This window comes from Rhodopirellula bahusiensis (assembly GCF_002727185.1).
In the GTDB taxonomy this organism is placed as follows: Bacteria; Planctomycetota; Planctomycetia; order Pirellulales; family Pirellulaceae; genus Rhodopirellula; species Rhodopirellula bahusiensis.
Genome location: NZ_NIZW01000010.1, coordinates 57,672 through 115,342 on the forward strand (window position 1 = coordinate 57,672; position 57,671 = coordinate 115,342).

At 56.1% G+C, this 57,671-nt stretch carries 45 protein-coding genes, 1 tRNA gene and 1 riboswitch (2 of these 47 cut by a window edge); of the genes, 15 read left to right on the plus strand and 31 right to left on the minus strand.

The genetic code is table 11. From position 1 onward, the window contains the following. On the plus strand, positions 1-362 hold the end of the coding sequence (locus CEE69_RS14235) for an NAD-dependent epimerase/dehydratase family protein (protein ID WP_233215226.1). 523 nt of this gene lie to the left of the window's left edge; the window shows 362 of its 885 coding nt (coding positions 524-885); its start codon lies beyond the left edge, outside the window; it ends in the stop codon at positions 360-362. On the opposite strand, the gene CEE69_RS14240 is transcribed toward CEE69_RS14235, so the two are convergent. The 11 genes from CEE69_RS14240 to CEE69_RS14290 all read right to left on the minus strand — a co-directional run bounded on the left by CEE69_RS14240 (position 334) and on the right by CEE69_RS14290 (position 24,118). Then, positions 334-891 (minus strand): DUF6580 family putative transport protein, encoded by a 558-nt coding sequence (locus CEE69_RS14240; RefSeq protein WP_099261303.1) that lies wholly within the window; start codon positions 889-891, stop codon positions 334-336. The two genes, CEE69_RS14235 and CEE69_RS14240, sit on opposite strands and share 29 nt — an antisense overlap. Before the next feature lie 77 nt (positions 892-968). Next, positions 969-1,187 carry a DUF1289 domain-containing protein gene (locus tag CEE69_RS14245; RefSeq protein WP_099261304.1) on the minus strand — a complete coding sequence of 73 codons (219 nt, stop codon included), beginning with the start codon at positions 1,185-1,187 and terminating at the stop codon, positions 969-971. Continuing rightward, positions 1,184-7,273 carry a DUF4465 domain-containing protein gene (locus CEE69_RS14250; protein WP_099261305.1) on the minus strand — a complete coding sequence of 2,030 codons (6,090 nt, stop codon included), beginning with the start codon at positions 7,271-7,273 and terminating at the stop codon, positions 1,184-1,186. Before CEE69_RS14250 ends, CEE69_RS14245 begins: the two co-directional genes overlap by 4 nt. Positions 7,274-7,306: 33 nt before the next feature. Continuing rightward, on the minus strand, positions 7,307-8,122 hold the full coding sequence (locus tag CEE69_RS14255) for a DUF1559 domain-containing protein (RefSeq protein WP_099261306.1): 816 nt from the start codon (positions 8,120-8,122) through the stop codon (positions 7,307-7,309). A 147-nt stretch (positions 8,123-8,269) separates the two neighbouring features. After that, positions 8,270-8,514, minus strand: a riboswitch (cobalamin riboswitch). 106 nt (positions 8,515-8,620) lie between these two features. Next, positions 8,621-9,742, minus strand: coding sequence for a prenyltransferase/squalene oxidase repeat-containing protein (locus tag CEE69_RS14260; protein ID WP_233215227.1), 1,122 nt, complete (start codon positions 9,740-9,742; stop codon positions 8,621-8,623). Between the two features lie 26 nt (positions 9,743-9,768). Further along, on the minus strand, positions 9,769-15,558 hold the full coding sequence (locus tag CEE69_RS14265; RefSeq protein ID WP_099261308.1) for a peptidase: 5,790 nt from the start codon (positions 15,556-15,558) through the stop codon (positions 9,769-9,771). Beyond that, positions 15,555-18,029 (minus strand): hypothetical protein, encoded by a 2,475-nt coding sequence (locus CEE69_RS14270; RefSeq protein ID WP_099261309.1) that lies wholly within the window; start codon positions 18,027-18,029, stop codon positions 15,555-15,557. The genes CEE69_RS14265 and CEE69_RS14270 overlap by 4 nt, the downstream gene beginning before the upstream one ends. Continuing rightward, positions 18,026-20,341, minus strand: coding sequence for a BatA domain-containing protein (locus CEE69_RS14275; protein WP_099261310.1), 2,316 nt, complete (start codon positions 20,339-20,341; stop codon positions 18,026-18,028). The genes CEE69_RS14270 and CEE69_RS14275 overlap by 4 nt, the downstream gene beginning before the upstream one ends. Then, positions 20,338-21,378, minus strand: coding sequence for a DUF58 domain-containing protein (locus CEE69_RS14280; protein WP_233215228.1), 1,041 nt, complete (start codon positions 21,376-21,378; stop codon positions 20,338-20,340). The genes CEE69_RS14275 and CEE69_RS14280 overlap by 4 nt, the downstream gene beginning before the upstream one ends. Positions 21,379-21,654: 276 nt before the next feature. Continuing rightward, complete coding sequence (locus tag CEE69_RS14285) at positions 21,655-22,848, minus strand: trans-sulfuration enzyme family protein (RefSeq protein WP_099261311.1); 1,194 nt, start codon at positions 22,846-22,848, stop codon at positions 21,655-21,657. Between the two features lies 1 nt (position 22,849). Continuing rightward, a complete protein-coding gene (locus tag CEE69_RS14290; RefSeq protein ID WP_099261312.1) occupies positions 22,850-24,118 on the minus strand; it encodes a trans-sulfuration enzyme family protein in 1,269 nt (422 codons plus the stop codon). Between the two features lie 345 nt (positions 24,119-24,463). On the opposite strand from CEE69_RS14290, the gene CEE69_RS14295 reads away from it, so the two are divergent. From CEE69_RS14295 to CEE69_RS14315, 5 genes are all read left to right on the plus strand, one after another. Next, positions 24,464-25,885: a hypothetical protein gene (locus CEE69_RS14295; protein ID WP_099261313.1), complete on the plus strand. Its 1,422-nt coding sequence runs from the start codon at positions 24,464-24,466 to the stop codon at positions 25,883-25,885. 221 nt (positions 25,886-26,106) lie between these two features. Next, entirely contained in the window at positions 26,107-27,069 is a 963-nt protein-coding gene (trpS, locus tag CEE69_RS14300; RefSeq protein WP_099261314.1) for a tryptophan--tRNA ligase, read from the plus strand. Between the two features lie 3 nt (positions 27,070-27,072). Continuing rightward, complete coding sequence (acpS, locus tag CEE69_RS14305) at positions 27,073-27,450, plus strand: holo-ACP synthase (protein WP_099261315.1); 378 nt, start codon at positions 27,073-27,075, stop codon at positions 27,448-27,450. Between the two features lie 202 nt (positions 27,451-27,652). Next, positions 27,653-30,349, plus strand: a complete 2,697-nt coding sequence (locus CEE69_RS14310; RefSeq protein WP_233215230.1) for a DUF1592 domain-containing protein — start codon at positions 27,653-27,655, stop codon at positions 30,347-30,349. A gap of 91 nt (positions 30,350-30,440) precedes the next feature. Then, a complete protein-coding gene (locus CEE69_RS14315; protein ID WP_099261316.1) occupies positions 30,441-31,862 on the plus strand; it encodes a DUF1552 domain-containing protein in 1,422 nt (473 codons plus the stop codon). 137 nt (positions 31,863-31,999) lie between these two features. On the opposite strand, the gene CEE69_RS14320 is transcribed toward CEE69_RS14315, so the two are convergent. Next, on the minus strand, positions 32,000-32,887 hold the full coding sequence (locus tag CEE69_RS14320) for a hypothetical protein (protein WP_099261317.1): 888 nt from the start codon (positions 32,885-32,887) through the stop codon (positions 32,000-32,002). A 339-nt stretch (positions 32,888-33,226) separates the two neighbouring features. Between CEE69_RS14320 and CEE69_RS14325 the strand changes: the two genes are divergently transcribed. After that, positions 33,227-33,721, plus strand: coding sequence for a fasciclin domain-containing protein (locus CEE69_RS14325; protein WP_099261318.1), 495 nt, complete (start codon positions 33,227-33,229; stop codon positions 33,719-33,721). A gap of 68 nt (positions 33,722-33,789) precedes the next feature. On the opposite strand, the gene CEE69_RS14330 is transcribed toward CEE69_RS14325, so the two are convergent. The 5 genes from CEE69_RS14330 to CEE69_RS14350 form a co-directional block, all read right to left on the minus strand. Beyond that, on the minus strand, positions 33,790-35,067 hold the full coding sequence (locus tag CEE69_RS14330) for a GNAT family N-acetyltransferase (protein ID WP_233215231.1): 1,278 nt from the start codon (positions 35,065-35,067) through the stop codon (positions 33,790-33,792). A 99-nt stretch (positions 35,068-35,166) separates the two neighbouring features. Then, positions 35,167-35,319: a type B 50S ribosomal protein L36 gene (gene ykgO / locus CEE69_RS14335; RefSeq protein WP_007327677.1), complete on the minus strand. Its 153-nt coding sequence runs from the start codon at positions 35,317-35,319 to the stop codon at positions 35,167-35,169. Between the two features lie 107 nt (positions 35,320-35,426). Then, a complete protein-coding gene (locus CEE69_RS14340) occupies positions 35,427-37,202 on the minus strand; it encodes a hypothetical protein (protein WP_099261319.1) in 1,776 nt (591 codons plus the stop codon). A gap of 65 nt (positions 37,203-37,267) precedes the next feature. Continuing rightward, positions 37,268-37,930 carry an FHA domain-containing protein gene (locus tag CEE69_RS14345; RefSeq protein ID WP_099261320.1) on the minus strand — a complete coding sequence of 221 codons (663 nt, stop codon included), beginning with the start codon at positions 37,928-37,930 and terminating at the stop codon, positions 37,268-37,270. A gap of 196 nt (positions 37,931-38,126) precedes the next feature. After that, entirely contained in the window at positions 38,127-39,491 is a 1,365-nt protein-coding gene (locus CEE69_RS14350) for a class I SAM-dependent rRNA methyltransferase (protein WP_099261321.1), read from the minus strand. A 179-nt stretch (positions 39,492-39,670) separates the two neighbouring features. On the opposite strand from CEE69_RS14350, the gene CEE69_RS14355 reads away from it, so the two are divergent. The 7 genes from CEE69_RS14355 (at position 39,671) to CEE69_RS14390 (ending at position 46,350) form a co-directional block, all read left to right on the plus strand. After that, positions 39,671-39,946 carry a ferredoxin family protein gene (locus CEE69_RS14355; protein ID WP_007333249.1) on the plus strand — a complete coding sequence of 92 codons (276 nt, stop codon included), beginning with the start codon at positions 39,671-39,673 and terminating at the stop codon, positions 39,944-39,946. A gap of 99 nt (positions 39,947-40,045) precedes the next feature. Then, positions 40,046-41,185 carry a lysylphosphatidylglycerol synthase transmembrane domain-containing protein gene (locus tag CEE69_RS14360; protein ID WP_099261443.1) on the plus strand — a complete coding sequence of 380 codons (1,140 nt, stop codon included), beginning with the start codon at positions 40,046-40,048 and terminating at the stop codon, positions 41,183-41,185. 127 nt (positions 41,186-41,312) lie between these two features. Then, on the plus strand, positions 41,313-42,359 hold the full coding sequence (truB, locus tag CEE69_RS14365; protein WP_099261322.1) for a tRNA pseudouridine(55) synthase TruB: 1,047 nt from the start codon (positions 41,313-41,315) through the stop codon (positions 42,357-42,359). 78 nt (positions 42,360-42,437) lie between these two features. Further along, positions 42,438-43,484 carry a DUF3500 domain-containing protein gene (locus tag CEE69_RS14370; RefSeq protein WP_099261323.1) on the plus strand — a complete coding sequence of 349 codons (1,047 nt, stop codon included), beginning with the start codon at positions 42,438-42,440 and terminating at the stop codon, positions 43,482-43,484. Between the two features lie 442 nt (positions 43,485-43,926). Next, on the plus strand, positions 43,927-45,468 hold the full coding sequence (locus tag CEE69_RS14380; protein ID WP_143549245.1) for a hypothetical protein: 1,542 nt from the start codon (positions 43,927-43,929) through the stop codon (positions 45,466-45,468). A 107-nt stretch (positions 45,469-45,575) separates the two neighbouring features. Continuing rightward, a complete protein-coding gene (locus tag CEE69_RS14385; protein WP_143549246.1) occupies positions 45,576-45,773 on the plus strand; it encodes a hypothetical protein in 198 nt (65 codons plus the stop codon). Then, on the plus strand, positions 45,766-46,350 hold the full coding sequence (locus CEE69_RS14390) for a hypothetical protein (RefSeq protein WP_099261327.1): 585 nt from the start codon (positions 45,766-45,768) through the stop codon (positions 46,348-46,350). Before CEE69_RS14385 ends, CEE69_RS14390 begins: the two co-directional genes overlap by 8 nt. A gap of 174 nt (positions 46,351-46,524) precedes the next feature. On the opposite strand, the gene CEE69_RS14395 is transcribed toward CEE69_RS14390, so the two are convergent. The 3 genes from CEE69_RS14395 to CEE69_RS14405 all read right to left on the minus strand — a co-directional run bounded on the left by CEE69_RS14395 (position 46,525) and on the right by CEE69_RS14405 (position 48,581). Then, a tRNA-Leu gene (locus CEE69_RS14395) sits at positions 46,525-46,609 on the minus strand. An 11-nt stretch (positions 46,610-46,620) separates the two neighbouring features. After that, positions 46,621-48,102, minus strand: a complete 1,482-nt coding sequence (locus CEE69_RS14400; protein ID WP_233215233.1) for a tyrosine-type recombinase/integrase — start codon at positions 48,100-48,102, stop codon at positions 46,621-46,623. Between the two features lie 254 nt (positions 48,103-48,356). Next, positions 48,357-48,581 carry a hypothetical protein gene (locus CEE69_RS14405; protein ID WP_099261328.1) on the minus strand — a complete coding sequence of 75 codons (225 nt, stop codon included), beginning with the start codon at positions 48,579-48,581 and terminating at the stop codon, positions 48,357-48,359. 136 nt (positions 48,582-48,717) lie between these two features. On the opposite strand from CEE69_RS14405, the gene CEE69_RS14410 reads away from it, so the two are divergent. Then, a complete protein-coding gene (locus tag CEE69_RS14410) occupies positions 48,718-49,227 on the plus strand; it encodes a hypothetical protein (protein WP_099261329.1) in 510 nt (169 codons plus the stop codon). Here CEE69_RS14410 and CEE69_RS14415 read toward each other — a convergent pair. From CEE69_RS14415 to CEE69_RS14460, 11 genes are all read right to left on the minus strand, one after another. Then, complete coding sequence (locus CEE69_RS14415) at positions 49,224-50,075, minus strand: DNA adenine methylase (protein WP_099261445.1); 852 nt, start codon at positions 50,073-50,075, stop codon at positions 49,224-49,226. The two genes, CEE69_RS14410 and CEE69_RS14415, sit on opposite strands and share 4 nt — an antisense overlap. A 172-nt stretch (positions 50,076-50,247) precedes the next feature. Continuing rightward, positions 50,248-50,451 carry a hypothetical protein gene (locus CEE69_RS14420; RefSeq protein ID WP_099261330.1) on the minus strand — a complete coding sequence of 68 codons (204 nt, stop codon included), beginning with the start codon at positions 50,449-50,451 and terminating at the stop codon, positions 50,248-50,250. 1 nt (position 50,452) lies between these two features. After that, complete coding sequence (locus tag CEE69_RS14425; RefSeq protein WP_099261331.1) at positions 50,453-50,860, minus strand: MerR family transcriptional regulator; 408 nt, start codon at positions 50,858-50,860, stop codon at positions 50,453-50,455. Then, positions 50,850-51,065: a hypothetical protein gene (locus tag CEE69_RS14430; protein ID WP_099261332.1), complete on the minus strand. Its 216-nt coding sequence runs from the start codon at positions 51,063-51,065 to the stop codon at positions 50,850-50,852. The genes CEE69_RS14425 and CEE69_RS14430 overlap by 11 nt, the downstream gene beginning before the upstream one ends. A 29-nt stretch (positions 51,066-51,094) precedes the next feature. After that, positions 51,095-52,258, minus strand: coding sequence for a helix-turn-helix transcriptional regulator (locus tag CEE69_RS14435; RefSeq protein WP_099261333.1), 1,164 nt, complete (start codon positions 52,256-52,258; stop codon positions 51,095-51,097). Beyond that, positions 52,255-53,172 (minus strand): hypothetical protein, encoded by a 918-nt coding sequence (locus tag CEE69_RS14440; RefSeq protein ID WP_099261334.1) that lies wholly within the window; start codon positions 53,170-53,172, stop codon positions 52,255-52,257. Before CEE69_RS14440 ends, CEE69_RS14435 begins: the two co-directional genes overlap by 4 nt. Continuing rightward, on the minus strand, positions 53,169-54,650 hold the full coding sequence (locus CEE69_RS14445) for a tyrosine-type recombinase/integrase (RefSeq protein WP_158231029.1): 1,482 nt from the start codon (positions 54,648-54,650) through the stop codon (positions 53,169-53,171). The genes CEE69_RS14440 and CEE69_RS14445 overlap by 4 nt, the downstream gene beginning before the upstream one ends. Next, the gene (locus CEE69_RS32520; RefSeq protein WP_158231030.1) at positions 54,647-54,883 is read right to left on the minus strand and encodes a hypothetical protein; all 237 of its coding nucleotides are present in this window, start codon (positions 54,881-54,883) and stop codon (positions 54,647-54,649) included. The genes CEE69_RS14445 and CEE69_RS32520 overlap by 4 nt, the downstream gene beginning before the upstream one ends. A 353-nt stretch (positions 54,884-55,236) precedes the next feature. Then, positions 55,237-55,515 (minus strand): hypothetical protein, encoded by a 279-nt coding sequence (locus tag CEE69_RS14450; RefSeq protein WP_099261336.1) that lies wholly within the window; start codon positions 55,513-55,515, stop codon positions 55,237-55,239. A 289-nt stretch (positions 55,516-55,804) separates the two neighbouring features. Then, complete coding sequence (locus CEE69_RS14455; protein ID WP_099261337.1) at positions 55,805-56,701, minus strand: coiled-coil domain-containing protein; 897 nt, start codon at positions 56,699-56,701, stop codon at positions 55,805-55,807. A gap of 122 nt (positions 56,702-56,823) precedes the next feature. Then, positions 56,824-57,671, minus strand: partial view of a phage major capsid protein gene (locus CEE69_RS14460; RefSeq protein WP_099261338.1) — the 3' portion only. 385 nt of this gene lie beyond the right edge of the window; 848 of the gene's 1,233 nt are visible here — the last part of the coding sequence; its start codon lies off the right edge, out of view — the gene reads right to left on this strand; the stop codon is at positions 56,824-56,826.

Genomic DNA, 57,671 nt, shown 5'->3' on the forward strand with positions numbered 1-57,671 from the left:
CCCCAGTTCAGAGCTCCAAATGGTACGAGCTGATTCAGTCGGTGGCTCATGGCGAATCCGTCCGAGCCGACGGCGGCGGAAAAGTTGTGCATGTTGCGGATGTTGCCGCCGCGATTTCGACTTTGCTCATGACGAGAGACGCGATCGCGGGAGAGACCTACAACTGCTGCGATCGTTTTTTCTCGGAGCACGATGTCGCGAAGCGAGTCATGGCGATCACCAATGTCGAAGCGAAGCTAACCGGCGATGCCAAGTCACCTGGTCGTGACATGTCATCAGCCAAACTGGAATCGCTTGGTTTCCAGTTCGGCGGAGTTTCCAGACTGGACGAGACTATTCGCCAACTCGTGCAGGAACAGTAGCTAGTTGAAGTTTTCCTCGCACTGCTCCAACGCTGTTTGCTGCCAAAGCGTAGACGCCGAAGAACAATCCGGTGTAAAGCAAATCGCCGGCCAGGGTGTACTGGAAGAATGGGATGGCAGCGGTGAAGCATGCCGTCAGTCCGGTCAAAGTTGACGGGTAGGCGACGAACCAAACGCCCAAGTTGGTGACCAGGAAAAACAGAACGCTACCAATCAGCGAACCAGCGACGATCTTGAACGCGTTGGCATTGGCACCCAACAACTTGCGACCGATGAAAACGTTCGCCAAGAGGCAACCGTAGACAACGGGCATCAGCGAGTGGAATCCGAGCACCGCATCGCTGACCAGCATCGCGATGATCACAGCCGCGGCCATGATTCGTGGCGAGACTGTCACTGCACCGGCGAACAAGCACATTGCTGCCAAAGGGGTGAAGTTGGGTGGGTGCGGAAGCAGGCGAGATGCGACGGCGACGCCGATCATGGCCAAGACGATTGCAAGACGTTGCAGGTTGCTATTTGGATTCACAGGAACACTCAATCAGGAAATTCAAAGGTACGGAAATGGGTGGGGCGAACAGGCCGAGCCCGTCGGGTGACGCGGCTTCACGATTCGGGTTCGCTAGGCACTGTTTGAACTGGGGGAGCTTGGGCGGCCCGCCGCTGGCGTACCAACCCAAGAATGGAACGTTTTTCTGCGGGAGATGCAATCGACCATCGGCCGATCTCGCCCAAAGTTCGGAAACATCCGACGCACAATTGTTGTTGATTCACTTGGCAAACCCCGATGCAGGGTGATTGCGGCGTATCAATCGGCCGGGTCATGCTCGATCACCTAACAACGTGAGATTGTCGAGCAAGTCATCGACCTCGAATGATGACGATTCACCATCCAACTCGCGACCGGTTTCACTCCACAATTGATCGATCCGATTCGCGGAAAGTTCGGCTTGCGAGGATCCGGCGATCGAGTGGTGTGGGGCAAGTTCAGTCGGCTCGGTGAGATCGCCGATGGATGCGAAAGCTTCCTGTCGTCGGCTAGAGTCGCTCGTCTCGGTCGAACCAGCGTTTACTGGGGCTGTGAACTGTGTGTCGGTTGGTGATAGCGAAGTGATCCGTGGATCGCTGATTTGTTCTCCTGACGCTGTGTCGCCATTGAGGTAGTTGATCACCTTCAATGCATCCAACGCTGACACGCGTCCATCACCGGAGACATCATAGAATCGGCCGATCAACTCATTGGGATCACTCGGAGTCGATAGCTCATCGGGCTCGCCAGAATTAAGTCGGTTGATGACCGTCAACGCATCGAGAGCGGTTACCTCGCCATTCGCGTTGACATCCTCGCTGCGGATCGCGTTTTGCCAAGGAGTGCTGGTGACCACGTGAACTTCAATCGAGTCCGCCACCAAGCGTTGCCGAACCAATCCGTCCGCGACAATGGGAACGCCGAGTTGCCAACTGCCGGTGAGTTGCAGGTTCTGACTTCCGATGCTGCTGATTGTCGGAGCGTTGGATCCAAGCAATGCGTTCAGTCGAGCGGAATCCAACTGATAGGTCAGCGGCTGGTCGGCGGAGGACGCACCCAAAACAAACTCCTCAAAACCAACCACGCGATTTTGCAACCAAGTGGCCAAGTCGATGCGTTGCGATCCGCTTTCTTCCGCGATACTGTCCGATGGCTGAAGGATCAATCTGTCAAATCCTTCCCCGCCATCGATTGATGTGAACCAGGTCGTGTCGAGCACGACTTGATCGTCGCCGCCACCCATGTCGATGGTCACCAAATTCGTTGCATCTACGATTGAACCTATCGCGAGCGTTTGCTGTTGGCCATCGAAGGTGACCTCAAACGCTTCGTCTAGTTCACGCGACTTCCAAACGGTGTTGTCACGGTTGTCTCGCAAGACGAGTTCGTTCTCTTCCACCGCGAGGGTTAGGTCAGACGGCTGATAGTCGATGAGTGTGAACGACTCTTGTTCGGCAGCGGCCGTTTGGTAACCGGGATCACTGAGTTCGCCTGCGACTTCGAGTGAAAGGCGAACTGTTTGGTTGGACTCAGACGCGAAATCCATGTTGGCTGACACAGAGATCGTTTGCGGTTCGCTCCAGTTGTCTGGCGTGAATGTCAAGGTTGTCGCGTTGAGAGAGAGCTGTTCGGAAGCGTTGACGGAATCAATCATCGCCTCGATCGAAATCGTCACGTCCGACTCGGGACGCTCGGTCAAGCGGACTTCATAGAGATCAGCCGTTTCGCCCTCGGTGACTTCCGGAGAGTCTTGCAGTCGAACGACTTCGATTCCAGGAGTTTCGTCATCTTGGATGGATACTGCTACGTCGCTGGGGCTGTAGCCGTCCGCGGAGAAAGTCCAGATTGCATTGCCATCCGAGTTGACCGTTCGATCATTCAAGATCGACACTGGAACACGGATGGAATCTGCTCCTGCGGGAATTTCGATGGGAGTGTTCATCGAGAATCGGGGATCGTCCGACTCGAATGAGATCGGAAGAGGCGAAGTCAGATCGGCTTCATTGCGGTGGATCACGACCGATGTCGGCTCGACGGTCACCTGATCCAAAATGATGTTGTCCGCCGCAAAGTAGGCGGGCGTGTTCATTCCAAAGTCACCGACGTCCGATGATGACAGGTCGAATCGCAGCTGAGATGCTCCGTCCAGCGAAGTCAGGTCGATCGTGGTCCATTCATCGACGATGTAGTCCAGCGAATTGTCTTCGAAGCGATAGTCCGCGAGGTAGAAGTCGATGGTGCCAAGGGTCTCGCCGGATGAGTCCAAACCGACAATGGTCAACAAGAAGTAATCCGGGTCGTCGCCGGATTCTCCACCGAATTGCTTTGCGAATGCATCGCCTTGCTGCATCGACAAGGCGGCGTAGGTGTTGTTCGTCACGGCAATGGATTCGAACCGTGCGTCGGCCATTGTTTCAGGCAGCGAAACGGTTGGGGCCGAAGCACCGCTGCCGGTACCAATCAAGAATGTGTCCGATGATTCACCACCACCGGGTCGAGCCGCACCCAGGTTGGAATACGCGGCGTACTGGTTCGAATAGCCGGCCGTCATCACGTCGGTCACATTGGACGCTGCCCAGCCACTCCAGAAATCAAACTGTTCGTTGTAGGTGTTTGGGAACTCAAGTGGACCCGCCTCAATTTTGCCGGAGAGGTTCGACCCATTGTCGAATGATTCCGCATCAAGGTTCACGCCGGCGTCCTCGACGTCGACGATGATGCTTCGTGACTCATTCAATAAGCCGTTCGAAGCATGAGCGACCGTCAAGGTTGGCGAGTCATCGTCCTTGATCGTCAATGAAATGGTTTGCGGATCAAATCCATTCGCTGACGCAGTGATTTGAACGGCGTGTTCTCCTTCGGCCGTCAAATCGTTGATCAACTGGATCGGAACAGTCACGCTGTCCTGACCAGCGGGAATCATGATGGAAGCGGGCACCAGGACGTCCGTTCGATCGGATGAGAGGCTCACCTCCAACGATTCGCTGTCATCGAGTGTTTGGCGATGGATGGTCAGTTCGGGCAGGCCTTCGCTAGGAGCAGCCAGCTGCACATCATCGATCGCGAAGTAGCCTGGCGTGTTCATCCCGAACTGGCCGACGTCGGTCGAGGCAAGTTCAAAATGCAGTTCCGTTGCCTCGCCGATGGAGGTCAGGTCGATCGTTGTCCACTCGTCAACGATGTAGTCGAGCGAATTGTCGTCGGCTCGGAAATCGGCGAGGTGAAAGTCCACTTCTCCGATGGACTCGCCATTGGCGTTTCGTCCAACGATTGTCAAGACAAACGTGTCCGGATCATCACCGGACGCACCGCCAAACTGCTTGGCGAAAGCGTCTCCGTTCAGCATCGAAAGTGCAGCGTAAGTCGTGTTGGTGACTGCGATGGATTCAAACGGGCGGGAGTCCGCGGGCCGCCGGATGACCGCGTCGGCTCCGTTGAACCCGATGGCGTAGGTGTTTGACTCGCGAGCGCCTTCGCCAGGGATCGCGGAGTATTGGTTGAAGAAGCCCGGCGTCGATGTGTCTGAACCGCGACTGATTGAGAATCCGGACCAGCTGTCAAAACCAAACGCGTTGCTGAATGAGTTGCCAAACGTAAGTTCACCATCGACGAACACGCCGGACGGTCCAGCGTTGTTGTCAAACTCGTCCAGTGTCAATGCGCGTCCGAGCGATTCGAAGTCGCCAACGGATTTGGCGTCGGATTCCAGAAGTGGCTCTGTGGGGCCAGTCAGCGTGAGGTTTGCCGAATCTGAATCCAACACGACCCTTTCCAGTCGTGCGGTTTCGAAGCCTGGAGTGCTGGCTTCGATAACCCAGTCCAGGCTGCCCGTGAGATTCTGATCCGATACCACGGTCCAAGTCACCTCAGCGGACGAAGCGCCAGCTGGGATGATGACTTCCGTCGGTCCATCCACACGATCACCGAGCGACTGTCCGAGTGTCACAGTGATTGAATCCTCCGAGTTCGCTGCTGGTCGACTGACAGACAATCGCACGGACTGCCCTTCGGTCACCGCGTCGAGCGAGTTGCCATCTGAATCGAGCAACGCCAATTCAATGGCTGGTTCTTCGTCGTCGACCACCGCGACATCGAAATCGGTATTCACTGCGTTCACGCTGGATGCCACGATCGTGAATGTGCTGCCAACATTGATCAGTTCGTTGTCGATGACTCCAATTGTCACTTCGGAAGAATCAAATCCGGTCGCAATCGTGACTGACGATGGCATCGTCAACAATTCGGGATTTGGATTGGTTAGAGAGACGGTGAGTGGTTCGTCCAAAGATGCATCATTGCGACGAATGATTGCGGTCACCGTCTGAGCTGGAGTGGCCTCGTTCAAAGCAGCTGATGGACCGGTCGCGGACAATGCTCGCAAGTCATCGTCGACAAGTTCCACAACGACAGTCGTTCCAGCGTGACCATCTGCCGTCGCCGTCAACTCAGTGGACTGAGTCGGAGAAAACTTCTCGTCGTTGGTGATTGATAACGCGACGGAGACCTCTCGTTGGCCCGCCGGAAAAGTCACCGATGTTGGGAAGTTCAGCCGCGAATCGGGAGTTGCGGAAATTGTGACCACAAGCGAGGCGGATACGTCGACATCGTTGCGGCGAAGCGTCAGCGTGGTGGCGGACTCGCCTTCCGTTTGCTGGATCGAATCACTGGAGAACGTGAGTCCCGTCGCATCGTCGTCGAGTATGTTCAACGGACGAATTCGAGGTGCTTGCAGGTCAGCAGTCGCGGTCAGGCTGACTTGTTCGTCCGGTCCGGCCAATTCATCGTTGAAGGTCGAGACCGTGAATTCGGCGTAGTCTGCGCCCGCCGCAATTGTGACTTGAGTCGGAAGGCTCACCAGCGAGCTGTCCGAATTCGCGATCGAAACGGTCATCGGCGAACTGTTGTTCAACGCCGGTCGAGAGACGCGGCCCGTCATTGATTCGGGCTCGAGTAAATTCGCGTCTTCCAGATCAAAGGCGACCTGTGGACGACGCACGACCACATCATCGACCGCAAAGTAGGTCGGCGTGTTGATCCCAAAGTCGCCAATATCGGATGAGCGAACTTGGAACTGCAGGGCCTCAGCATCCTGCAGCGATGACAAGTCAACTCGGACCCATTCGTCCACGATGAAATCGTCAGCGGAGTTTTCGAATCGAAAGTCTGCCAGAGCAACAGTCACGATTCCAATCGAATCGCCTGCTGCGTCGAGCCCATGGATGTCGACTTCGAAGAAATCAGGGTCGGTGCCGTTGTCACCGCCAAATTGTTTGGCGAATTGGTCACCGTCGGTCATCGAAAGAGCAGCGTAGGTCGTGTTGGTGATCCATAGCGAATCGAACTGGGAACCGACCTCGGGATCAAGTTTGATCGTCGGGCGGTCTTCGGGTTCGGCGTATTCGGAGTAGAAACCGACCGCGAAAGTGTCCGACCCTTCTCGGCCTTCTCCCGCGAAGGCACTGTACTGATTCGAGAATCCAGCGGTGGTGGTGTCAGTGGCTTGTGAAACGGACCAGCCCTGCCAGCTTCCATACAACGCGTTGTAATCGTTGTTCAGGGTGATTTCGTCTTCGCTGAAACCCTCGGGGGCTTGGTTGGAGAAGCTTGCGCCGCCCAATTCGGATCCTAGCGTTTCGAAGTCAATGATGGCCGCGCCCGTCTCTTTCGCGTGGAGCACGGCGACGCCATCGACATCCAATCCGGCACTGCCAACCGTGGGAGTTGGGTCATAGATCGGATCGCCTTGTCCGTCGAGCGATGTGCCGTCACCGACAATATCGACCAGCCGAACGTGCGTGATGGCGGTGACATCCAGTCCGGCACTCCCGCGAAGTTCTTGCAGGTCGAACGGCGTGCCGAATCCGCCGCGATACTTGCCCGCGAGGTTGTCCAGATTGGTAGGGTCAACCGAACCAAAAGCGCCAACAGAAGAGTCCGTAAGAGAATCACTTTCAAAGCGGACGAAGTTCACACCGTCAGAAGAGACTTCGACGTAGCCCAGTTCGAGAAACATGTCCGAGAACGAATTTTCAAACACGGCAAAGTCGAATCCCAGTCCGTCTCGGATGGGTTCGTCGAAAGTCAGCGTCAGCGTCCCGGAACGACCTAGCGAAACGATGCTGCCCGATAGTCCTTCGGCGGGACCGAGGGCTTCGGAAGCGTCCTGCCAAGCAGCGTCGACTTCGGCGCCCGCATTGTATTCCGCCACGCCAGAGGCCCATCCCACGATGGCGGGCGACTCCCGGTCAATCGCGGTCGAGCCCACTTCACCTGCCGCAGGAGCATAAGGTCCGGCAGCAAGGAGTTGACGCGATTCGAGATTCTCGATGGCCAAATGCAATTGGTGACGACGAGCGAAACGGCTTGATTTAAAAGGGTTCACGGCAGATCCGGTGAGATTTGATTCAAAGATGTATTACAGGGTGGCGTCATCATGTCCGGCTCGCGTGCAAAGCGCCGCCAGGATTTGCAGATCGAGTTGCTCTGTCAGAAAAGAGACCGAACTGTCCGCGCGGAGGATCATCACGCCACCGACGTGAAAGCTACGCATGTCATTTTCAAAAGTGGGTGCTTGGTTGATCGGGAACGCCTGGTCGAACAAATTGCGTCCGTTGATCCATTGCCCATCGGGAAAGGCGGCGTCTTCCGAGACCATCACGGTGTGAGAGCTTCCGTCCAATACGTCTCGCATCGCGAGGGCTCGGTCGTGAAGCATCATTCCGTTCGGCGGATCGTTGCGGCCTGTGATGCGCTGACCGTAGATTCCGCCGTAGTCCGAGGCTCCTCGGCCCTGCATCAATCCGCCTGATCGAGGCGTGCTGGGACAGAGGTAGGCTGGCAACACGGTCGCCGCAGCCGGTTCGTTGTCCAACGCATCGAACGGCAGTCCAAAATCGATCTGTTCATTCAGCCCTGACTGTTCCATGAAAGGAAGCACAAAGGCGGACCATGCGAACTGCTTTCCGTTTGGAAACTGAGGCCGCACCTCAATGGCACCCGGTGGGAACTTGTTGTGGGCAGCATGGTAGTTGTGCAGGGCCAAACCAATTTGGTGCAAGTTGTTTTGGCAGCTTGCTCGACGCATCGCTTCACGAGCCGCTTGAACCGCGGGCAATAGCAAGCCAACCAAAACGCCGATGACGGCGATCACAACCAGCAGTTCGACCAAGGTAAAGCCTTGGGTGGAAACGCAGCGATAGCGGCGGCGATGTGAACGAGCGGACGGGACCATGTGAAGCAATCGTGTCGATTCGATGCAGACGCCAACGGTCGGGGAGTACCCGCGCGGGAATTGCCTGCAAGATTCGAACTGGGATTCTACGAAACAGCCAAACGAAACAAAATTTCGCCTCGACACCGATCTCGCCCAAGAAGATCACATAGCGTCCGTTTCGTGGTAGGTCTTCTGACTCCCGATGCAATCTCGCAAGCATTCGCCTTCTCGTCCGTCACGGAAAATTCCGATCAATGACAATGGCACAAGAGGAATGTTTGCTTGGAAGTTGCTAAATCAACAACTTCGCATCGGATACAGCGGCCGGGCCGTCTCGGAATCTCACCGAAGTTCCCTGTTCCCAGCGACCCAAGCTTTGGATCACCGGCACCACGCAACGTTGCGGGTAGTATTCCTGCGTCTGTTTCGATTGTCAATCCAATTTGATCGGCCGGGGCCTGGCGAATCAAAATCACCCGGCGATTTGCGGGGAAAACGCTTCAGCGTGGCGTTTGTCTATCGCTGGTAGATCGGCAAATAGTGGTAGCGAACGCTGAGGCTGAGGATGGCCAATGAGGTCGCGTAGGCGACGCCCACGTTTCGTTCTTCGCCCTGATGGCTGACCCATGATCCGTTGTCGGCCTGCAATCTCAGCAACAGTTCTGGGACAATCTTTGCCGCCGTCGTCGCTGCCTCACCACCAACTTGGTGCATGCCCTGAGCGTAGTAGTACATGCCGTAAAAGAAGAATCGCTCGTTCGTTCGCGGAGGGTGTTCGAGCAACCACGCGGCGGATCCAGCCACCAAAGGCGAGTCGTACTGGCCGCAAGTTTGCATGGCCAGCAATCCTGCCGAGGTCATCGTAAAAGCGGGATGGTGCGTCCCTGGGGTGTAAGCAAAGCCACCAACCTGCTCACGAGGTTGCCCGTTTTCATCCAGGGGTGAAGTGTAAGATTCTTGCAAGTATTCCACCGCGAAATCGATGGCTTCTGCTGGAACGTCCAGGCCATCATTCTTTGCGGATCGCAACGCCATGACTTGCCAAACCGACACAGACAAATCCGAATCCCTGGAATCAGGTTTGTATCGCCATCCACCTTGTAGGCGTTGTGGCTTGCGAACGGATTGCGACTTCAAGATGACTTGGATGGCCTGGACCAGCGCGCTGTGAATTCGAGTATTTTGGTCGATGGTCGCACCCATCCCCAGGATCTCGGTCAGCATCAACGTCGTGATGCCGTGCCCGTACATCCGCGATCCATCGTGATGTCCAAAGTAACCCTTGGTTTGGTTGCGAGGCTGCAGCACGAATTCAATCGCGCGACTCATCGCTCGCCCTTCGGGAGTGCTCGGTTCCGGAATCGTTCCAACCGACGCCAATGCCATGATCACCAGCGATGTCATCGCGGTAGCGGTGCCGCGATCGGCGATCGAGCCATCGTCCTTCTGAAGTCGAAGCAGGAACTGGACGCCCTGGTTCACGGATCGATCAATGGAATCGTCAACATAGAGATCCGTCAGGTCTTCGTCGGCGAAAGCGAGTTGCCCGAATGGTCTCGGCGTTGAACCGAACAAGCTTGCAACAGCGATTCCTGTGCCAGCCATCGCGTGGTGGAGCCAGGTTCTTCGGTGGATCATATTTCGTTCGAAATCACTCATGGAGTTCACCTGTCCGATCGTTGCTGGGATGAGGTGGACTTTGCCGCTTCGGCTGAGACAGCTTCAAAGTAAGCCTGGACCGCTTTGCGATACGTCATTGGGATACGAACTTTGCGGTCCTGAACGACTTCGTCGGTTTGCCGCTCACGAAGTGCTCCCCAGTCGCCGTCAGCGATGTTCCAATCGCTCGCGTCAATCAACGAATTTTCGCGGTTCTGCCCTTCGCCGTTTGCGGGGTTGTTTGCTTCAGAACTGCTCTGTTGTGCTGACTCTTGGTCGGATGGTTGGGATGGCTCACCCGCTTGAGCAATCTGTTGCAGTTGTCGCTGTCTTTGCTGTGCAAGATTGCGGATGGCTTGTTGAGCGGCCTCGGCCAATGTCGAAGAGGCTTGGCCGGACGTTTGTTGCTGGCTCGAACCATCCGGCGAACCCGATTGGTCGGAAGCTTGGCTCGGAGATCCGTCCGATGGTGATTGCCCAGATGAACCTTCCGAGGACTGGTCCGATGGCTGGCTTTCGGAGTTTTGTTGTGATTGCGAAGATTCTGATTCGTCTGATTGAGCTTCGATGTCTTGCGATTCGGGAGGCGGCGAATGGAGCGCTCGGTCCAACTCATCGAGCGTTTTGGCGAGCTTTTCACTTTGCGGCGAAGATGGTCCGTCCTTGGAATCACTGCCCGTTTGGTTGTCGCCAGCAGAATCATTCGCACTCTGCTTCGCGAGTGCATCGGCATTTTCTTGCAGCTGAGCGGCTGCATCGGCGAGCCGTTGATTCGCCTGTTGGGTTTGACCAGATTGCAGTGATTCTTGGGCGGTGCTCATCGGTTGTTCGTTGACCGATTCAATGTCGTTTGCGATTTCGTCCAAGTTCGCGGCTGCCGTTTTGTTACCAAGTCGCTCTTCGTGTCGTGCCGCTCGTCGAAGCTCCTCCGATGCCATCGCGACGGATCGCTGCAAGCGACTCTGTTGGTTTGCGAATTGCTCATTGGACGATTCTGGTGACTTCAGCGAATCCTCGATCGCGAGCGATTTTTGATTGGCGTCGAGCGACTTGGACAGGTCTCGTAGTTCTTCGGTGGCCTGCTGAGTGACTCGCGAAAGCAGTTCAGCGGCGGGGTTGGCTGCGTCCAAGTTTGCGACCGCTCGATTGCGAGCGTCTTCGTATCTCTGGTTGGCCTGGGATTCAGATTTGCGTGCCAAGTCGCGAGTTTGCTTCGCAGCGTCGGCAGCCGATTGTGCTTCTTTGACTTGAGCTTGTTTGTTCGTCACTTCCTTCGCAGCCCACTCTTCGCCCGGATGCTTTTTCTGCTGTTCCTGAGCTCGGTCCAAACTCTTTTGGGCGTTGCGTTCCTGGTTCTGAGCCTGCTGAATCCGGCGGCCCGCCTCGTCGACGTTGCGGCTCCATTGTTGGTTTTCTCGTTGCAGTGACTGTAGGTAGCTGTTCTTTCCGCGACGCTGCATCGATTCCAATTGCCGAGCCGCTTTGGTTCTCGACTGTTCGTTGTTGTGCAAAGCGTTCTTCTGAGATTCATTCGCTTTGTCATTGATGGCAGAAGTCTGGTTTGCCGCCTCTTTGACCGCTTCACGAAGTGACTCATTCGCCGCCTGCAGTTCATCCAACAGGGCATTGTCGTTCTGGACATCGTTGGTCTTTTGAGTTGCCTTTAGAAGCTGATCGCGAATTTGTTGGATTTCTCGCTGGGTCGAAGTTTCGTTGGACCAATTGCTGGCTTGATCCGCCATCGTCAGCAAGTGATCTCGTACCGCGTTGGCTCGAGCAGAAAGCGAACGCAATTCATTTCGAGCGACTCGTTTCCGTTCGGAAAACTCTGAATCAGATCGTTCCAAATTGCGACGCAATGCCGTTTCTTCATTGGCGGCTTCGCGAACCATCTGCTCGGCAGCGCGAACGGTTTGATCCGTGATCTCTTGCAAGGAATCTTGCATCGGCTCGTCAGTTGGCAACTTTTTTTCGAGCTGTTCGAGCAACTGCTCTGGAGTCATCTGGTTTGCTTTCGCGACCGACTCCGCAGCGCCAAACTGGTCGTCCGTCGGCGAGTTGGAATCGGAGTTGGGCGAAAACTCGTTCAGTGTTTCTCGAGTCTCGGACGCATCTTCGCCCGAGTCGACTGCATCAAAGTGATCGGCGATCGCTTCGAGGGTTTCTGAAAGATCGTCGAGTGATTGTGTTGCTTTTTCAGGCTCGTTTTCGCGAAGCTGGCTGGCGACTTGTTCGGTTTGTTTTTCGATGGCAGCGATGGCTCGGTCCGCATCGCGAGCAGCCTGCGCTTCGTCGGCGTCGGAGTAGTCGGCGTTGTTTGCTCGGTCTGCCAGTTGCTCGGCAATTTCGCCCACTTGGTCCTTCAACGCCTCAAACTTCGATTCGGCATCATTCGCGACTTCCGCGGGTGAGTTTGGGCGTTTGGCCTGATCCTCTTCGATTGAATCGCTTTGTTGCTTCGCTTCCTCGGCTGCCTGACGAGCTTGGTCTGCCAAACTAGCTGTCAGGCCCCGAAGAAATTCGCGAGCCTCTTCCATTAGAGGATCAATCGCAGCCCAGCTCGATTGATAAGTTTTCAGGATCGTTTCGAGCGGGATCGCGGCAGAGACGATTGGCTCGTTGGACCAGAGTCGGTGATCCATTCGCTCGCGAGCTTGGTTGGCGTCGTGGTTCCAACGAGTTTCTTGGAGTTGTTGTCCAGTCTCTGAGTCCAAGCCGAGGTGCCGGATCTGTGCCATCGGGATTTCGTTGGCGACCTGAATGTACTTCAGGCGAAGTGGTTGTTGGATGACTGAATCGGTCCAGTCGATTGGGTAGCGTTCGCGGTCAGCAACATACTGCAGTTGTCGAGCAGCGCGATGCAGCTTGTTGCCCGATTCCAGTGTCATGACTGCCTTTGATACTTTGTCGAAGAAAGCAACCGAATCGAGATCCGAATTCTCTGGCGAGATGAATCCTTCCGCCGTGATCGCATCCAGCGTGCGGACAATCAGATCGAGATCCGCGCTGGTGATCACCTGCGAATCCGTTCTTGCTTCTTCAACTTGTTCGATCCGCCCAAGTCGTCGCAGGATTGTTGCACGAAGCTCCAGAAAGTACTCGGCGTGAACTTGCTGAATCGCCTTTGATTCAGTCAAGTCGTTTGAATTGCCTCGTTCAGATAGCGACACCGTCTTTCGTTGCTGATCGGTCCATTGTTTTCCGGTGCGGTTCAGCGTTCGCAATGGCCCGGACCAGCCGATGGGTTCGGCAGTGAACTCTTTGGTTGACGAAGCGATTTGATTGAAAACGTTCCCGCTGACCAGACTGTGCACACGCAGTGCCTGAATGTCTTTTGCGAATTGTTTGATGGTGTTTCGGAAAGGCCTTTCTGAATTGCCATCTTGAGAGGTGCGAAGCTTTTCGAGTGCATCGGAGATGCTTTGAGTTCGGTCATCAACGAATCGATGAATTCGCTCGTGAAGTTTGTTTACCTCCTGGGGGAGGTCCGAGTCCAATGACTTCAGCAACTGACTGATTTGAAGCAGTTGCTGTTTCAGGAGTTCGCTTTGGCCAGGCAGTCTGACGATGGGGATATTCGAATTCGCGTCGCCAAGCATCGCGGCGCTTGTTTGGATGGTCTGCAAGTCCTTCGATAGTCCGCGAGCCAATTCAACTGCGAGAGTCGCTTGGGAGAAATCGATCGAGCGTGAAGTCAGTTGAGTGAGGGATCGCAGGTTGCCTACGTATGAGCCAGCGAGTCGTTTGCGCTGTGAGGCGAGTTCCTTGGTTGGTAGCTGTTCGCCGATTCGTTGCCAGGCTTGGTAGTGCAGCGTCGTTTGCTCGAGAGCATAGTTTGCCGCCGAATCCAATTGCGACCACTGGTCAACCATGACCGGGTCGCTCAGCAAGGAAAGTCGTTTATGAATTGAGATCTGTGATTCTTCATTCGGTGTGCCCGAGTCTTCCTCGCCGCCAAATCCGGAAATCAACTCCCACTCGGAGCGAAGTCTTTGGAACTGATCCGCAAGTTCCGGCTCGAGCAGAAACGATTTGGTCTCCGGCGAATCGATCGCTTCTTTCATGCTGGTTTGAATGCCTTCACCAATCAGGTTCAGTTCTTCAAACCAGGTTGTGATTCGGCGAGTTAGCTCTCGGGTTTCAAAGAGGTCGTGGTGCCGGTCAGGATCAAAGTCTGACTGTGCAATGAAGACGTCGATCCAGTTGGATTGACCGCGATGCCCGGATCGATCCACCGCGATCAGACGCGTCTTCAGTCGACTGCCAGATGGAAGCGTGACATCGGGTTTCTCGCGACCATCGAATCGTGCCAAATCCCACTTGAGATTCACCTCGGCGATTCGGCTAGGCGTGTCCAGTTCCGTTTTGATTTCAGTCACGCCTTCGCCTTCGAGCAAAATTTGCTGGATGACGTGGTCCATCGGGACATCGTCTTCGAGGTGTCCGGTCAACGACAAAACGGCGGCGGGGGACACGATTTGCCGACGTTGCGTTGACTCATCCCACATTGCAATCGGATTGCGGTCGATCACCGGATCAATGGTGTAACGTGGCGAAAACGGATTGTTCAGGCCGGTGCCCGATCCGATCGCGTCCAGGCGGTAACTCCCCGGAGTTGAGATCGGGACCGTGATTTCGAACTGGTGACTGTCGGTCGAAACAGCGGACAATGCCAAACCGGAACCACGAGACGAGAACAACATCTCAGCATCGCGAACTGGTTGGTCGAACACCACTCTCATTGTGACTTTCGTTCCCACGAAAGCAGCGAGGTCACCGTGTTCGTCGGTGACCGTTTCGTTTGGCAATTTCAGATGCGTCGGGTACTGATACTCTTTGAGAAAAGAAGTCGCTCGCGGTCGCGGTTGGGGAGTCAACGTGTACCAAAGTGTCTCCGCATCTCCGGCCAAAATGCGATAGTCCATCGGAGTTTGCTGAACCGGCAAATTTGCGGAGTAGGTCGGAAGGCTGGCGTCGGCAGACACGCTAGGTTCAACGTCTTCGGCTGACCGTCGGACCATTCGCTGGCGTTCGGAACCAAGTTCATCGCGAATTTCTAGCCAGACTTCCGATCGGCCCAATCGATCCACCTCAACCATCACTCCGACGAGATCCCCTTCGGCGACCATCCCTGATGGCGGATCGGGTTGGATCAAGTGGATTTTGGTCAGCGAGGCGCGTTGAATCGGTGCGATTGGGAGCAGAACGCGGGCGAATCGACGTGGCAATTCCAGTGTCGGGATCAAACCCAACGCCGCGATGATGATTAACAAAGAAAACAGCACCAGCAATGTTTGTTGGATCAGTTTCCATGGCAGCAAACGACGGACTTCGATTCCGCCCATCTGATTGGCGACGTGCGTTTGTAGCTTCCGTCGAAAGTCAGGTGAACCGTTCAGATGTTCGACTTCGCTGAGTTCGACTGCCGAGAGAACTTGGCCCCGAAGTTTGGTTTGGGCCGTTTCGAAACTGCTCGCGACTTCCGACTGCGAACTTCGGAATGCGGACTTGATGCCGTTGCGATACGCCATCCATCCGGCGAAAGCGTACGCGAGGATGCTGAGGACGATCCGTGGTAAGGTTGTTGGACGCATGAAATGGTCGATCAATGCCAGAAGAATCATCCCGGCGATCAACATGGTCACGCCTACCGCGATTCCGCGACAAAACTGTAGCGTGGCACGTCGCCTTGCGAACGCGCGTAGCGCACCGCGAGTAGCGGGCAGCAGTTCGCTGGGGGCATGGTGATTCGTTGAGGGCAGTTCGCTCGTCAATCCGTACGGCACTTCGCTCATACCAACCCCACCTTTTTACGCATCCACCACTCCGTTGCCAGGAGTGCCAGAATGACCACAAATAGCCACCACGATTCCCAGATCAAAGTGTCCGTTTCGATGATTTGGCCCCGTGATAGCGGGATCAACTTGTTCAGGACGTCATCCGAAGACGACTCGTGGAAATAGCTTCCGCCACCGGCGCTGGCGATTTCTCGCAGAGTCGTTTCGTCAACTGCGACACGATCCAATTCACCTTTGCGAGTCGATTCGACCCAAATGGGTGCGGTCGCCTTCAATGCCGACGCGTCATAGCCACTCGCCCGAATTCGAACGCGGTAAGAACCAGGCGATAGCGGTTCGGTTTGACTCAAGTAAGTCTGCCGAGATGCATCGTCGAGTTTCATTGGGATGGTGGCGACGATTTGATCGTCTCGAATCAACAATGCATCGACGGTGGCGGATGTGGCGATACCCAGGTTGTCACCAGGTTGTCTTTCGTTGCTCAGCAGTCGAACACGGATCAACGCCGATTGTCCTGATTCGTAGTCGATTCTGTCGGTGCCAATCGCAACATAGTCATCTCGCACGGCGTAGGGAGGTTGCATGGCGGCAGTCAGCATTTGATTCCAAAATCGACCGTGCAGCTGGCTTTCGATTTTGTATCGCCAACGCCAAGTTTGGTCCGTCGCGAGGTAGAAAACTCGGCCGGCACCGAACAGTCTGGTGACCATCCAAGGCACTCGTGATTCCGTCGGCGTCGATGTGCCGGTTGTTTCCACGAATGCGTCTGCCCAAACTTCAGCGTCCGCGCGAGCTGTTGTCACCGGAATTGCGGAAGGGACTGGCATGCGTCGCCAAAGCTGCTCATTCGATTCGATGTCAGTGCTGAGCAACATGACCGGCTGAGAGCGTCCCGTCGCCGTTGGCCCGATGGATTGAACCGCGGGTTGTTGCCGCTGGTATTGAAGGAGGTCGTCGTTGTTGGACGTGACGGCGGGATCCACAAAGTCGACGGGCAAGAGTTCATTTAGCGATTCGATCCGCGAAAGGCGATTGTAACGCCCGTTGAGCATGATCAGCCCGCCTCCGCGTCGAACAAACTCACGCAAACCATCGGAATCCACATTCGTCCATTGTTCAGGTGGGACTTCGCCCAGCACGATGGCGTCGTAACGATTCCAATCTTCGGCGGTCGCCGGGACGTCACCGTCTTCGTTGCCTCGCCGGATCACGGGCGAATCCGTGCCGGGGCCGAACAAAACCGTGTCGACTTGCCACGCGGGATCTCGAGAGAGCAAGTTGCGAAGGTAGCGAGTTTCCCAACGTGACGACCCATCCAAAATCAGCAGTCGACGATCTCGGCTGGCCGCTGCGATTCGGAAATCCCAACGGTCGTTACCGGGCTGACCCAAGGTTGTTTGCCCGGTCTGATCGGTGTTGCGGATGGATGCCGAGAATGGCAAGACGACACTGTCGCGATCGACTCCCCTCACTTCATTGTCGGCAAGTTGGTTGGTGAGAGGTTCCATCGGAAGGTCAAACTCAATTTCCGTTTGTCCATCCTGTGTGGCCACAAATGTTTCCGACCAGACGACTTTCTCACCCGAGCGAACGTTAATTTGCAGCGATTCATTGATCACTCCAAAGTGCTTCGCGACAATCGTACCGGTCAGCCGTCCGTCCGACGCGATGCGTTCGGGATGCAAGACGTTGGTGATTCCGATGTCAGATGGTTCGTCGACGCTGCCAACGCCAATCGCATGGACTTGCCAGCCCGATTGGGAAAGTTGCCAGGCCAAGTCCGATGCGTCGTCGACTCCGGCCGAATCGCGACCGTCCGTCATCAAAACAACGGCCATAGGAGAGGCGGTTGCGTCGGATTCGTCGTTGGAGTTGGACGTCGATTCAGCCGAGGTAAGGTTGCCTGAAGAAGGCAAAATTGGACGAAGGGTCGCTGACAGATTGGTGGTGGTTCCGTTTGCTTCGATCAGCACGGTTTCAGAAGAAGGGTTCTGGGAATCATCGTCGAGGTCGTAAGACTTCCAACGCGACTGCGCTGCAGCGTCGAAACTCGTCACGTCAATCAAATGAGTCGATTGAAGAGTTTCAACCCAACCGCCTTGCTTGCCTTTACCAAACAGCTTTTCGACCGAGCGTTGCAGCCGATCGGGCGATTGCTGATCGGACGAATCGCGTTCGCTCATGCTCAACGATTGGTCAACCGCGAAGATCAGTCGAGCGGGTTGTCCGATGACTTGTCGGTGGTGCCAAATGGGGCCTGCCAGTAGCAGAATCGTGAGGATGATCGCGGTGGATCGGAGGGCAGGAAGAACCCAAGCGGCCGAACCGGTGAGTTGTCTTGTTTCTCGCAGGTACAACCAAGCGGCGGCGATTCCGGTGGCAATCGCAATCGCCAGAATTGCCCAGGCAGGCAGGTCCCACGAGAACCTTAGGCTGGCGAGCATCGGTGGAGTCCAACCGGGAATCATGGGCGACTCCCGGCGGAAGCGAAGGGAATCTTCCAAACGGTGGCAGCTGATTTTGGACGGCCGGCGAATTGTTGCCAAAGCAGTTCCGTGATCAGAACCATCAGGACCAGGAACATCATTGGTCGCCAAATCTCTTGGCCAAATCGATCGGTCGCCGTTGCTTCGACCAAGTCTTCCGGTGTGTTGAACAAGCGAGCTTGCAGGCGATTCGCGAAAGTTTCGATTTGGCTGGATTCCAAGGGTCGCAGATCGGATTCGGATGCGGGGATTTCCGCGACACGAAGCAGAATTTCAGCTGAGTCGGTTTTGGATTCTGAGTCGTTTGGTGGAGCTGCTTCATCCGCTCGGAAACGGTAGATACCAACCGAGTGTGTGTTGCTGAACACGTTGCTTTTGTGTTCGGAAGCCACACCATCGGGTTCCGAGTCGGGTTTGGCTTCCAAGGTTGATGTCGATTCATCGGGCGATGTGACAATCCACGATAAAGCGGTTTTGGGGACAAGCATCGGCTGTCCCGCGACCACGTTCATCGATTCTTGGTTGCTCACTAGATCCAAAATCAATTGCTGCATCATGGGCAAGTAGACGGAGCGCAGAGGCAATGTAGACCATTCAGAGTCGCAGCCGATCGCGAACTGAATCACACTGGACCGTCGAATCGCAATCGCCGCTTGGTCGGACGTTCGCAACAACACAGTGGTGGGATCGTCGCTCGAATCTTCCATCACCAGCCGACGGTATCTTCCAACTCTTACCTCTTCCCAGATTCCATCGCCAGCGTCCTGGAGCGATCCCCAAACGGTTTGTCGGCCTCGAGGTGGTTCAATTGCGAAGCCGAGATTTTCTTGTTCTTCGGCTGAAACAGTATCCTCGCTTTCGATGACTGATTGGACGTCCGATGAGGTGATCAGTCGATCGAGTTTCGCTGGCAACCAAGAAACGTCGTTCCATGATTCCGCATCCACCTGATCCCCGTCGAAGAAGACGATCCTTCCATTTTGGCCAAGGAACCGGTCGATGAGTTCGTCGTCTGTGTCGCTTCGAGAGCCGGCTTGTTTGACATTGGCAAAGACGATCACGTCCGGACGACGGTCGGTATTCATTGCTTGCCGGAGTTCGGTGGGCCATCGCGATCCAGTGAACACTCGGCTGCTGACCAGGTCCGAACGAGGATTCTCGCTTGCCCGTGAGTTCTCGTTCACGCTCGCGAATGCGAAGGGGCTGAGTGCCAATCGCAAAAAATCGGTTTCGCTCTTCAAGGGTTCGCTCGACGGATCCCCATCGACCAACCAAACGCGGATTTGCGGCGAGACATGAAACCCAAGCCGTCGGCGGTTGTCGGCGGCAATCGCGTCGCTGTGTTCGACGGCAAACGCCAATGTGTGATCGCCAGCAGAATCCGGCATGTGCGTGAATGAGATGCTCGACGTGCTTCGTGGCTCAATGTCGATGTTTGTTGTTTGCACCGTTTGCCCGTCGTGGATCCAGCGTCCAGTCAGTCTCGATATTGGACGGTCTGAATCGTTGCGAACTTTTGCGGTGAAGGTGACCGCTCGGTCTATCAGGACTGCGGGAGCGTTGGACTGCAACGATTCAACAACGAGATTGTCGAGCACGTCGTCGGACTGCGAAACGTTGAGCAGGTCCACGCGTGGAGTCGGAGTCATTCGGTCGAGCCGAACTTGCGCGTCTTCGACGGCATCGATCCAACGGTTTCCGCTCGTCAAACTGTTGGATTGAAAGTCGCCACAGATGACGATCCGTCGATTCGGATGCGAGGCTTCTTTGCAGGCATCCATGCAAGTCGCCAGTGCGCTCGTGTAGTCCGAAGGCGGCCCACCAAACCGAACTTCGAACAGCCCAGCCAACGCGTCACGCGGTGCAGATCGTTGAAAGGGCGCGGCGAGTTGGCTGGTCCGAAGAATGATGACTTCGTCGCCGCGCGATAAGTTTTCGATCAGCCCGTTGGCTGCTTTCAAGACTCGGTCGTGCCGGCCGGCTGCTTGCATCGAACGACTGTCATCGACACAAAGAATCAACGACAGAGGTTCGGACCCGGGCAGAGCCCGAGCGGAAGAGAGCAGAGGGCGAGCCATCGCGAGCGCCAGCAAAATTGGAATCGCACACCGAAGTGCCAGCAGAATCCACTGGTGCCACTGCATGCGGCGACGATTTTTCGTAACGACGTCCTGCAGTAAGAACATCGCTCCCCAGTCCATGGATCGATATCGACTTCGAAACAGCAGATGGATTGCCAAGGGAACGACGAACGCGAGGGCGCCTGCGAGTAGTCCAAGGTTGAGGAAGTTCATCGCGTGGGAACGTCCTCCGGCGATGGACTCGGTGTTGATTTAGCCGTTCTAGCTTCTTTGATTTTGGTCCCGTTGGCGGTGGATCTGGCAAGGTTCAGTGAGCCGCTGACACCACCTCCGCGTCGCAGCGTCACAAACCTTGCGAGCGCGTCGACGACGGGGACATCGGTTGTGATCATCGCATGGTCGACCCGGTTGCGACGGCAGGCTGCTTCCAGTGTCGCGTTGTGCCGCTGGAGCGATTCCATGTAGCGAGAACGAATCTGTCGCGAATCGATGATTTCGCGATGGTCGGTGTTTTCCAAATCACGAAATTCGATGCGGTCATGAAATGGAAAATCAACTTCGTCTGGATCAAGTATCTGCAGGAACACCACTTCCTGTCGCTGGGAACGCAAAGACGCGAGTGCCTTGCCAAGTGATTCCGGGTCGCCGAGGCCATCAGAGATCAGCACGACGAGCGAACGTCGTGGCAGTTTCAGCATCGCTTGGCGGATGACGGTTCCGAGATCGGTTTCGCCACCGCCCGAATCGCCGGCCAAGATCGCGAGCAACGATTGCAGGTGCGACGGCGTTGTTCGTGGTGGCAGCGACTCGCCAATTCGATCGTCAAACGCCATCAAGCCAACCGCGTCTTGGCTGGACAGCATCATGTAGGCGATTGCGACGGCGACGGCGGTTGCGTAGTCCTGTTTGCGTTTGCCAATCGATGTGCTGGAGTCGGCCAGCTGCAACGCTCTGCTGCCCGCGTATTTCATGCTTCCGCTGCGGTCGACCAGAAGAGTGCAACGGAGGTTGGTCTCCTCTTCGAATTCGCGAATGTAGAGGCGATCGCTTTTTCCAAAAGCACGCCAGTCGATGTTTCGCAGTTCATCGCCCGGCACGTAGGGGCGGTGTTCTTTGAACTCGACGCTGGAACCCTTGTGCGGCGATCGGTGCCGGCCCGCGGTCAATCCTTCCACCGCCTGTCTCGCAATCCACTGCAATGCGGCGGCGCGCGAAGCGTCTCTCGAAGAGAACAGATCGGGGAAACGCATGGTGGGCTGAATCAGGCAGGCGGCAGGCGGGCGCGGAATCGCAGCCAATATTCTAGTGCAATCGCTTCCGAAAGTCGCCGATGTAAAGCGAGCCCCAAGGCAAATCACTTTTTCAAATTCACCTACTACCCGATTGCCGTTCGGCCCGGTTGCGTCGTGGAAACCGGTGCGGACACACCCAAACCCTACCGGCAAGTTGTCCGGAGCTCACGCATTTGCAAATGCTACCGCGAGCTGAACCGATGCCAGCCCGCATTTTGCCGACACTCGAGGGGGTCAATTGATGGCCGAGAACGCCTGTTGCAGGTCCGATTCCAGATCGGAGGGGGATTCCAATCCGACCGAGAGGCGAATCAGCGAATCCTTGATTCCGTGCGCGGCGCGAGCCTCAGGTGCATAGGACGCATGAGACATCGTCGCGGGTTGCTCGATCAAAGATTCCACCGCACCAAGACTGACTGCCAAGTGGAACAGTTCGGTGGATTGGCAGACCTGGCGGACTTGGTCCAAAGTCGCGTCGAGTTCAAATGTGATCATCGCGCCGAAGTGGGTTTCTTCTGAGTCGCTTTGATGCAGTCCAAACAGTTGGCTGGCCAACTCATGTTGGTCGTGCGATGTCAGGCCGGGATAAAGTACCGATCGAACCATCGGATGAGCTTCCAGCCACTTCGCCAATCGGAGGGCTGTTCGCGACTGTTCGCGAATTCGCAGGTCCAGGGTTTTCAGGCCTCGCGAAATCAGGAAGCTGCTCATCGGATCGAGCACCGCTCCCGTCGCGTTCTGAACAAAATAAAGTTGGTCGTAAAGTTCAGGGTCTGAAACTGCGAGTGTTCCACCAAGGCAATCGCTGTGGCCGCCCAAGTACTTCGTCGCGGAGTGCATGACGATGTCGATGCCAAAATCCAACGGCCGCAACAGCGCTGGCGTGCCGAATGTGTTGTCGACTCCGGACAGAATTCCCTTTGATTTGGCCAGGCGGGCGATCGCCGGCAAATCAGAGATTGTCATCCGCGGATTGCCAATCGACTCAGTCCAAATCAATTTGGTGCGGTCGGTGATGGCGTTCTCGATCGCCTTCAAGTCGGTCACGTCAACCAAAGTGACTTCGATGCCGCTGCGATTGCAAATCTGATGCAGCAGTCGGTAGGCACCGCCATAGATGTCCGTTCCCGCGACGACGTGGTCGCCGGATTCCAACAGCATCGTGACCGCATGGATGGCGGCCATGCCGGACGAGAACGCCAGCGTGCCGCATCCGTTTTCAAGCGAGGCCAGCGTGGTTTGCAGGCCCGTTCGAGTCGGATTGCCACTTCGAGAGTAGTCGTATTGGCCCCACTCGCCCGCGCCAGGTTGCCGGAACGTGCTGGCAAAGTGAATCGGTGGAACAACGGCGCCGGTCGACGGATCGACTTCGTTACCAACGTGAATCGCGCGAGTTCGAAACTCGCCATTAGATTTGGAGGTGCTCATTTCAGATCGCCGCCAAAGCTTGGTCCAAATCTGCGATCAAGTCCGCTGAATCTTCGATCCCACACGAATAACGAATCATGTTGTCGGCAATTCCGAAACTGGCTCGTTCCTCGGGTGTGTACTTGAAATAGCTCATCACCAGCGGCTGTTCGATCAACGATTCGGTGCCGCCGAGGCTGGGAGCGATGCGAGCAATTTTCGCGGCATCGACCACCCGTGACGTGGTTTTCCAATCTGCGTCCTTGACCGTGAATGTGATCAAACCGCCGAAGCCAAGCATCTGTTCTTTCGCGATCGCGTGCGATGGATGGCTTGGAAGACCGGGGTAATACACCCGCTCGATTTTGGGATGCCGATGAAGAAACTCTGCGACCGCTTGGCCGTTTTCGTTGTGACGTTGCATCCGCAACGAGAACGTTTTTAAACCGCGTTCGAGCAAGTACATGCTGTGTGGCGACGTGACACTGCCCAAGCAACCGCGAAGAGCACGGACCGGATCGAGTAACTCTTTGCGGCCGGAAATGACTCCTGCGAGCAAGTCGTTGTGTCCGCCCAAGTATTTCGTCGCGGAGTGCCAAACGTAGTCCACGCCATGATCGAGCGGCCGAACGTTCATCGGAGTCGCCAGCGTCGCGTCGATCAGCGTTTCGATTTCGTGAGCTTTGCCGAGAGCGACAAACTGTTCGAGGTCGACGCAGGTCAGGTGTGGGTTGGTGGGCGATTCACTGACCAGCATTTTGGTTCGTGGCGTGATCGCGGCTTCCATCGCAGCGAAGTCACCGGTGGGGACTTGGCGGGTGACAACACCAAATTTGGCGAGGTGTTTGCCGCAGAATTCGCGACTTCGATGATAGCACTGGTCGAAGAAGATAATTTCGTCGCCGGAAGACAGACGGCTCATCAGCAGCCCGACGATTGCCGCCATGCCGCTGGAGTAGACCACCGCGTCTTCCGCGTTGTCGAGCGCCGCCAGCTTCTGCTCGACCAGTCGTTCGTTGGGATTGCCGTAACGCCCATACTCTTCACGCTGTTCGCGGCCTTCGACGAAATCCAGCAGTTTGTCGGTGGATTCAAAGGTGAACGTCGAGGCCGAATAAATGGGGGCCGTGATGGCGCCTTCGGCGTGCTGACGAGAGGGGGCGTCCGGGTTGATGTTCCCATGGACGCACTGAGTCGACAGACCTGAGGTCGGCAAGCTCGTGGAAGAAGGTCCCGCCGCGCGGGACGCATGATCGGTCATTTCGACCGGATCGATTGCGATCGGTTTCATGTGTTGGCTTTTTAGCAGTGAGGCTGCAAGCGGCCGCAAATCCCTAAACAAACGTCACTGTGGAGGGGATGCGATTTCTCCACGACGTGCATTCAGCCTAGCCACGGGTTCGGTTTTGGGCAACCGATTTTTTTGCCTCGCTTTTCCTGCTTTTAAGACCGCCCATCCGGCGGCTTCCTTCCCGGGCCATTCACTGGCCCATTTGCCGTCTCGATGGCGGCTCGGCGGAACCCGTCGGCCCGTCGAGCAATCGCTGCTATCTGAGCGTTGTTCTTGGTACACTTCGGGGAAGCGGTCGCAGTCCAATTTTCACGTTACGCAAACCTTTCCCGTTAGGCAGACGTTTTGTTTTCAACCCTTCCCACAACCGATTGGATTCGTTCGCTCGCGATGGTGGTTGCTGTGTTGATGCTGTCAGCCACGGTCGCATCGGGGCAAGCCAACGAGGACGATCTTGAAACTGATTCGAGCTCGCCAGCGGAATCTGGCGAGAGCGACCCTGGAACGGACCGCGTCTCGTTCAAGTCGTTTCGCAAAGCCCCGATGGACCCACTGAAAATCTCGGAAGTTTTCCGGGCTCAGGAAGTGTTGCCGAGTGACATTCCACCGATTGAACCTGGGATTGGCGAAACCGATTTGGACGCCAGCGAATCGGAGGAGGAGTCAGATGACGAGAGGTCGCAGCAAATCAAGATCGCCGAACTGATTGCTCAGTTGGGTGCACCCGAGTTCGCCGTGCGTGAACAAGCCACCGCGGAACTGCGGGAGTTGGCCAACGACGCTCTTCCAGCATTGCGAACCGCCGTGATCGAACATGACGATTTGGAAGTGCGTCTGCGAGCTGAGAATGTTGCGGCGGGAATCGTCAACAGTGCGGTTGCGGGGCGGATCGATTCCTTCTTGGATGGGCAGCCCGGATCGTTTGAGGGTTGGGATGTCTTTCAACAAATTTTGGGCGATGGTCCGCGACTGCGAGAGGTCTTCGTCGAGATGATGCTGCGTCATCAAGATTTGGCTGAGGCTCTCGAGGTCAGCACAGAAGCTCGGGCGGAATCGCTTCGGAACGTGATCGCGAGAATTCAACGTCGGCAGTTGATTGAGTCCCAATTGCCATCGGGGGCGGACGTGATTGCGATGTTGTTGTGCTTCAACGACCACGACCTGAAATTGTCGAACATTGATGAAGAAGCACTGCTACGGATGTTGCGAATGAGCGTCACGGCCGAACTTCTTCGCGACGAACAGCTCGCCGAGCCTTTTCGCACTTTGTTGGCGGGATGGATCCAGCGTTGCGATCGTACGAGTTGGCCGGAGGTGTTCTGGTTGTCGCTGCAGGAGGACCTGGAGCGAACGTTGCCGCTAGCCGAACGAGTGTTGGAACAACAGGATTCCAGGATCGATGAAGTCGCCCTGTCGCTGCAATTGGTAAGTCGGTTCGGCAATGAGAGCAACATCGCCTCGCTTCGCAGGTTGCTGAAAGACGAGCGTGCGGTGACCGAAGTGGATTTCATCGGCGGGAAACAAACCCAGGCTCAAGTTCGAGATTTAGCAGCCGCGACGATCATGATCTTGAAACAGCAGCCTCTGATTGAAGTCGGGTTGAACCCAAATTCGCTGCACCCCAAGATCGCGTTCGTTCCTCGAGAGTTGGGGTTTCCGACCGATGATCCCGAGCCTCGCCAGAAGATGCTGGAGGCTTTGAATGAGCTGTTGGATTCGAATGACGATTCAGCTGCGGATGCCTCCGAGGGAAATGAATCCGAGTGATGGCGGACGTGCGGCATTGGGCGGCGAACGCTCCGCCGTCATCGACGGGTGCAAGCTGGATCCGGCGACGACCGACTTGAATCACCAGTCTTGGAATTGAATTTTTCGCCGGAGCCAATTCTTTGTCGGGGGGTGATCTCCCGAAGCCGCAAGATTTGGTTAAGTTGAGAGGTTCTAAGTTGCTTTCTTTGATCGAAAATTCTTCTTTGTTTGACTGACTTATGCGCGTGCTTTCGGGAATCCAGCCAACCGGACGTCCCCACTGGGGAAACTACTTCGGTGCGATTCGCCAATACATTGATTTGCAAGAAGACAATGAGGGCTTCTACTTCATCGCCGACTTGCACGCCCTGACCACCGTTCGTGAACCGGAAGTGCTTCGCGAAAACGTGCTCAACGCCGCGCTGGATTTGTTGGCGCTGGGATTGGACCCGTCGAAAGCCAGTCTTTTTGTGCAGTCTGATATTCCTGAGGTGACCGAGCTGGCTTGGTTGCTGATGACGGGAACGCCGATGGGTCTGCTCGAGCGTTGCCACGCTTACAAAGAGAAGAAAGCGAAGGGAATGACCGCGGACGCTGGGTTGTTCACTTACCCGGTTTTGATGGCAGCCGACATTCTCGCGTACGACTCGCAGATCGTGCCGGTTGGAGTTGATCAGGTCCAGCACATCGAGGTCTGCCGTGACTTGGCCGGTTCATTCCATCATGCTTTCGGTGAAACGTTTGTGCTGCCAAAGGCAAAGACGTTGGACGTTGGCGCAAAGGTCCCCGGGACCGACGGTCAAAAGATGAGCAAGAGTTACAACAACACGTTGCCGTTGTTCGGTGAAGTGAAAAAGATCCGCAAGCAAATCATGCGGATCGTGACGGACAGTCGTCCAATGGAAGATCCCAAGGACCCGACCGACGACCATCTGTTTCAGCTTTATCAGTTGTTTGCTGGACCGGCGGAAGTCGATGCCATGGCGGGAAAGTATCGAGCCGGTGGTTTTGGTTACGGCGAGATCAAAAAGGCCGTCGCGGAAGTCAGCGAAGAGTACTTTGCCCCAGCTCGTGCGAAGCGAGAAGAGTTGGAATCCGACTTGGACACCGTGCGAGATATTTTGGCCGAAGGTGCCAAGCGGGCTCGTGAGGTTGCGGCCGGTGTGGTTGACCGTGCCCGACGCAATTGTGGGTTGCGGTAATTCATGGCAATCGTGGCAGTCGGGACGGAAATTGTTCAGTGTGCTCGGATCGCTCAAATGATCCAGCAGCACGGGGAGCAGTTTCTAGAGCGAGTCTTCACGGCAGCCGAGATTGATCATTGTGCTCAGCGACCCGACGCGACGGGGCATTTCTCCCGTCGATGGGCGGCCAAACAAGCTGTCTTCAAGGCTCTGCGTTGTCACCGGCGTGGCATCAGTTGGACTGACATTGAAATCGCGACGCATCCCAGCGATGGGCCCTCGATTGAACTGCATGGCATGGCAGCCGAGCTGGCTGAAGAAGCCGAGATTGATGCGATCCACTTGAGTCTCGGTGGGTGCAGAACGCAAGCCATCGCATACGTCGTGCTCTGCGACTGATTCGCTTCGCTCTGGGGCAGGCTCCAACGGTGTCGGCTGGAGTAGGTCTGCTGATGGACGCCCCCAAACGCGTTTTCGCTTCTTAGCCGACCAGTTTGAGTCGTGATGGACTGGTGGTGCGCACTATCAGCATGCTGCGTGATGGTGCGTTACATTAGGGCGTGGCGGACAATTCGAATGCGTTGACTGACTGAAGCGATTGTTGGCCTTCCATCCATGTGACGAAGTGGAGCAATCAATGGTGAATGAGCATCGAATCTCGAAGGGTTTCAGGCTTCGAGCCGCCCTGTCGTTTATCGGTGGTGTGCTGCTAATGTTGCCATTGCCACCAGCGTTCTCGGCTGATACGCCTCGTGTCAGCAATGGTCTTGCGGCGTTCTACACCTTTGAATCTGGTCATGGCGACACGATCAAGGATCGCAGCGGGAACGGACAGCCAGTGGATTTAAAGATCGAGCAATCTTCTGCGGTCGCATGGAAGAAGAGTGCACTCGAGGTGCGATCAGCAACCAAGATTGAGTCCATCGGTTCGGCGGACAAGATCGTGGATCAGGCGAAGCGATCCAACGCATTGACGATCGAAGCGTGGATCAAACCTAATAACACTTCTCAAAAAGGGCCGGCTCGCATTGTTTCGATGTCGAAAGACTCAGTCCAGCGAAACTTCACGCTTGGTCAAGATGGGAACCGATATCAAATTCGTTTGAGGACGACTTTGACCAGCGACAATGGGATTCCCGAGACGTCCGGTGGCAGTGGCAATGCCGAGCCAAAGCTCACGCACGTTGTCTTCACTCGAGACGGCGGCGGAAACGTTCGAGTTTACGAAAATGGCAAACAAACGGTTTCCAAGAAGGTGGCCGGGAAACTGTCGAACTGGGAGGACGGCTTTCTGCTGATTCTGGCGAACGAACGATCGTCAGAACGCCCGTGGCTGGGAGAGTTCTATCTTGTCGCGATCTATTCGCGCGCCCTCGATCACGCAGAGGTTTCGCAGAACTTTGACGCTGGTCCAAAAGCCGGTGTCGATCCGCGTGAGGCCGAGCGACTTGCGATGGCAAAGGCGGAACAAACCTTCGCGACAAAGATTGCTCCGTTGTTTGCTCGCCATTGCTTGGAGTGTCACGATTCGGCATCGAAAAAAGGCGAGCTCGATCTGTCACGTAAAGTTGCCGCATTGGCGGGCGGTGAAAGCGGAAGTGTGATCGTTCCTGGGAACGCGGAGGAGAGCTTGTTGTGGGAGCAGATCGCTTCGGGCGACATGCCTCCGCAGGGACCAGGATTGTCGACTTCCGATCAGATGGTGATGAAAGGATGGATTGATGGCGGGGCGGTTTGGTCGATCGACATGATCGATCCCGCCGTTTACGCCTCCAAGCCGGGGGCGAGCGATCATTGGATCCAGCGACTCACCGTCCTGGAGTACATCGAAACCGTGCGCAGTGCGGTTGGCGTGAATATCTCAGCGGAAGCGACGCAAATGTTGCCACCGGATCTGCGTGCCGATGGGTTCAGCAACACGGCTTACAACCTGAACGTGGATCTGAAGCACGTCGAAGCGTATTCGCAATTGGCGGAATTGATCGTTCAGCAGATGGATATTCTGAAATTCGCAAAACGCTTTTCTAAGTCGCGGAGTCTGAACACGGATGCGACCGCGCGAGACTTTGTCGCGAAAGTGGGCGAGTGGCTGTTTCGTGGTCCGTTGGATGAACGGGAGGTGTCCAACTACAGCGGCGTCCTGACCGCCGTGGCCAGTGCTGGCGGCAGTTTTGAGCAAGGCGTTGGTCTGATGGTCGAAGCAATGTTGCAATCGCCTCGGTTCATCTATCGCATTGAGAAACATCCGCACGGAGGCGGCAGCCATCGCGTGAGTGATTTCGAATTGGCGTCGCGAATGAGCTATATCCTGTGGGGTGGGCCACCAGATGCGGAGCTGTTGAAAGCAGCTCGAGAAGGTCAGTTGACTGACGAAGAGCGATGTCGTGCTGAAGTCGAGCGGATGTTGAACGATCGTCGAGCGGTCGAGCGGTCCAAGCAATTCGCAAGTGATTGGTTGAACCTCGACCGGCTGACCAACATGCAGCCGAACCAGAAGCGGTATCCCGGCTGGAAGCCTGAGCTGGGACGGGACATGCGGGATGAAACCCTGGCGTACTTTGAAGAAGTTGTTTGGAAGCAGGGGCGGCCGCTGAACGAATTGTTCGACGCCCAGTTCACGTTCGCCACACCTCAGTTGGCCAAGCATTACGGCTTGGAACCAAAGGGCGATGGCCTTCGTCGCTACGATCTATCGAACGAAGCGGCCCGCGGAGGATTGCTGACACAAGGCAGTGTGCTGACGATCGGAGGCGATGACGCTTCCATGGTCACTCGCGGGTTGTTTGTGATGAGAGATTTGCTCCGAGGCGTGATCGGTGCGCCTCCTCCCGGAGTCGATACAACCCCGGTTCCGCCCAAGCCTGGAATGACTCACCGCGATGTCGCAGAAGATCGGATCCGCAACGAATCGTGTGGAGGATGTCACATCAAGTTTGATCCGCTGGCATTTGGCTTGGAGCAGTTCGATGGGCTGGGAGGATTTCATCGCAAGGATGAATTCGGCAATGCTCTCCGCTCGGACGGACAACTTGTCATTCCCGGCGAGGCGAAAGTACAGAAATACAAGACTCCCGCCGAGTTGATGAAGCTGTTGTCCGGAAGCGACCGCGTTCGTGAAACATTGACCTGGAAGGTGACACAGTTCGCTCTTGGTCGTCCATTGGGTGCCCGTGATGCGACCGAGGTCCAGCGGATTCATCAGACCGCCACGAACGCAGGTGGACGCTACGCCGATTTGATCACCGCGATCGTAATGAGCGATTTGGTTCAAGAGACACGATCGGAAGAAGCCCCGTAGCCAACGCCGTCCAAGGGATTCGCTCTGCGAACGTATGGATCGACGTGGCTGCCGCACTCAGCCTTTCACATTCACTTCAATAGGAACCGTCATGGCCAACAAGCTCGTTCATCGCCGCACGTTGCTTCGAAGCGTTGGGGCTGCCACGGTTGGGTTGCCGTTGCTCGAAGAGATGCTCACTTCAACCGCGGTGGCTGCTACTTCGACGCCGGACGTTCCGGTTCGAGCGTTCAATGTGTTTTTCGGTCTTGGGATTCCAGCACCACTGCAAAAGGAAGGGTTCAAGGGAGTTCTCGAGCCGCTGCAACCGCTGAGCAAGAAATTGCTGATCATGCGCAACGTCGATCAGGTTCGTTGCGATGAGAAGGGCATCAATGCTCACTACGACGGTGCCACTGCCGCCTTCACCGCCGAACCGCCAGACGGCGAAGCGAAGTCTGGTGGACCGTCGATCGATCAGGTGATTCGCCGCACCCACTATCCCGATGGGTTGCCGAAGGGCATGGTGCCGACGCTTGTCGGAGGAACCTTCTTTCGCAGATCCCGCGTCGGACGCTACGTCCACAGTTACAACATGGATGGAACGGTCGCAGCGACGATTCAGGAAAAGCCCCGTGAGCTGTTTGACCGTGTGTTCGGAGGAGTTGAGTTGGCCGGTGGCGATCGAAGCGAAAGACTGAAACGGAGCGTCCTGGACACGGTCGTTGAAGATTATCGGCACTACACCGGTGCGAACTCGCCGTTGGGATCTTCGTCGCGTGCGCGCGTGGCTGACCACTTGGACCGCATTCGCGAATTTGAACAGCGTGCTTTCGCGATGAAGCATCGCTCGGAGAATGGTCCGCAGGTTCCACCTCGTTCGGTCATCCCTCATGGCGGCCCGGCCGATCCAGGTGGGCAAGGCATCGACATCACCCTTGATCAATTGTCGACAGAATGGCGTTTGCTTTCCGACGTCTATGCCTTGGCAGTGCAAATGGATCGTGTTCGCTTCGGGGCCCTGACATTCCTCGCCGCTGGTGAACGCATTCGGCTCACAGGCGACTACACGTATCGGGGCAAGAAGCTCTGGGAGTTTGACGACGCGGGGCAGCAGAAGGCGAGCGGCGACAAAGGTTGCAGCCACGAGTGGTGGCACAAGTTCAATGAGAAAAAGGAGAATGAGGCCCTTCGTGCTCACGCCCATATGAAGATGCAAGAGGTCGCCTACTTCCTCAACGCACTGGACAGTGAGGATTGCAGAGAACCTAACGGACGCACGATTTTGGAGAACTCGCTGATCACCATTTCAACTGAATCGGGCGATGGCCGTCACAACGATGTGAAGCGAGAGCTTTCAGGTGTCTTCCACTGCATCACCGGAGCCAATGGTCGGTTCAAGACCGGCCAGATCATGGACGTCGGGGCGGAAGGCATTGACGTTTACAACACAATGCTTGATGCATTTGGCACCAAAGACCGGCTTGGTCCGATGAAGCGAGATGCCCAGCAAGTCGATCGAATACGTGCTTAGTTAATGCGTTGGGATACGAAACAAGCCGCATGTGAAAACACATGCGGCTTGTTTTGAAAGTTACTTCGCAACGTTCGCGGTCATGATTCAGTTATGAATAAGACGTCGGGCGAATGAGTGAGTAGCCGGAGGCTGAATCACTCGCCACCGCGATCACCACCGCGGCCGCCACGTCCACCGCGACCACCACGTTCGCCGCCGCCTTCTCCACCGCGACCGCCACGTGCACCTCGTTCACCACCAGGTCCGCCACGTCCACCGCCACGCAGGGCTTCCAGGTCGAACGGTTTGCCCTTCATTTCCTCGAACTTGGTTTTTTGCTCGGAGGTCAAAACAGCCATCACTTCTTTTTCCATGTCTTCACGCATGGATTCCATCGCAGTTCGCATTTTTTCGCGATCGCGGCTTTGCATGATCTCGCTCATTTCTTCACGCATCTTGGTTTCCATTCCCGAGCGGATTTCGGTGAGCTTGGTCTTCTGCTCTTCGGTCATCGTCAGTTCCTTTTGAACTTCTGGCGATGAGAGTGCCATCAGCCCTTGAGCCTGGATTCCGATTTCGTCGAGGCGTTCCATTTGCTCCAGGGTCAGAACGGTCTCGAGTTGCATGCGGGTTTCTTTTGCTTGCTCTTCGCGTTGAGCCTGCATCTTTTCGAAGAACTTGCTGCGATCTTCTTCGGAAGCATTGCGGAAGTCGAAGTCAGGGCGTTCTTGGTTGCGAGATTGTTCTTCCAGCTTTTTCAAAGCTTCGGCTTGTTGTTCGTCGACGCCGAGTTCTTCACGAACTTTTTCGGCACGAAGCAGGCCCATGACGGATCCGCCACCGCCACCGCGACCGCCGAACATGGCTCCTCCTCCACCGGGGCCACCGCGGCCAGCACCGCCGCCTCCTGGACCACCACCTCGGCCGCCACGGCCTTGGGCATTCGCAATGGAGATCGACTGGAGCGTCAGGCCAACGACCATCGCCAGCATGGCAAAGAAACGCAAATTAGAAGCGAATTGGACTCGGGACAAACGGCTCATTGTTAGGCAACCCTTCGAAGTGGTTAGATGAGGAGCGGGTATTCGGTTGACGCCACGGCGAAATTGCCGATGCGTACAAACTGAAACCAAAGTTGATTCAGAAGTTCTAACCCGTCATTTCCGTCGAAGTTTCGCGACAAAGGCAATTTGGTTTCAAAGTTGAGATTGCCCCTCCGAACGTGATCTTCGAAATTTTCGTTCGGCGCCGCTTGTCCCAGATGTACAGTTCAGCGATTCGAGAATCAGCCAACCGAGTGAGGCAGTCCGGCACCGGCCGTTGCTGTGCCGCCTCTTGAAAGCTCGGGTACTTACCCCATGCTCAAGACTTAGGATTCAACGATGAAGAAGATCATTTTGGCTGCATTGGCACTGTTCGTTACGCCCGCCGCTGTTCAAGCAGATCACCACAACGAAACGGCGAAAAAGAACATTGTCGAGACCGCAATTGCGGCAAAGTTCAACACCTTGGTGGCTGCTGTGAAGGCTGGCGGATTGGTCGAAACATTGAGCGGTGAAGGTCCGTTCACTGTCTTCGCTCCCACTGATGAGGCGTTCGAAAAATTGCCAGCTGGCACCTTGAAGAGCCTGCTGAAACCAGAGAACAAGGATCAGTTGGTCGCGATTTTGAAGTATCACGTTGTCGCTGGAAAGGTTCCCGCCAAGACCGTTGTCACGCTGGAGTCAGCGAAGACTTTGGGCGGCGAAGTCAGCATCAAAGTGAACGACGGAACCGTGATGCTGAACGACAAGGTCAAGGTGGTGAAGACCGATGTGATGACCAGCAACGGCATCATCCACGTCATCGACTCCGTGCTCTTGCCACCAAGCAAGTAAGCAAAAGCTGATCGTCGCAGCCGACTGCTGCACTCTGAACTTAAAAATAGCTCGTCGGAAACGGCGGGCTATTTTAGTTTCTTGATACCGGCGGAAGGGTTGATCGTCCGGATCGCTCGCTTAACCGTTTCTTTCATCGGGACTCGTCTGAGAGCTTGGACCAGAGTCGCTTCTGCCGCAAATGCCATGCGGTGCCATCGAGAATGGGTGATGGTTCCGTGGACGACTTGGGTGGTCGTGCCAGTTTGCTTTTTCTTGTACGGCTGCTCGCCATAGCCCATGTCCACACAGTGAATCCCATGTGGCGTCGCCGCCCGTAGGATCTCCGTGAACAAGGCAGTGCCCGGTGAATACCGAGCGAATGCCAGATCGTACGTCGGGAACCAATAGTGCAGGCGACCGTGTTCGATCATTCCAATGTGAGTGGCAACCGGGGTGTCGCCAGCCCAGAGAACCGAGCAGATTCCACGCAGCGAATCGTTTGAGAAATTGTCGCTTGCGACAGTCGAATCTGGTTGCAGTCCAGGTTGTCCAAGTGAGTTTTCGTGAAGCAGCGTGATCAGATCTCGAGTCCAATCGGGAAGGAACAGATCCAATATGTGGGTGCGTTGATATTGAGCCCGCTTCCAAGCGATGGTTTGCTTCAGGATTTCCGGGCAGCGGCAATCCAGTTCCAGTCGGACCGGGCCGATCTCTCGACCGAGCTTGCGAGTCTTTTGGCCCTGCTTTCCGATCGTTCGATGTTCCTTCTCGAGTCGCTTGAGGTAGTCGCCGGAGTCGTCGCCGAGGTCAGCGCGAAACGCGTTGACAGATTTGAGCTGATAGCGTTCGATCCAGTCTGCTTCGCTTCCAACGATCGCATGTAGGTTGAACGCGCGGACCCTGGCCGCTCGCGCGAGTTCGGCCCAGTCGACTTGAAGACCGGGAATCGCGATCACGTTTTGTGCGTCGTTGAGAAATCGTCCTGCCGGAACGCCAACGCCACCGACGCGGTGGAAGGGAAGGTATCCCAAAGGTTCGTTGTTGCTGGAACGAATGACCGCCGTCAGGACATCGCCGCGAACGGAGTTGACCGCCGCCGCAAATCGAGCCGCAAAGAAAGGCGGCTCGAAATCTTTTCTCATCGCTCGGATCTGCTCCCAGCGGATTAGATCGCTGGGTGCCAGTTCGGCGAATTCGCAGACGTCAATCTTTTGCACGTCTTGCGGGATTGCCGGCGATGTGGCGAATGTTTCTTTCGCCTCAGGTCGATCCGGTTTTTTCAGTGCTGATTCGCAACAGCTGGCCGAATCGCAATCTCCTTGAGTGACTTCACCCGGACCGTTTGCCAGTGAATCACTGGGCATTGAAGGTTGGGGAGTCATGGAAGATGTGGGGGTGACCATGCCGGTCTCAACGAAAAAGGTGCCGAAACGAGGCACCCGGTCTTCGACGAGACGGATTGCTTAGCGTCGGGCTTTCTTGCTCTTCGCACCGCCCTGACGGACCTTGAACTTTGGATTGCTCTTGCAAATCACGTAAATACGGCCGCGTCGCTTGACCACCTGGCAGTCCGGGTGGCGGTACTTCAACGCTCCAATGCTACTAACGACCTTCATCCGATGCTACTCGCGGGTTAAATGTTGATGCCAAAAACCAACTTTGTTCGTCGGCAAACGGCAGAGAATAGCGAAAAATTAGCGCTCGACAACTCCAATCGTCACGCTCATGCCATTTTGGCAAAGGATTCTTGAAGGAAATCCAAGGGAAACAAACAAAACGAAAGTTCCCGGCTGCAGAGAATCCTTTCAGTCGCTGCTTCGTGATCCAAGCGGGCCAGTTGACCACGCGTTTCCCGACGCTGCTCACTGAGTTGAAGCGTGATCTGAGAGTTCAGTCGCGAAACGGAGTGATGCCATGTTCGCCGGCTTCCGGAGGTGGGCATTTGGTCGAGCAATTCGAGCTTCTGGTCGCGAAGAGCTTTTTGCTCCGCGTTTCCGGCGTCGAGCCATTTCTCGCCCTGGAACTGCAGTTCTCGTTCTTTTCGAAGCAGCTCGCGTCGCAGTTCGTCGCGATTGGCATCCGGTTCTTGCCCGGGCAAGCGGATCGTGCCTGAGACGACCTGCAGCGAGGGCGGAGTGATTCCGAAGAACTGGGCGATGATCCGGTCAGCCAGCTGATCGTATTTTCCACCGCCGATACCGTGAAGAAACAAGTCGCTGAGGACCAATCGAGCAAACATCGTCGTCATCAAGGCTCGCGGGCGAAGCTTGAATTCGGGAGAGGCGGCTTCTGCTAACTGAGTCGCGGCGAGCTCTCGGTTGGTGGCCGAAACGGTGAGCGATACCGAGCCGTTCGCTGCTGAGCGGTTCTTTGCTGAGCTAGGGTTTAGCTGCGTCGACGGTGCATCGCTGATGTGCCACTGATCCCCTTCGCGACGAACCCATACGCCGCGGCGCTGAGGTTGGCTGTTGCCGTAGACCCAAAGTGGGACTTCATACCAACCGTCTTGCACGCCCAAGTTGGGGACGGGGTGAGCGGAGCTGCGGATGCCGTGCCAGGCTCGATAGTGATCCGCCGAGTCGTTGTAGACGGTTTGGAAGCGTTCGATCTCGTCAATGATTTCCATGACGAACGTTGCGAACGGCAAACCTCGAACGGCCACGCCGAGAGGGATTTCCAGCGTTTGCCAGTTCATGTCGGCTTCGAGAGCGTGGCGGGCTTGGGCCAACGCACACCCGGCAATGCCACAGCGAGCAATTGCCTCGCGAGCATGTTTCCAAAGGGCGGTCACGCAAGGATCGTCGACCAACGGGGCGATCAGCCGCCGAACGCCCGAATCAAAATGGTTGAACAGGTCGGTATCACGAATCTGTGCTTGTTCAAATGGGAGTGTCTCGCCACCCTGATCGTAAGGAACGGACTGCCAAGACCCTCGCAGGGGTGCGTCGGAGTCATCGCCGGCAAGGTTCGCCGGTGGTTTCAGTTGGGGGACGCGGATCGAGCGAGCGGATGCGACGTCATTGTCGATCACGAGGTTGATCGGCAGCGCACAGCAATCGCCGGCGACCTTTTGCAGCGTGTGGTTTTTGAACCAAACACCGGGATGGAAAAGTGTCGGTTGGTGACCGGCCATCACGATGGGACGGCTGTTGTTCTCACCCGTCTCGGTGGTTTGGTCAGCGCAGAAGGAAGCGACATCGCGGTAAGAAGAGGTGTAGCGACGAGCGTCACTGACCAGTTGTTGTCGAGCAACGTTCCGCAAGTTCGCCCAGAAAGATCCGGCGAGCATCTCGGCTTGGGCAGTCGCGAGATTGTTCTTCAGCAACAGTTCCGCGTCGCAGAGCGATGGTTCAATTAGCGTTCCCAGTGTTTTCGTGGGCGCACGCAATTCGCGGTATTCATTCACGGGCGATTGTCCGGCATCCGACATGTGCGAATTCGCGATCGGCGAAGTGGCGTTTTGAGCGGTCTTCGCGGGGTTGGGTTGAGAGGAGCTCAAAGTGTTCTTTCGTGGGTCAATGACTCGGAAGCGAATCCGTCATTCAGCCCAAGAGAACAAGATGCTCAGGGCCACTGCGGATCGGTGATTTTTCGATTGAGTGTCGCCAGTCGTGATTGGACATCGAGCAGACGCTGCCAAGCTGCTTGCTGTAGCACGACCTGTTCCGAATCCTCTTGCGTGGTCGCCGATTCGATCAATCTTTCCAGTCGTGATTGTAGGTAATCCAGAATTTCGCACAGTTGTGCTTTTTGGCCGGGAGTCAAATCGTCCGGAATCGCCGGCAGATCTTCCACATGCAACGCATCGACGGGAACGGGTGACTTTGGGTCCTGGCGAAGATCAACCGCCATCGATTCGTCGGATGATTTCACGTCTCGCTGAATCGCACCCTTGCTGCCGCCGCCGATGGCCTGCAATCGAGCCGCGATTTGCTCCTCCGATCCCAGCAGTAACAGGCTGCGTCCGACCGCAACCAAGTCGCCATGCCGGAGGATCTTCAGTTGGCATTCGGATCCGTTGACCTTGGTACCGTTGGTACTATCCAAATCGGTCAACACCAACCGTTCGTTGTCCCGTTGAATCTTGAGATGGCAACGACTGACTCGCTCATCATTGAGCTGAATGTCGTTTCCTTCCTCTCGCCCAATGGTCAGGGGAGGCTCGATCCCCTCGAAGACCTTTCCACGGTCGGCGCCGTGCAGGACTTTGATCGTTACGCTGGACACCGCGGGCCTCGATCTGGAGTGATGCTTACGATTATTAGGCGTCGAAGCAAAGCAAGGCAAACGCCGATTGATGTAGCTGACTTCCAAGCCGTCACAAGTACAGGTCCGTTATAGTTGAAATGCGCGATCCGCGATCCTACCCCGCAGCAAAAATCATCAAGATTCCGAAAGGAATCATTACGAATTCACGATCGTGTCAGATCACCTGGACAACGATGCACTTCAAGTAGTCGCTCTCAGGGCACGAAACAGCGAACACGTGATCGGGTGACGGACCACGACTTTCGAGAACGATGAGGTCGCGTCCTCGCTTCCTGCCAACGTCGACCAGCATGTTCAAAAAGTCCGCACGAGAAACTCGGCCGGAGCAGCTGCAGGTGACCAAAATGCCGCCGGGTGGCAGCAAATCGACCGCGGAAGCGTTCAGCCGCGTGTAGGCTCGCAGCGCGGCGTTGGTTTGATTGCGTGAACCCGCGAATCGTGGCGGGTCGAGCACGATCGCATCGAACTGTTCGCCGCGTTCACGCCGTTCTTTCAGGTCATCAAAGCAGTCGCCTTGATCGAATCGGACATTGGTGAGTTGATTGCGTTCGGCGTTTCGCTTTGCAATCTCAAGCGCCCGCTCGCTGCTATCGACCGCCACAACTTCTTTCGCACCAGCACGTGCGGCTGCGAGTGCGAACCCACCCGTGTAGGTGCAGATGTCGAGTACTCGGCGGTCGGCCATGTAGCTCGCTGCGGCGGCATGGTTGAGTTGTTGATCGAGGTAGCCGCCGGTCTTCTGCCCGTCTTGCAAATCGATCGCCATTTCCAAACCGTTGTGTTGGTACCAAACGGTCGAATCCGCTTCGCTGTCCAAAGTCGTGAAAGATCGCAACTGGGCCAGTGTTTCTTCCGAGACGCCTTCATGTTTAACGGTTGCGTCATCCATGCGAACCAAGATCCGCTGACAAGGCGTTTGATGACGAGCCGCCGCGGCGCTGACTTCGCGAATCAGCATCTCCACTCGGGGAATCAACGCACCGCCGGTGATTTGAATGCTCAGGCAATCAGCGTAGCGATCGACAATCAGCCCGCTCATCCGATCGGATTCGCTGAAGATCAGACGTTCGCCGCCTTGCGGGTTGGCCGGTCCGGTCAATCGTCGACGCGCGACGGCCTGCTCGATTCGGTCCGCCCACATCGTTTCGTCGATTTGTTCTTCGGCCGAGAAAGCGTAGAGCCGGATGCGAAGGCGGCTGGCCGGGTTGATCAACCCGCGGGCGATCCAGTTTCCGTCGTAATCGAGCAAATCGATGATTTCGCCACAGGCCGGAAGTTGACGTTCCGTCGGATCCGAATCGGCTGTCTCGTCGTCGGATTCGTTGGCGGTTTGCGACTTGGCTGATTGCGGTTCGCTAGCGTCAGAACCGTCTTCCGGAATCACTTCGCGAAGCGTCGCGTGTGCCAACGCATTGGCCATGACCCAGGGGTGTCGCGAAAGAAATGGGTAGTGGCGATTGGGGCGGGTGCGAATTTGCCAGCGAGCGGAAGATGATTGCATCAGGTTGAAAGTGACCAAATTGTCGATGGAGGTGGGTTTGCCGGGGACGGCGGAAATGGCAAAATAGGCGAACTGCGAGGATAGTCGCTCGAAGCACCTTTGTTTTGATCGAAGTTACGGCCTTGCTTGAACCGATATAGTGCGAGAACGATTCAGTTGGGTCGTTCCATTTCTCAATCAAACTGGAAGGTTAGACCATGCACGTCGTTGCTGAACCCTGCTCGGGATGCAAGTACACCGATTGCGTCGTCGTTTGCCCTGTGGAGTGTTTCTACGAAGGCGAACAGATGTTGTATATCCACCCGGAAGAGTGCATCGACTGCGAAGCCTGTGTGCCGGAATGTCCCGTGGAAGCCATTTTCCACGAAGACAATCTGCCGGAAGAGTGGCAAAGTTACATCGAACTGAACGCTGAGATGTCTGAAAAGACCGAAGTGATCACCGAGAAAAAAGAACCTCTCGCGGATAACTGAGCCATCTGATGGCACAACGATCCGAGCCAACGATCTGTGGTTGATTCAGTCGAAACCGAATCGCGGGAGCCTGCTCCCGCGCGGCGGAAGCTCGGATGGATGCGCTGGGCCAAACGAATCATCGCCGTCTTGGTGGTGGTCGGATTGGTCTTGGCCGCGAAGGACGCGGTCCAACGTTGGCGAGCCGAAGTCACCACCGTTCAGGTTCGTGTCGAAGACATCGATCAACAACTCGACTCGGTTTCGCAAGGTTCCGGTGAAGCTGCCTCACGCGAGGTCTCGACCGGCGAGCGACAACGTCTGATCGACGAACGAACTCGATTGCTCGGGTCGCTGCCGACTTGGCAAAACGTTTCTTTCGGATCAATCATCCTCGCGGCAATGTTCTACGCAGTTGGTTTGTTGCCGCCCGCTTGCGTGTTGCACGGAGCCCTGCGCGGATTCCATGTTCCATGTTCACTGGCGAGAGCCACAGCCGCGCAGTTGCTCGGGCATGCGGGAAAATATGTTCCCGGCAAAGCGATGGTGGTGGTGCTTCGTGTGTCGGCGATCGTGTCGACGTCTCGCACCGACAGCTTGCCTGCGGTGATGCCGGATGTCCCCTCGAGGCAACCGATGATCGGTCGCGCGACCACGTGCGTTTTCTTTGAAACGTTGCTGATGATGTCGGTTGGCGGAGCCTTGGCCGGATGCTTGATGTGGTCGACGCCACTTCCTCAGTGGGTCAAGTGGGCCGCGTCGTTGATGGCTGTTGCAGCTTGCATTCCGACTTTACCACCCGTGATGCGCCGCGTGATCGAGCTGGTGAGCAAGCGGCGGGCTCGATCACAATCGAATGATTCAACGAAGCCGGACGCCAAGTTGCCGGATGTTTCCTCCGCGATCACTTGGCCGCGATTGGTGTCGGGTTGGGGATGGTCTTTGTTGTCTTGGTGTTTGATTGGGCTGTCGTTTGCCTGCGTGATGAAAGCCATTCCGGCTTACGATGGATTGCCCGTCGGACACGAATTGCTGACGGTCGCCACCGCCGCGATCAGCCTCGGCATGGTGCTGGGGTTTGCATCTTTGCTGCCGGGCGGGGCCGGAGTTCGCGAATGGGTGACCTTGGTGGTTTTGGGAACGGTCACCGATCCGACCCACGCTTTGTTGTGCGTGATCACCGCACGAATTTTATTCATCGTTGTCGAAAGCGTTCTCGCTCTGGTAAGTCATCTCTACCTGCGTACGGTCTCGGTTTGATTCGAGTGACCGACTCGTTCAAATGGTTCTTGTCGATGGCTGAAGTTCCCCTGTTCGCATTTGCCCAACCCATTCATCTGCGATTCCATACACCTACCCATTCCATTCTTCGAGTTGACGTTTTTCCATGGACCCCAACGGCGAACATTCCCCGCTAGGTTTTTTGCCTTGCTACAAACCGCCGGGCGCAACATCACGCGATATCGTGAATCGGGCTCAGCGAAGATTGCGTGGTGAGTTTGGACTTCGCAAGTTGAAGGTGGGCCACACCGGAACGCTCGACCCACTCGCGGAAGGGCTGGTGTTGCTGGCGATCGGTTCAGCGACGCGTCTGACGCCGTGGGTGTTGCAACACGGCAAGCGGTACCTTGCGGATTTTCAGCTGGGTGTGTCCAGCGAGTCGGGCGACTTGGAATCTGAACTGGTGATTCAGAAAGACGCCAAGCTTCCGACGGCTGCCGAAATCGAACAGGTGTTGGAGGATTTCCACGGCGTGGTGGAGCAGACTCCGCCGGCTCACTCAGCAATCAAAGTCGACGGGCAACGGGCACACATACGCGCTCGTCGCGGGGAAGACTTCGAGATGCCCAAACGCCGGATCCTCATCGATTCGGTGAAGCTGATCTCTTATGAGCCGCCGATGATGCGGTTGGATGTTCGCTGCGGATCGGGGACTTATCTGCGGACCTTGGGAATGGATGTGGCCGCCGCGTGCGGATGTGCCGCTGTGATGACGAAATTGGTTCGCAACGAAGTAGGGCGATTCACTCTGGATGACACGCTCGATTGCGAGTTCATGTTCGACGACGAAGATCGCGAAAAGATGCCCGCGATTCCGATGACCCAATTTCTGCGGCCTCCGGTCGAAGGGCTGACGCACATGCCGGCGATCGAATTGGACCAGCAGCAGATCGGGATGCTTCATGCAGGAATCCGAATTGCGGGAACGCCGCAGCGAGCCGCCGAACCCCTGCCCGAGGAATGGATCGGCTGCATCGACCATGTCGACACGTTTGATCGCAACACCAACGTATTGGATTGCATCGGAGTCGACCGTTCGTCCGATTCTTCGGGGCCTTGGGGCGAATTGGTTGCGATTCTTCGGCCCCATCGAAAATTGTGGCACCCGCTGAGAGTGTTTCCGACGGCGGAATCAATTACTCTACGGGATTGAACTCCCGACTCGCCGGGATCCCGCCTCTCCGAGCGGCTGATGCTCGGAGACTCCCTTCCCCCCGTTTACCGACCCGCCATGAATAAATTTCGTTTTGCCACGCTCTCCCTCTTCTCCGTCGCGGTCCTCGGACTGGCGGGTTGGAAACTGGCTGCTTCTCCCGCCGAACAAATGCAAACCTTCGCCGTCGCGTTCTTGGATACGTTGACGCCGGACCAGAAAGCGGATGCCGTGATGGCGTTCGATTCGCCAAAGCGAGTTGGCTGGCACTTCATTCCAAAGAAGGAACGCAAAGGCTTGATGCTCGAGCAGATGAACGATGCTCAGCGAACGGCTGCTCTGCGTCTTCTTCGTTCCGCACTCAGCGAAGCCGGTTACAGCAAGGCCAACCGGATCATGTTGCTGGAAGAAGTGCTCAACGAAATGGAAGCCGGCAAGGGAACTTGGGAACGCAACCCGCAGCGTTACTACGTGACTTTGTTTGGTGATGTGAAGGCCGCCGACGAGGACGCGAGCTGGGGCTTGTCATTCGAAGGGCACCACCTGTCTTTGAACTTCGTTTGCCGAGGCGGCAAGGTGGTTGATTCGACGCCTCAGTTCATGGCAACCAACCCCGCCGTTGTGAAGAACGAAACCAGCGTGACTTTGGGCAAAGGCACCGCGGTGTTGAATCAAGAAGAACAGCTCGCATTCAAGCTTGTGAACTCACTCGATGCGAAGCAGATCAAAGTCGCACGCATCGCCGAAGAAGCCCTCGGGGAAATCCGATTCGCTGGCGAGCCTCAGCCGGAAGTTGGCGAACCAGAAGGGATTGCCTATTCCAGCTTGAACCCAGATCAACAAGAGCTGCTTCGCGACGTGGTCGACTTGTACGTGCAAGTCGCTCCGGAAGAAGTCGCCGCCGAACGCGCAGAGCAGATCGAGTCGGACGGTTGGGGCAAGGTCCACTTTGCTTGGGCGGGTGCCCTCGAGCCAGGCATTGGTCACTACTACCGAGTGCAAGGCAAGCGATTCTTGATCGAGTTCGTGAACACGCAAGCCGACCCGGCCGGCAACCCAGCCAACCACATCCACTGCGTTTACCGCGATTTGTCCGGCGACTTTGATTTGCCAGTCGCTCCCTGATCGACGACTCGTTCATTGCAGACTCGCTCGTCATCCGATCGAGTCTCGCGAACCATCCAAGCCGTTTCTGCGCCAGCGATCACCGCTCACGCCGAAGCGGCTTTTTTATTGGCCGACACTGACGGAACTGTTTTAACTGTTCCGGTAGCCTGAGACGAAATCTGAAAACCGAATTCGCTTCGGTGGATAGATTGCGGCCGTAGGCTTTCTTGAAGGTCCCGCCAAACTGGGCGAGAATCCCCCTGGTGCGGGTTTGGTCGCCCGCCGATTTCGTCGTCGCTTGACCCGCGATGACCTTCGAGGGTAGGCCGTTCGCTACGGCCGCACGATTCGACCAGCTGTCTGCGATCCCTTTCCCGCAACGGCCGATCGAATCGGCCCAATTGGGATTGGGAGCAGAGAGCCGATGCAAAGTACGCCGAAGTTTGGAAGTGATTTGAGGATGAGATCCGTCACGACCATCCGCGATTTTCGTGCGTTCCTGGAGCCCGACAAAAGCGAACCAGCGGAGTATGAGCAGGAGATCCGAAGACCGATCGCAATGATGTTGGATTGCTATCGCCGCGAACTTGGCGGCGAACCCGCCAATGGCTTGGCTCTGGCGGGTTGGGTGGCAAGGCAATTGAAGCTGGACCTAGAGGAACTGGAGTGTTGGACGATCGGAATGGTGTCCGGTGCAATCGACAACCTGTTCAATGATGCCCCAGATGAATACGGCAATGTTCCCGAGCACCCAAACGGTTGGCCCGACTGGCTCCCGAAAATCATCGACCCAACGCCGCTGGAACTTCTGGACCTGCGAAAGCGATTGCAGAGGTTAGCCGAAGCAGTCCTGCACTACGAAAGCGAGTTAGTGGGGCAAACGTTCCGCCAGCTATTTGCGTCCGCTGAATGCCAAGCCTGCGTGAATGAATTACTCGATGCGTTACTGTCATTGGGCGACTGGAAATTTATCGAGGACCCGCTTTATGAGGCCCCGAGCCATCTCGCAGCGCAAGGTTGGCCAGATCCCCTGGATTGGATTGAGCATGTGAGCGAGCTTTTCTTTTCGGGAAGTGAATCCATTTGCCGGAATGGGATGCCTTTTAACGACATTGATCGTGCATTCACGATTTACTCTACCGACAGTCCCAAGAGTCAATTCAAGTGGAACCACGACAGTTGGGTGCAAGAGGATTCCGACCTGAGTTTGATTCCGCCGATTGCAGGCGTGAATCCCGAAGCCACTTTGTTGCCGATGGAGCAACCGTTCGAATCCGATGGAGGCTATGGAGTGCATGAGAAGACGCTGTCTACATTTGTTTCTCAACTTTTGGTCTACGCCGACGAGGTCAAGGTAACGATTTGGTCACTCGACAACTTCCATTGCCCCGCCCACCGCTCGCTTCGTTTTGATGTCACGAAAATTCGCGGGCTGCATGGATACGCGAAGCCTCCCAAAGGTCATTTGTTCTACTCGTCCAAAGCCGTTGCGAAGTCGCCGTGGCACCAGTTGGAGATGATCGAACATGAGTTTCGCATTCGATTGAGAAAGGGTGGTGATCCAATATGGCTTGTGGAGCAATACCTTCAATGCAAAGAAAGCGATCGTGATGGATTTGCCGAGCGTCTCTTGTCGGAACATCCTGATTTGGTCAAGCGACCGAAACAGCCAGCACCGGAAACATTGCCAGATTGGCTTGGTGAATCATCGGATTCCGAGGCATTAGTTGGGCGGAGCGATACTCGCCAATGCGTAACAATCGCCGCTGCGAACGATGACGCGATGGAAGACTTGCTGCAAGGACTTTCTTTAAAGCTTTTCAAGCGACTCAGGATGAGCAAGCACAAAGTATCGTTTGAGTCACTGCTCGATGACGTATGGGAAAAGCGAGTCACGGACCGAGCTATCACGTCAATTATTGAAAAAGCGAATACCGCACTCGGAGATACCCATCTGCGGATCGCGTACAGCGATCGCAGAGCCTACATCGAGGAAATCTAGGAATTAGAGATGTCCCCGCGAATAACCCCGTGCAGATGCGGGGTGATTCGTGCGAGGGTTGGTGAATGATTCTCGAAGTTGTTAGTTCACTTCCGAGGACCATTTCGATGACCGAAAACCCATTGCCTGACGATCTGACCGTTCGCCAAACAATCGTCGAGCGAACCCGCGAACTGCGGCTGCTGAAATCAGTAGTGCGTGCATTGGCAAAGCACCGCCGCGAACACGCAAAGGCCGAAGCCGTTCGCAACTCTTATTCGTCGCCCAAAATCGCTGTTTGGCAGCAGGGAGGCGACGATGCTTGACCTGATCTTGCGGGATACGGATCCCGAGGAGTTGCGGGCGGCGATTGTGCGGGACGTAGTGGAATCGCTGCGATCCGTTTTGAGTCGCGAATCGGAATCCACCAAGGTGATCGCGACCCGCGAGGAGATGGCGGCGATCTTGAAGTGGTCGTTGTCCAAGCTGGATCAACGGACCCGCGACAAGACGATCCCGTCGTTAATGGATGGTGATCGGCGGTCGTATGTGATTGCCGAAGTGATCGATGCCTTGCGGGCGAACACGGCCGAGGAGGAAGACAGAACTGCCGGGCGGCAGTCATGCAAAGAGGCAAGCCGCGGCCAACGGTCGGAGGCAGTGAAGTTGTGCGACTACTGCCACACTCGCGAAGCAGTGATTCACCAATTTCGGAATCACGATGGATTCGCCTCGGTTTGCGAACCTTGCATGCAGGCAACCATCCCGCCGCTGTGTTTCAGTGAATCCACAGCTGATTTTTGCTGCGTGACTGAAGTGAAAGAAAACAATCCGCTCGCATCAAAATCGGTCGATGTCGGGGAAAATGATACGCGAACGGAAGTGGAAACCAGCGATGAATGATCCGAACCACAAGAACGCGTCATGCGCCGGTAGAGAGTCTCCCACCCCAAAATCCACTCCGCTTCGTGACCGCAAGTTGCGAAAGCGAGCACTGGAATGAGATGGGGGCTTTCGCAAAGACCAGTTAAAACCGGTGTTTCATTCGAATCGCTAATGTGCGATCGCCTTCTCTAGTACCCAGGGCGGGACTCGAACCCGCAAGGACTAAACGTCCGGGGGATTTTAAGTCCCCTGTGTCTGCCAATTCCACCACCTGGGCGAAGCCGTTTTCTACAGCTTTTTTCGCGTTTTTTCCGGTTTGTTGCTCTGCTTCGCCCCGTGAATGGGACTCGTGTGGGTCACTTTTGCAGGGCAACTGCCGGCCATCATCGCGGCGATTGTAGCCGGGGCACCCTCGCACTGACCAGGGAACAGATGCCCGTAAGTGTTGAGAGTGAGAACCGGGGTCGAATGCCTCATCACCTCTTGGATCACCTTGATCGAAACTCCCGCCATCGCGAGCCACGCCCCGGTTGAATGTCGGAGCGAATGGAAAACGAGATGCTTTCCCTCGTCGTTGATCTTGGCCAAAAAGTCCGACTCGGCCGCGGCAACCCTGGGTTGATCGGCCAGCGATGCCAGCCACGCCAGCCGGGCGTCGTAAAGATCATGTTCTATCGTTCGTGCCAGTTCGTCCTTGGCCGCGATTCCAAACACGGGGGCTTGGGGCGTCTTCCGGCGAATGTGGCTGGCCAGATCGCCTGCCAACGCGGGATCGATGAATTGTTTCGCGGGCTTTCGGTTCTTCGTGCCGGAGGCTTTGCAGGTGATGTGCGGGGTGTCAGCTTCCAGCTTCAGGTTGCCTCGGGTCAGACCGAACAGTTCGCCTGATCGCAGTCCGGTTTGTATCGCGGTTCGGTACAGCAAAAGACGTTCGGCGGCGTCCATTCCATTGCGGTTCACATCGTTGTCCGCGGTTGTGCTGGCGAGCCATTCCCATTCGTCCTGCAAAAGCATTCGGCGTTCATGCTTCCGGTCTGCCTCTGGGTCCGGCTTCTTGATCGAAACCAGTGGATCCCGCTTGATGCGTTGCTGTTCGAAAAGCCACTTGGTGAAGCTTTTGATTGACTGCAGCCGCGCTTGGATCGTCCGCGATGACTTGCCATTGGTTCGCAGGGATTGAACGTGGCGGGTCACGTCGTCGGGGTTGATGGCCTGAACCGCTTTCCACTTGCCAACGCTGGCGAATTCCTCGATGTGCTTCTTGGTGCGCTCGCGGTGTTCCTCGGTCCCGCCCTTGGTCCCCATGAACGCAATGAAGGCGTCGGCATGTTCCGCAAACGGCATCGTCCGGTACTTCGCGGCCAAACCCCCGTCGTCGTCGATGTGGCCCTCGGCTACCAAGTGGTCATCGTTCTCCCACTGATTCGCGATCCGCTGGGCAACCGCCTTGTCAGTCACCTTCGTTGACTTGCGGACCCGGCGGGCTCCCACGCTGTACGCGGCATAGTAGTTGCCGGTCACAACCAGGATGGCTTCGCCTGTGTGGTCGATCGGAGCCGATTTGGCTCCCTTGCTATCTCGCCACTCGGCACGCTGCAAAACTACCTGCTTGCGTGCGACGGCGGCAGTCCTCTGGCACCCGTCCCGGTCCGTCCAGTTGGCAATTCCGTCTTCTACGGTCGCGCCATTTGGGATCGCTTTCCGGTTCTCGGTGATCGTCGCGCCGGCGGGGATCGGTTTCCGTTCGGTTCGTTTGTAGACAGTTGCCAAATGTCACCCTCCCGATGTGACTCCCCCGGTGCGATAGATCGAGGAAACCGGCCGGGAGGACCGGTGTTTCGGCCGCTAAGCCTATCCCCGGCGGCAGTTTAGCGAGTTTGAGCGATGGAACACTACACCAGGACGGACTATCTCTGTGCTTTCCGGGCCTGCGAACCGCAAGGGTCAGCCTCAAAAGCTTCAGGAGGACCCAAGCGGAGACCCACTGAACGCACTGACCAAATCTGCACGCCTCCGATCAAACGCTATGCGTCGGGATCTGCTTCGTGTGGTCGTGTGAAATCGTAAGCCTGCTTTCTCGCTCGCTGCATCAAGCGGATGCTCTCGAAACCCTTCTGAATCAGGAAATTCGCTTTCGCGGGATGGTTGATGTCTGACGGATTTTTGATCTCGGGGTGCAACGCCCAGAACTCTTCGTAGAGCTCTCTCGCTCGCTGCTCGTCTTCAGAGCTTAGTGACTGGCTTCCCATTTTCGATCCTGTCGTGTGTATGGACGGTCGTTCCCTGGCACATCAGAGCCCTGGAAAGTCTTAGAATGCATGCTCGGTTTGAGCAAGAGGGGGGCGTTCACTGCCCCGAGACGCAAGGTCTATTTACGCAATGAAAATGTATTTGGCAAACGAATTGAAGGCAGTCGGCTGCAAGGACGACCGCTCAACTTTCAACGACCGGCTGATTCAATTGCTGGCGAGCTCGTTCCCTGGAATGACGATCGACGATCTCGTTTGCACACCAGACAAATCACGAGTGTTTTGCAATGCGATTCGTGACGCGTCGGAAAGTCCCAAACTCACAAACAAGGTCATTTTAAAAGCACTGATGAACCTTCGTCGTGCCAAAAAATCCCCGACCGGATTGAAGACAAAAACGAGCAGGCAGTCGATTACCAAGCGTCTGAATCAAGTTGGTAGCGATTTGACACGGGAGCAGTTCATAACACTTGCCAATGACCTATTTGCGTCGATGTACAAAGACAGGACGTTTGATGAAGTCGCCTGCCATCCGAACGAGGCCAGTGATTTGGCAAACGTGGTTCGTCGAAAAGTGGGAATTGCTGAGCTAGACGACCACTTCATTCTTCGAGTGATAATGAACGTCCGTAAGGATGGTCCCTAGAAGTTCGTCCAAAGAGATTCCACCTTTATTGGTTTCGTCTTTTGTCCGCTGGCCTTGTTGTCGATTGCGATGTCCTCACGCCGCCAGCCATGCTGCTTCATTGCCGAATCGTAGATTGGGTCGTTGTAGCCGCTGAGGATGAACTTTCCCGAAGCGCTTCCCAACGAACAAAGCAAGGCCTCATGTTCGGCCTCTGACATTTCGCAAGCGTATGCATTGCCAACAACTCGGGTGCGTTGAACATAGGGCGGATCAACGTAAAACAGAGTGTGCACGCTGTCCTCTCGCTTGATCAACTTGGATGCGTCATCGTTCACAATGACGACCGATCGCAAACGTTGATGCGCGTCGCCTAGCCCGTCAACTGCTGACCACCACGATGACGCCTGCTCATTCATTCCGCGGCGGGTGCGGCTTCGCGACATAGTTGCGAAGTCCTTCCCGAGCCCCTGTCGAGACTGCCGGTAGCGGACGAAGAAAGCCACCGCTCGCTCAATCGGGCATTCCGACTGACAAGCCATCGCCGACTCCCATTCAACTTTTGAAAATGGGATCGCACTCACTTTTCGGCTGAATGTTGTAAACGACTCGTCGTCTTGCAGAGCTTTCCAGAAGTTTGTGAGCTCTCCATCGATGTCGTTGACAACTTCGCTATGTCCGTCGATTAGCTGAACCGGCTTTTGAAGCAAAACGGCTCCCCCACCAAAGTGCGTTTCGACGTAGTGTGTGTGTTTGGGGAATTTCGCAATAATCTTGCTTGCTAAGTAGTGCTTGCCACCGTGCCATTTGATAGGTGCGGAAACCCGATGACTTCGGGCCCGCGACTTCGTTTTCAGTTTCACGATCATGGTTTTCTCCTGAAAACAATCTTCGTCGATCGATCTTAATCGCGCAATGACCTGCCACGCTTTCCGCCACGACTTTTTACCGTTCATCGGCAAAGTAGACTTTGACGCTTAAAGAGAGTTTGCGACCAGGGAAAATTACTCGGCTGCCCGCGAGCGATCAGTCTCATTGATGCTAATTATTGGGGTCACTCATCCGCTCGATTGCTTCCCGGAACAATCGGCCGCTCACCGCAAGCAAACCATTTCCAAGGTCTGCGAAAGCGACGTTGGCACGAATGAACTCTTTTGCCCATCGCTCGCTCCGGTCCATGGCCTGGGCAATCTGTTTTTGAGTGTAAACGCTGTTGTCGTTGATCGGTGGAAGTGCCTTCGCCATCTCATGCGTCCCCTTTGCCGGTGTCTGCGTTTGAATCTTCGATCAAGTGCCGAACAACCGAGACCGTACAGTAGCGGCGGTGTCCTGCCCCAGTGCGTCGAACCTCGAGCGTCCCATCGTTTGCCATCCGTTTGAGCTTTGATTCTGAAACAGCCAAGTAGTCGGCCGTCTCTTTGCCCCCGCGGTGCTTCTCCGAGAGGAACTCCAAGTCGTCGGCTTCCAGCTTGCCCCGGTGCTCGGCAATGAATCGATCGGTCATCGACTTGGGCAGCGTCATGGAGGCCCTCACATTCAATTCGTTTTCCTTCTCGACCATTGCCACTTCAACGCGGCAATCGATCAAAGCCTTTTCAGCCGCGGCTTGTTGCTCCAATGCTTCGCGGTAGCGGGCGAGAAATTCACGGCTCATCGGTTCCGTCCCACGCTTCGAGTGCGAGGCGGAATTCGTAACCGGAAACAAGCGATTTCGCGCCGATCCGCTTCACGTTGCAACCGATCTTCTCACATGCGTTCTCACATGATCTCGCTTGCTTGTATCCGAGAATGACCGCCAGTGCCTTGGTGGTGTAAACCCGGTTGTCGTCGATGATGCCATCATGGTTGGTCGATGTCATGTCATTGGTCCTTTGGTTTGTGGTTGTGATCAATCGGCCAACACGTCGAACAGTTCGGCACGCTTTCGATCAAACGCTCGGGTGCCACGGTTGCCCGGTGGGATTCTTTGGAACACCGAGCTGGTTGGGGTGCGGACTCGGGGCTGATTTCCCGCGTCTTGTGTTTGGCGTCCTGTGTGCCCCGCTGTCGCACGTTCCCGGTTCTGTGGCTCATCAATCGCGGTCGGTGCTGAATCGCTGCGAGCGTTGACGGTGTGAGACGTATTTTTGCTCCGCTCCCGATCCAGTTCATCGAGACGCACCGCGGCGGCTTGTTCGGCGTCGGTTGCGAAGCGATCCAGGCCAGCGGCGGCCAACTTGCGGAACGTCAGCCCCTCGATAATGAACTCGGGCACGCCACGAGACTGCCCATCGCGCCGGACAGATTCGCGAACCTCGCTCGCTTCACGCTTGGCGGGTCCATCGATCCGATTGGCGGCACGCTGGGCGGCTTCGTGCTCTCCGAAGGGCGGCGGGGTTTTGCCTGTCAACCAGTTTGCAAGCTGGCCTGGCTCCCATCGCTGGGGCTCCCGATTGCCTCCTGCTTCGATGAACAACTCACGAACGAGCTCGATCGACCAACCAGACTGCCGAGCGGCATCGACTGCGACCGCTGCGGATTTCAATCCCCATCGAAACATCTCGGCCACCACCTCCGCCCATTCATCGGGGCGATTGGTGGGGGCGTTTGAAGTTGCGATTGATGGGGCGTTTCCCATGGCTTCTGGCCAAGACGATCTTGGCTCTGTGCCAAGTGCATCTTGGCTTGGTGCCAAGTCAGGATTGGCCTCGGGCCAAATTTGTGTTGGCTTGGTGCCATCATCGTCTTGGCATGCTGCAACACACTGAAAAACGGCGGTCCAGTTGATGTGGTGGTGATTCGGTGAATAGGGGTTCGGTCGCTCAATGGTGATTAGGTCCATCGACGTGAGCACCGACACCGCGCGGGATACGGTCGCCACGCTGCAGCCCACCTCCTCGGCAATGGTCGCTTGGCTGGCAAAGCACCCTTGATGCCCTGCCCGGTCGTCGATGATCCGCAGAACCATTTTGCACATGGAACCCGATACAGTTCGCCCGCGATGTTTGGCGGATGGAATCTTGATCTTCCGCAATGCTGCGAGCTGTTCGCCTCTGGTTTGCTGTTCGATCATTCTTCCACCTTCGCAATCACGGGGCGGTCAAACACGTAGTCGCGGACCAACTCGAAAGACTTGGTGCGGACGTTTTCAGCGTCATCGAAGAACGTCAGTTCAAACGCCAGCACGCCCGAAAGCATCGCGGCATAGATTCGCCTGCTGAATCGTCGTTGCGGTTCCATCGGTTCACACGGACCCCACACGGGAACCCCCGCGGACAACTGGCAAAGCTGCTCCGTCTGGCGAGCCAATCGGCCCGATACCATGCAATCCTGCCGGGTGTCCGCATGCACAATCTGGTTTCGGAGCGTTCGCAGCTTGGACGCAAACGAAAGCAGTCGATCATCAATCAGGGCTTCCCGGTGTGCCGCTTTGGTTCGCGTCATGAACTTGGCCGGCATCCGCTTCAAGTCGCGGCCATACAGTTCCACCATCTCCATCAATGCCTTGTCGATGCGAGCGGCGGCCACAACAACGGTCAATCGTGAATCGCATTCTTCGAGCTCTGACAATGACTCGATGGCGTTCAATGTCGTCGCGTCGTTTTGGTTGATGTTGCCGCGGTCAATCCCATCGGCAATGCAACCGAAGTGCGATAGCGGTGTGTAGACCTCGGACCAAACACGCCTGGCGATTTCTTCGATGGCGTATTGCTCTCGGGTGCCGAGCTCCGCTTCGATCGTGGCGAACGAAAGGTAGTCCGATTCCGATGACGCGATGAACGCCTCGTCAAGAATCGGTCCGCAAAGCTGGAAGTGAGCCCCCGAGTTGGAATCCCTCACGAACACAAACGTTTGCGTAAAAAGTGACTTGGCGAACGCGTCAACTGACTCGTGCGGGATGTTGTGAACGCAATCCAACAGCGTGCGAATCGGCCAAACCTTCTGACGACTCAACCAGTCGTTTAGGTGCGGGCTGACTGGGATCATGATGCACCCCCTTTGCCTTGTTGCTCCAAGAACGCACGGAATTGATCGACCATCGAGTCGGTCGCGTTCTTCTCGGCTGCGTCCGACTTCTGGCCATTTTGACCAGAAGCCCGAGGCGTTCCCTCCGTCGTTTTCGGGGCATCACTTTGATGGCCCGAAACATCGCGATCCGCACCCTTCTGGCCAATCCCCGGCACGATGTCCGCCGGATGAATTTCTTTGATCACCCTGGGGTCCAAGTAAGCCTCGGTGGTTCGTCGGTCGGAGTGCCCTAACAATGCGGTGGCGTTCCCTCCGGCAGCTTCGAAGTCACTGGCAGCCGAACGCCGGATCTTATGAAACTTGGTCCGCCGATTGGATGGCAAGCCAGCGTCTTCAATGCACTCCCCGAACTTTTTCCAGATGAATGTCTTGGCGTACGGCCATTCAAAAATGCGGCCAGTCGGTTGATACTGTCGGATCGCTTCGATTCGCTTTACGGTCTCGGGACGAAGCTTAAAACCCTTGTCGGCTTTTCCACCCTTTCGGTGTTCGCCGCGTACGATCAACCATCCGCTTTTGTCGATGTCGTCAAACGTGAGCTCCAGCACGGCTCCGATACGTTCTCCGGTGTCGTAGATGATGCTCACAAGGGCTGGCCAGAACTTTGACGCAGGCACTTTGCCGATGTCGCCGCGGTCGGATTCGCAAGCCTTCATCAACGCAACAAGCTGTTCGTCGCTCCACGCATCGGGAACACGCTTCGGGCAATTGATCGCGGGAATGTCCGGGAAGTCAGGTAACCAACCGCGGCGGGCTGCGAAGTTCCAGAACGCGGTCAGCTCGGTGCGCTCCTTCTCGATGGTGTGCGGGCTCAACTGGGTGTGCTCAAGCATCCATTGCAGGTAGCCGGCAACGGTCTTCGTGTTCAAGTCGCCAACCACCGGGGCCCTTCCGAGCCACTTGGTGAATGACCGGATCGTGTTCCGATAAAGCCGGATGGTGTTCGGACTCTTGCCGACCAGTCGTGCTGGAATGTATTCGCCATCCAGAAACGCCGTCAGTGTGAGGCTTTGTTCTGTGGAGCGGTCGCACTTCTTGACCGCCACCGCCTCGGGCATTGCGAGGTTCTGCCGGTTCTGAGTCCAATCAGTTTTTGTACCGGCGCGAACTTGTGAAAAGTCGTGCTGCTCTGCCCACCCGAGCGTGAACGCGACAAGGTTCCTGTCCTTGAACCATTCAAACCAAAGCCCGAGGGTATGGCCTCGAGCGTTTTGCCGCTTCAACCGCATGATGATCATCACAGCAACCTCGGGAGAGATGTCGGCCAGCTTCATGGGCCTCTGAACGATCTCGAAGAACATCTCCTCAATCATCACGCCAAGACGCTTGTTCCCACCGCCTCGCTTCTTGCGGTAGCTCAACTGGCCTTGGTCATCCATGCTGAAACTGTCGAGATTCCGGAGCGTCGGCTCGATCGTTTTGGGGTCGATGTTCATTCCGTCACCTCGCTGCCCGTCTTGGTGTTGTCCTTGAACCACTGAACCAAGTCGTCGCGATGAAACCACCGACCGCTTGGGAACGTTCGCCCTGGGATCTTGGTGCGATAGTCGCGTTCCCATGTGGACCACGCAAAGCCAAACGTTTTGCACACTTCGGCTTCATGGATGAAACCGGCCAAGCTCATCGGGTGATCTGGTCCGATGCTTGGGCTTTGTTGTTGCTTCGCCATTGGAAAGCCTTTCGCACACCGGGTTCGGTGCGCGCATGTCTCGGCCTAGACGCGATCGTTATCACAACTAGAAATGGGTCCGCTAGGTCCCACTTGCAAGCCAGCACCATCACCTAGCTTCCACCAATCAGGTCGCATCAAAAGTGAGGGTCTGCCCCGCGTCCAGGCCGAGAGATTCCTAGGGTTTGAAGTGAGCGGCATTCTCAGGCAACTAGGATCCTGAAAACGTTGTGGCCTACGTGAGGGTGATAATCCTCGGCCTACTGAGCCAACACTTTGCCGAATCTGGTTTGCCGTGTCAAGTTCGTTCCGCTCGGATTCCAGCTCACACGCACGCACGAGGTGCGACTCCATCACCCCAACGCCAACGGTTCCAACTCCAACGGAACCGCATCGCCGCGGCGTGATGTGTCCTCGACCACCACGGTCCCTTCGTACTTCGTCAGCCGCAACTCGAGCTTCGCCTCGGCATCGCGGCGAATCTGTTCGGGATTGCACTCGAATACTTTCGGCCGGCATCGTCGGCGTTTGATGTGATCGTCATCGGACCAAGTCGCTCGAATCATCGCGGTTTGCTCTGCGATCTCTTCGGGGCTTGGGAGGTAGATGGCCGTCTCGTCAGAATCGATCAACCCGCGTTCTCCTCTTTGTCCATGCGATCATGCAACTGCTGTGAGTGGAACTCGATGTGATCGTCATAGCAATCGAGACGATCACATCATTGTTCGGGTTTGCTTGATGGCTTCGCATTTGTCGGAAAGACGTTGCCGGATCATTCTCATAGAAGGATTCAAAAATAGCCCGCCGGGGCAGTTTCACCCGGCGGGCCACGCCGCCTCTGGGAACCGACCGAGGATTCAGTTCCCATCGACAACGCCCATCTGTTGCCCCGATGCCGGATAGCGGGGGCGATGGCGACGATTAAACGTTTGTGAGTTGTTTCAGCCGCTCGGCTGCGAGTTGATCGCGTTCATTGCTCAGTTCTGTGATTCGCAGGCGAACTTCCGCGACTCGAGCACCGAGGGCGTAGAGGCGTTTCTCGTTGGCCAAGTCACGCTGCAGTTCGGTTCGTTTGGGATAGAGCTTTCGAAGTGCAAAGACTTCGCGGGATCCGTCGTGAGTGCCTTTGCCCTCGAGTGCTTCGATCTGTGAAGTCACTTGGGCAAGTTCTTTGAACGTCTTGCCGTCCTCGATTGACGCACCGATGTATCGGTCTGGCAGAGTATTTCGACCGGCCTGAACTCGAACGTCGGCTTCTTGGCGAACGAGTTTGCGAATCTGATCTCGGATCTCTCGCTCACGTTGCGATGGGCCACCAGCCGCGGCAGATGCGATGCTGCGGTGCTTCTGGATTGTCCGCCGACGGTCTTCCGCTTCTCGCAACTCGGCTTGCAGCTGATCGCCCTTTGACCGCATGTCAGCGATCATCGATTGAAAGTCGGCTTCGTGTTGCTTGATGGCTTCGTTGATGTCTGCGATTGCCTGATTTGCTTCGGACTCGCCCGCCAACACTTCACGCGATTTCAAAAACTCGACTTTGCGGGCGACGTCGGCTTCAAGCTGTTCCATCGAGTAGCCCACTGCATCGCAAACGCTGCGAACGTTCGATGCGGTTGGCTGCTTCGCTTCGGGATTCACTTCGGCATCGGCCAAGGCATCGATCAACCCATCGAGTGAGTCGATTCGCTGGGCGTCTTCGGTGGCTTGCGATTCTCCAACCTTGCCAATGAGCTTTGCGAATCGACTCGACAACGTCGGCTTGGGTGTTGTTGGGGCGTGCTGGGTTTGTCCGTGATAGGTCTTTGTGGCAAGTGCCATGGCGTCATTCCTCGAGCGTGTAAATGGGCGTCTGTCACTGCCGCAAGCCCGCACCGACGAATCGGGAACGGGCTGCGGAGCTTCGAAGGCGGGAGGTAAAGCACCTTCAAAGTGGAGGGCGGCTAGGCGACTTGGTTTTTCACTGCGTATCGCCAGTTCTTGACGGCGGCCGCGATGCGTCCCTCGATCGAGACGTAGATCGTTTTGTTGCCTGGGTCATACCAACGTTCGCGGCGACCCTGAGTGCCGTAGCCCTTGAAGTAGCCTCGAACCACCGTTGCGGTGCGGAGACGGGTTGGGCTTCGCATGCCGTACCACGTCGATGCACTGACGCTGCGAAGTTCACTCTCAGGAACCACCGCCACTTCACCGCGGTACAAGCCAACTTCTGCCGTCGTCGATGCGACTTTGTTTTCGAGCCCATCGCGATTGAGCGGGAAGAAAGTGCGACGCGCGGCTTGGGCGGGTGCTCCGGTTGGTGTCAGGATCGTGTTGAGCGAGCCACGAACACGTTGCTGCGTCCCGATTCCGCCGATGTCGCTGTATAGCGTTTCCATCTCGCCCCACTCCGAATCCGATGGGACCGCACCACCGCTGCGGATGTTGTTGTTGGTCGCGGTGCCAACGTCGGGACGATCGGCGAACAAAGGGGAACCATCGAGCAAGTTCTCGTTCGACGTGAACCGATCCAGGACAAGCCGGTTTTGGGTGGTCTGCCAAGCTTCCTGCAGCCCCAGCATCCCTTCGGAGAAGGCGTTCATGTCGTCATCGGCGATCATCTTCGGCGTCCACCCGAATTTGTTCCCGAAGCGTCGGACGAACACGTAGGACAGAACTTCTTCTTCGAGCCCGATCTCTTTGAATTGCTCGGCGTCTTGCAGTTCGTCCAGCTCGTCAACCGTCCCGCGGTTGATCAGTGGCATGGGCTTGAAGTCAGTCAAAGCGTTCGGCATCAGGGCGGAGACTTGAT

Coding starts and splice junctions, on each gene's coding strand:
- CEE69_RS14245 (WP_099261304.1), bottom strand. CDS start 1,187: ATGACCCGGCCGATTGATACGCCGCAATCACCCTGCATCGGGGTTTGC.
- CEE69_RS14255 (WP_099261306.1), bottom strand. CDS start 8,122: ATGGTCCCGTCCGCTCGTTCACATCGCCGCCGCTATCGCTGCGTTTCC.
- CEE69_RS14260 (WP_233215227.1), bottom strand. CDS start 9,742: ATGATCCACCGAAGAACCTGGCTCCACCACGCGATGGCTGGCACAGGA.
- CEE69_RS14265 (WP_099261308.1), bottom strand. CDS start 15,558: ATGAGCGAAGTGCCGTACGGATTGACGAGCGAACTGCCCTCAACGAAT.
- CEE69_RS14270 (WP_099261309.1), bottom strand. CDS start 18,029: ATGATTCCCGGTTGGACTCCACCGATGCTCGCCAGCCTAAGGTTCTCG.
- CEE69_RS14275 (WP_099261310.1), bottom strand. CDS start 20,341: ATGAACTTCCTCAACCTTGGACTACTCGCAGGCGCCCTCGCGTTCGTC.
- CEE69_RS14280 (WP_233215228.1), bottom strand. CDS start 21,378: ATGCGTTTCCCCGATCTGTTCTCTTCGAGAGACGCTTCGCGCGCCGCC.
- CEE69_RS14285 (WP_099261311.1), bottom strand. CDS start 22,848: ATGAGCACCTCCAAATCTAATGGCGAGTTTCGAACTCGCGCGATTCAC.
- CEE69_RS14290 (WP_099261312.1), bottom strand. CDS start 24,118: ATGAAACCGATCGCAATCGATCCGGTCGAAATGACCGATCATGCGTCC.
- trpS (WP_099261314.1), top strand. CDS start 26,107: ATGCGCGTGCTTTCGGGAATCCAGCCAACCGGACGTCCCCACTGGGGA.
- acpS (WP_099261315.1), top strand. CDS start 27,073: ATGGCAATCGTGGCAGTCGGGACGGAAATTGTTCAGTGTGCTCGGATC.
- CEE69_RS14315 (WP_099261316.1), top strand. CDS start 30,441: ATGGCCAACAAGCTCGTTCATCGCCGCACGTTGCTTCGAAGCGTTGGG.
- CEE69_RS14320 (WP_099261317.1), bottom strand. CDS start 32,887: ATGAGCCGTTTGTCCCGAGTCCAATTCGCTTCTAATTTGCGTTTCTTT.
- CEE69_RS14325 (WP_099261318.1), top strand. CDS start 33,227: ATGAAGAAGATCATTTTGGCTGCATTGGCACTGTTCGTTACGCCCGCC.
- CEE69_RS14330 (WP_233215231.1), bottom strand. CDS start 35,067: ATGCCCAGTGATTCACTGGCAAACGGTCCGGGTGAAGTCACTCAAGGA.
- ykgO (WP_007327677.1), bottom strand. CDS start 35,319: ATGAAGGTCGTTAGTAGCATTGGAGCGTTGAAGTACCGCCACCCGGAC.
- CEE69_RS14355 (WP_007333249.1), top strand. CDS start 39,671: ATGCACGTCGTTGCTGAACCCTGCTCGGGATGCAAGTACACCGATTGC.
- CEE69_RS14360 (WP_099261443.1), top strand. CDS start 40,046: ATGCGCTGGGCCAAACGAATCATCGCCGTCTTGGTGGTGGTCGGATTG.
- truB (WP_099261322.1), top strand. CDS start 41,313: ATGGACCCCAACGGCGAACATTCCCCGCTAGGTTTTTTGCCTTGCTAC.
- CEE69_RS14370 (WP_099261323.1), top strand. CDS start 42,438: ATGAATAAATTTCGTTTTGCCACGCTCTCCCTCTTCTCCGTCGCGGTC.
- CEE69_RS14380 (WP_143549245.1), top strand. CDS start 43,927: ATGAGATCCGTCACGACCATCCGCGATTTTCGTGCGTTCCTGGAGCCC.
- CEE69_RS14385 (WP_143549246.1), top strand. CDS start 45,576: ATGACCGAAAACCCATTGCCTGACGATCTGACCGTTCGCCAAACAATC.
- CEE69_RS14390 (WP_099261327.1), top strand. CDS start 45,766: ATGCTTGACCTGATCTTGCGGGATACGGATCCCGAGGAGTTGCGGGCG.
- CEE69_RS14405 (WP_099261328.1), bottom strand. CDS start 48,581: ATGGGAAGCCAGTCACTAAGCTCTGAAGACGAGCAGCGAGCGAGAGAG.
- CEE69_RS14410 (WP_099261329.1), top strand. CDS start 48,718: ATGTATTTGGCAAACGAATTGAAGGCAGTCGGCTGCAAGGACGACCGC.
- CEE69_RS14415 (WP_099261445.1), bottom strand. CDS start 50,075: ATGATCGTGAAACTGAAAACGAAGTCGCGGGCCCGAAGTCATCGGGTT.
- CEE69_RS14420 (WP_099261330.1), bottom strand. CDS start 50,451: ATGGCGAAGGCACTTCCACCGATCAACGACAACAGCGTTTACACTCAA.
- CEE69_RS14425 (WP_099261331.1), bottom strand. CDS start 50,860: ATGAGCCGTGAATTTCTCGCCCGCTACCGCGAAGCATTGGAGCAACAA.
- CEE69_RS14430 (WP_099261332.1), bottom strand. CDS start 51,065: ATGACATCGACCAACCATGATGGCATCATCGACGACAACCGGGTTTAC.
- CEE69_RS14435 (WP_099261333.1), bottom strand. CDS start 52,258: ATGATCGAACAGCAAACCAGAGGCGAACAGCTCGCAGCATTGCGGAAG.
- CEE69_RS14440 (WP_099261334.1), bottom strand. CDS start 53,172: ATGATCCCAGTCAGCCCGCACCTAAACGACTGGTTGAGTCGTCAGAAG.
- CEE69_RS14445 (WP_158231029.1), bottom strand. CDS start 54,650: ATGAACATCGACCCCAAAACGATCGAGCCGACGCTCCGGAATCTCGAC.
- CEE69_RS32520 (WP_158231030.1), bottom strand. CDS start 54,883: ATGGCGAAGCAACAACAAAGCCCAAGCATCGGACCAGATCACCCGATG.
- CEE69_RS14455 (WP_099261337.1), bottom strand. CDS start 56,701: ATGGCACTTGCCACAAAGACCTATCACGGACAAACCCAGCACGCCCCA.